Annotated in this window: 55 protein-coding genes (2 of these 55 only partly in view); 18 read left to right on the top strand and 37 right to left on the bottom strand. The window is 67.6% G+C overall.

Going from position 1 to position 55,682, the window contains the following annotated elements:
- Positions 1-809, top strand: partial view of a serine hydrolase domain-containing protein gene (locus WS96_RS18315; RefSeq protein ID WP_059834338.1) — the 3' portion only. Its footprint begins 613 nt before the window's first position; only the last 809 of its 1,422 coding nucleotides appear in the window; the start codon falls outside the window, past its left edge; the stop codon is at positions 807-809.
- 75 nt (positions 810-884) lie between these two features.
- Here WS96_RS18315 and WS96_RS18310 read toward each other — a convergent pair whose 3' ends face one another.
- The 6 genes from WS96_RS18310 to WS96_RS18285 form a co-directional block, all read right to left on the bottom strand.
- Positions 885-1,508, bottom strand: a complete 624-nt coding sequence (locus WS96_RS18310; RefSeq protein ID WP_059834336.1) for a glutathione S-transferase family protein — start codon at positions 1,506-1,508, stop codon at positions 885-887.
- A 72-nt stretch (positions 1,509-1,580) separates the two neighbouring features.
- A complete protein-coding gene (locus tag WS96_RS18305; RefSeq protein WP_059834334.1) occupies positions 1,581-3,080 on the bottom strand; it encodes a TIGR01777 family oxidoreductase in 1,500 nt (499 codons plus the stop codon).
- Entirely contained in the window at positions 3,077-3,946 is an 870-nt protein-coding gene (locus WS96_RS18300) for a thiol-disulfide oxidoreductase DCC family protein (RefSeq protein WP_059834333.1), read from the bottom strand. The genes WS96_RS18305 and WS96_RS18300 overlap by 4 nt, the downstream gene beginning before the upstream one ends.
- 94 nt (positions 3,947-4,040) lie before the next feature.
- On the bottom strand, positions 4,041-4,511 hold the full coding sequence (locus WS96_RS18295; protein ID WP_059834331.1) for a DUF2269 family protein: 471 nt from the start codon (positions 4,509-4,511) through the stop codon (positions 4,041-4,043).
- Complete coding sequence (locus WS96_RS18290; RefSeq protein ID WP_059834544.1) at positions 4,508-5,827, bottom strand: SDR family oxidoreductase; 1,320 nt, start codon at positions 5,825-5,827, stop codon at positions 4,508-4,510. The genes WS96_RS18295 and WS96_RS18290 overlap by 4 nt, the downstream gene beginning before the upstream one ends.
- An 88-nt stretch (positions 5,828-5,915) precedes the next feature.
- Entirely contained in the window at positions 5,916-6,449 is a 534-nt protein-coding gene (locus WS96_RS18285) for a GbsR/MarR family transcriptional regulator (RefSeq protein WP_034205998.1), read from the bottom strand.
- Between the two features lie 163 nt (positions 6,450-6,612).
- On the opposite strand from WS96_RS18285, the gene fabV reads away from it, so the two are divergent.
- Positions 6,613-7,815, top strand: coding sequence for an enoyl-ACP reductase FabV (gene fabV, locus WS96_RS18280; protein ID WP_059834330.1), 1,203 nt, complete (start codon positions 6,613-6,615; stop codon positions 7,813-7,815).
- A 49-nt stretch (positions 7,816-7,864) separates the two neighbouring features.
- On the opposite strand, the gene WS96_RS18275 is transcribed toward fabV, so the two are convergent.
- A complete protein-coding gene (locus tag WS96_RS18275; RefSeq protein WP_059834328.1) occupies positions 7,865-8,569 on the bottom strand; it encodes an SDR family oxidoreductase in 705 nt (234 codons plus the stop codon).
- Between the two features lie 346 nt (positions 8,570-8,915).
- On the opposite strand from WS96_RS18275, the gene WS96_RS18270 reads away from it, so the two are divergent.
- Positions 8,916-9,500: a TetR/AcrR family transcriptional regulator gene (locus WS96_RS18270; protein ID WP_059834326.1), complete on the top strand. Its 585-nt coding sequence runs from the start codon at positions 8,916-8,918 to the stop codon at positions 9,498-9,500.
- 39 nt (positions 9,501-9,539) lie between these two features.
- Here the strand turns inward: WS96_RS18270 and WS96_RS18265 are convergent, their stop codons facing one another.
- Entirely contained in the window at positions 9,540-10,118 is a 579-nt protein-coding gene (locus WS96_RS18265; protein WP_059834324.1) for a hypothetical protein, read from the bottom strand.
- Positions 10,119-10,143: 25 nt separating this feature from the next.
- Positions 10,144-10,674, bottom strand: coding sequence for a GNAT family N-acetyltransferase (locus WS96_RS18260; protein WP_059821911.1), 531 nt, complete (start codon positions 10,672-10,674; stop codon positions 10,144-10,146).
- 203 nt (positions 10,675-10,877) lie between these two features.
- Here WS96_RS18260 and WS96_RS18255 point away from each other — a divergent pair, with 203 nt between their 5' ends.
- The 3 genes from WS96_RS18255 to WS96_RS18245 all read left to right on the top strand — a co-directional run bounded on the left by WS96_RS18255 (position 10,878) and on the right by WS96_RS18245 (position 12,294).
- On the top strand, positions 10,878-11,243 hold the full coding sequence (locus WS96_RS18255; RefSeq protein ID WP_059834322.1) for an ArsR/SmtB family transcription factor: 366 nt from the start codon (positions 10,878-10,880) through the stop codon (positions 11,241-11,243).
- Complete coding sequence (locus WS96_RS18250) at positions 11,215-11,700, top strand: SRPBCC family protein (protein ID WP_059834320.1); 486 nt, start codon at positions 11,215-11,217, stop codon at positions 11,698-11,700. The genes WS96_RS18255 and WS96_RS18250 overlap by 29 nt, the downstream gene beginning before the upstream one ends.
- Before the next feature lie 117 nt (positions 11,701-11,817).
- Entirely contained in the window at positions 11,818-12,294 is a 477-nt protein-coding gene (locus tag WS96_RS18245; protein ID WP_059834318.1) for an SRPBCC family protein, read from the top strand.
- 15 nt (positions 12,295-12,309) lie between these two features.
- On the opposite strand, the gene WS96_RS18240 is transcribed toward WS96_RS18245, so the two are convergent.
- The 4 genes from WS96_RS18240 to WS96_RS18225 all read right to left on the bottom strand — a co-directional run bounded on the left by WS96_RS18240 (position 12,310) and on the right by WS96_RS18225 (position 17,093).
- The gene (locus tag WS96_RS18240; protein ID WP_059834316.1) at positions 12,310-13,425 is read right to left on the bottom strand and encodes an amidohydrolase family protein; all 1,116 of its coding nucleotides are present in this window, start codon (positions 13,423-13,425) and stop codon (positions 12,310-12,312) included.
- Between the two features lies 1 nt (position 13,426).
- Entirely contained in the window at positions 13,427-14,734 is a 1,308-nt protein-coding gene (locus tag WS96_RS18235) for an MFS transporter (RefSeq protein WP_059834314.1), read from the bottom strand.
- Between the two features lie 83 nt (positions 14,735-14,817).
- The gene (locus WS96_RS18230) at positions 14,818-16,110 is read right to left on the bottom strand and encodes a CaiB/BaiF CoA transferase family protein (RefSeq protein WP_059834311.1); all 1,293 of its coding nucleotides are present in this window, start codon (positions 16,108-16,110) and stop codon (positions 14,818-14,820) included.
- Positions 16,107-17,093: a hydroxymethylglutaryl-CoA lyase gene (locus WS96_RS18225; protein WP_059834309.1), complete on the bottom strand. Its 987-nt coding sequence runs from the start codon at positions 17,091-17,093 to the stop codon at positions 16,107-16,109. Before WS96_RS18225 ends, WS96_RS18230 begins: the two co-directional genes overlap by 4 nt.
- A 172-nt stretch (positions 17,094-17,265) precedes the next feature.
- Between WS96_RS18225 and WS96_RS18220 the strand changes: the two genes are divergently transcribed.
- The gene (locus WS96_RS18220) at positions 17,266-18,084 is read left to right on the top strand and encodes an IclR family transcriptional regulator (RefSeq protein WP_059834307.1); all 819 of its coding nucleotides are present in this window, start codon (positions 17,266-17,268) and stop codon (positions 18,082-18,084) included.
- A gap of 144 nt (positions 18,085-18,228) precedes the next feature.
- Positions 18,229-18,867, top strand: coding sequence for a 2-hydroxychromene-2-carboxylate isomerase (locus WS96_RS18215; protein ID WP_034205985.1), 639 nt, complete (start codon positions 18,229-18,231; stop codon positions 18,865-18,867).
- 28 nt (positions 18,868-18,895) lie between these two features.
- Here WS96_RS18215 and WS96_RS18210 read toward each other — a convergent pair whose 3' ends face one another.
- Positions 18,896-19,879 carry a LysR family transcriptional regulator gene (locus WS96_RS18210; RefSeq protein ID WP_059834305.1) on the bottom strand — a complete coding sequence of 328 codons (984 nt, stop codon included), beginning with the start codon at positions 19,877-19,879 and terminating at the stop codon, positions 18,896-18,898.
- 101 nt (positions 19,880-19,980) lie between these two features.
- On the opposite strand from WS96_RS18210, the gene WS96_RS18205 reads away from it, so the two are divergent.
- Positions 19,981-21,213 (top strand): MFS transporter, encoded by a 1,233-nt coding sequence (locus WS96_RS18205; RefSeq protein WP_059834543.1) that lies wholly within the window; start codon positions 19,981-19,983, stop codon positions 21,211-21,213.
- 425 nt (positions 21,214-21,638) lie between these two features.
- A complete protein-coding gene (locus WS96_RS18200) occupies positions 21,639-22,331 on the top strand; it encodes a phosphatase PAP2 family protein (protein ID WP_059834541.1) in 693 nt (230 codons plus the stop codon).
- A 102-nt stretch (positions 22,332-22,433) separates the two neighbouring features.
- Here WS96_RS18200 and WS96_RS18195 read toward each other — a convergent pair whose 3' ends face one another.
- Together WS96_RS18195 and WS96_RS18190 are read right to left on the bottom strand one after the other, a co-directional pair.
- The gene (locus tag WS96_RS18195; protein WP_059780097.1) at positions 22,434-23,093 is read right to left on the bottom strand and encodes a glutathione S-transferase family protein; all 660 of its coding nucleotides are present in this window, start codon (positions 23,091-23,093) and stop codon (positions 22,434-22,436) included.
- Between the two features lie 122 nt (positions 23,094-23,215).
- Positions 23,216-24,286: an MBL fold metallo-hydrolase gene (locus WS96_RS18190; protein WP_059834302.1), complete on the bottom strand. Its 1,071-nt coding sequence runs from the start codon at positions 24,284-24,286 to the stop codon at positions 23,216-23,218.
- Positions 24,287-24,605: 319 nt separating this feature from the next.
- Here WS96_RS18190 and WS96_RS18185 point away from each other — a divergent pair, with 319 nt between their 5' ends.
- Both WS96_RS18185 and WS96_RS18180 read left to right on the top strand, forming a co-directional pair.
- Positions 24,606-25,511: an HTH-type transcriptional regulator ArgP gene (locus WS96_RS18185; protein ID WP_059821927.1), complete on the top strand. Its 906-nt coding sequence runs from the start codon at positions 24,606-24,608 to the stop codon at positions 25,509-25,511.
- A gap of 153 nt (positions 25,512-25,664) precedes the next feature.
- On the top strand, positions 25,665-25,877 hold the full coding sequence (locus tag WS96_RS18180) for a DUF1059 domain-containing protein (RefSeq protein ID WP_059834300.1): 213 nt from the start codon (positions 25,665-25,667) through the stop codon (positions 25,875-25,877).
- Between the two features lie 109 nt (positions 25,878-25,986).
- Here WS96_RS18180 and ltaE read toward each other — a convergent pair whose 3' ends face one another.
- From ltaE to WS96_RS18165, 3 genes are all read right to left on the bottom strand, one after another.
- The gene (ltaE, locus tag WS96_RS18175; protein WP_059834297.1) at positions 25,987-27,000 is read right to left on the bottom strand and encodes a low-specificity L-threonine aldolase; all 1,014 of its coding nucleotides are present in this window, start codon (positions 26,998-27,000) and stop codon (positions 25,987-25,989) included.
- Positions 27,001-27,115: 115 nt separating this feature from the next.
- Complete coding sequence (locus tag WS96_RS18170; protein ID WP_059834296.1) at positions 27,116-27,667, bottom strand: YMGG-like glycine zipper-containing protein; 552 nt, start codon at positions 27,665-27,667, stop codon at positions 27,116-27,118.
- A gap of 13 nt (positions 27,668-27,680) precedes the next feature.
- Positions 27,681-28,007: a hypothetical protein gene (locus WS96_RS18165; protein ID WP_059834294.1), complete on the bottom strand. Its 327-nt coding sequence runs from the start codon at positions 28,005-28,007 to the stop codon at positions 27,681-27,683.
- Positions 28,008-28,476: 469 nt separating this feature from the next.
- On the opposite strand from WS96_RS18165, the gene WS96_RS18160 reads away from it, so the two are divergent.
- Genes WS96_RS18160 through WS96_RS18150 form a run of 3 tightly spaced genes read left to right on the top strand, consistent with a single transcriptional unit; the run spans position 28,477 to position 31,086 of the window.
- Positions 28,477-29,898, top strand: a complete 1,422-nt coding sequence (locus WS96_RS18160; RefSeq protein ID WP_059499471.1) for a cytochrome ubiquinol oxidase subunit I — start codon at positions 28,477-28,479, stop codon at positions 29,896-29,898.
- Positions 29,899-29,927: 29 nt separating this feature from the next.
- Positions 29,928-30,935 (top strand): cytochrome d ubiquinol oxidase subunit II, encoded by a 1,008-nt coding sequence (cydB, locus tag WS96_RS18155; protein WP_059834292.1) that lies wholly within the window; start codon positions 29,928-29,930, stop codon positions 30,933-30,935.
- Positions 30,907-31,086 (top strand): hypothetical protein, encoded by a 180-nt coding sequence (locus WS96_RS18150; RefSeq protein WP_059499473.1) that lies wholly within the window; start codon positions 30,907-30,909, stop codon positions 31,084-31,086. Before cydB ends, WS96_RS18150 begins: the two co-directional genes overlap by 29 nt.
- Positions 31,087-31,337: 251 nt before the next feature.
- Here WS96_RS18150 and WS96_RS18145 read toward each other — a convergent pair whose 3' ends face one another.
- Positions 31,338-31,532, bottom strand: a complete 195-nt coding sequence (locus WS96_RS18145; RefSeq protein WP_059834539.1) for a YqaE/Pmp3 family membrane protein — start codon at positions 31,530-31,532, stop codon at positions 31,338-31,340.
- Positions 31,533-31,711: 179 nt separating this feature from the next.
- On the bottom strand, positions 31,712-33,388 hold the full coding sequence (locus tag WS96_RS18140) for an alkaline phosphatase family protein (RefSeq protein ID WP_059834290.1): 1,677 nt from the start codon (positions 33,386-33,388) through the stop codon (positions 31,712-31,714).
- 251 nt (positions 33,389-33,639) lie between these two features.
- On the opposite strand from WS96_RS18140, the gene WS96_RS18135 reads away from it, so the two are divergent.
- Positions 33,640-33,861, top strand: a complete 222-nt coding sequence (locus WS96_RS18135; RefSeq protein ID WP_011548933.1) for a hypothetical protein — start codon at positions 33,640-33,642, stop codon at positions 33,859-33,861.
- Positions 33,862-33,912: 51 nt separating this feature from the next.
- Here the strand turns inward: WS96_RS18135 and WS96_RS18130 are convergent, their stop codons facing one another.
- Positions 33,913-37,764 carry a DUF748 domain-containing protein gene (locus WS96_RS18130; RefSeq protein ID WP_059834288.1) on the bottom strand — a complete coding sequence of 1,284 codons (3,852 nt, stop codon included), beginning with the start codon at positions 37,762-37,764 and terminating at the stop codon, positions 33,913-33,915.
- 151 nt (positions 37,765-37,915) lie between these two features.
- The gene (locus WS96_RS18125; RefSeq protein ID WP_059834286.1) at positions 37,916-39,352 is read right to left on the bottom strand and encodes a DUF1254 domain-containing protein; all 1,437 of its coding nucleotides are present in this window, start codon (positions 39,350-39,352) and stop codon (positions 37,916-37,918) included.
- 466 nt (positions 39,353-39,818) lie between these two features.
- On the opposite strand from WS96_RS18125, the gene WS96_RS18120 reads away from it, so the two are divergent.
- A complete protein-coding gene (locus tag WS96_RS18120; RefSeq protein ID WP_082720292.1) occupies positions 39,819-42,896 on the top strand; it encodes a heavy metal translocating P-type ATPase in 3,078 nt (1,025 codons plus the stop codon).
- A gap of 151 nt (positions 42,897-43,047) precedes the next feature.
- Here WS96_RS18120 and WS96_RS18115 read toward each other — a convergent pair whose 3' ends face one another.
- From WS96_RS18115 to WS96_RS18110, 3 genes are all read right to left on the bottom strand, one after another.
- Positions 43,048-43,527 carry a GNAT family N-acetyltransferase gene (locus tag WS96_RS18115; RefSeq protein ID WP_059834283.1) on the bottom strand — a complete coding sequence of 160 codons (480 nt, stop codon included), beginning with the start codon at positions 43,525-43,527 and terminating at the stop codon, positions 43,048-43,050.
- A gap of 171 nt (positions 43,528-43,698) precedes the next feature.
- Entirely contained in the window at positions 43,699-43,854 is a 156-nt protein-coding gene (locus tag WS96_RS34075; protein ID WP_179949953.1) for a hypothetical protein, read from the bottom strand.
- A 175-nt stretch (positions 43,855-44,029) separates the two neighbouring features.
- Positions 44,030-45,433, bottom strand: a complete 1,404-nt coding sequence (locus tag WS96_RS18110; RefSeq protein WP_059834281.1) for a hypothetical protein — start codon at positions 45,431-45,433, stop codon at positions 44,030-44,032.
- Between the two features lie 225 nt (positions 45,434-45,658).
- Here WS96_RS18110 and WS96_RS33745 point away from each other — a divergent pair, with 225 nt between their 5' ends.
- Positions 45,659-45,880, top strand: coding sequence for a hypothetical protein (locus WS96_RS33745; protein WP_156443660.1), 222 nt, complete (start codon positions 45,659-45,661; stop codon positions 45,878-45,880).
- Positions 45,881-46,360: 480 nt separating this feature from the next.
- On the opposite strand, the gene WS96_RS18105 is transcribed toward WS96_RS33745, so the two are convergent.
- The 11 genes from WS96_RS18105 to WS96_RS18055 form a co-directional block, all read right to left on the bottom strand.
- Complete coding sequence (locus WS96_RS18105) at positions 46,361-46,939, bottom strand: LysE family translocator (protein ID WP_059834279.1); 579 nt, start codon at positions 46,937-46,939, stop codon at positions 46,361-46,363.
- 50 nt (positions 46,940-46,989) lie between these two features.
- Entirely contained in the window at positions 46,990-48,513 is a 1,524-nt protein-coding gene (gene ilvA, locus WS96_RS18100) for a threonine ammonia-lyase, biosynthetic (RefSeq protein WP_059834535.1), read from the bottom strand.
- 34 nt (positions 48,514-48,547) lie between these two features.
- Entirely contained in the window at positions 48,548-50,122 is a 1,575-nt protein-coding gene (locus WS96_RS18095; protein WP_059834277.1) for a gamma-glutamyltransferase family protein, read from the bottom strand.
- On the bottom strand, positions 50,119-50,946 hold the full coding sequence (locus WS96_RS18090; RefSeq protein WP_257128015.1) for a thioesterase II family protein: 828 nt from the start codon (positions 50,944-50,946) through the stop codon (positions 50,119-50,121). Before WS96_RS18090 ends, WS96_RS18095 begins: the two co-directional genes overlap by 4 nt.
- 21 nt (positions 50,947-50,967) lie before the next feature.
- Positions 50,968-51,591 (bottom strand): LysE family translocator, encoded by a 624-nt coding sequence (locus tag WS96_RS18085; protein WP_052100175.1) that lies wholly within the window; start codon positions 51,589-51,591, stop codon positions 50,968-50,970.
- A gap of 66 nt (positions 51,592-51,657) precedes the next feature.
- Positions 51,658-52,236, bottom strand: a complete 579-nt coding sequence (locus WS96_RS18080) for a GNAT family N-acetyltransferase (RefSeq protein WP_059834273.1) — start codon at positions 52,234-52,236, stop codon at positions 51,658-51,660.
- Positions 52,233-53,138, bottom strand: coding sequence for an alpha/beta fold hydrolase (locus WS96_RS18075; protein WP_059834271.1), 906 nt, complete (start codon positions 53,136-53,138; stop codon positions 52,233-52,235). The genes WS96_RS18080 and WS96_RS18075 overlap by 4 nt, the downstream gene beginning before the upstream one ends.
- Positions 53,135-53,371: a phosphopantetheine-binding protein gene (locus WS96_RS18070; protein WP_059834269.1), complete on the bottom strand. Its 237-nt coding sequence runs from the start codon at positions 53,369-53,371 to the stop codon at positions 53,135-53,137. The genes WS96_RS18075 and WS96_RS18070 overlap by 4 nt, the downstream gene beginning before the upstream one ends.
- 86 nt (positions 53,372-53,457) lie before the next feature.
- Entirely contained in the window at positions 53,458-54,381 is a 924-nt protein-coding gene (locus WS96_RS18065; protein ID WP_059834267.1) for a chlorinating enzyme, read from the bottom strand.
- 29 nt (positions 54,382-54,410) lie between these two features.
- The gene (locus tag WS96_RS18060) at positions 54,411-54,668 is read right to left on the bottom strand and encodes an acyl carrier protein (RefSeq protein ID WP_257128014.1); all 258 of its coding nucleotides are present in this window, start codon (positions 54,666-54,668) and stop codon (positions 54,411-54,413) included.
- Positions 54,592-55,682, bottom strand: the 3' portion of a protein-coding gene (locus tag WS96_RS18055) for an amino acid adenylation domain-containing protein (protein WP_059834265.1). It continues 520 nt past the right edge of the window; only the last 1,091 of its 1,611 coding nucleotides appear in the window; its start codon lies beyond the right edge, outside the window; the stop codon is at positions 54,592-54,594. The genes WS96_RS18060 and WS96_RS18055 overlap by 77 nt, the downstream gene beginning before the upstream one ends.

Raw genomic sequence — 55,682 nt, 5'->3', positions numbered from 1 at the left:
TGACGGCCGCGCTGGTCGGCACGCTGGTCGCGCGGCACAAGCTGTCGCCGGACGCGTCGGCGTTGCTGCCCGAATGGCGCGGCAGCGGCGATCCGCGCGCGGCCATCACGCTCGACGAGCTGCTGCGGATGACGAGCGGCCTGCAGTTCAACGAGGACTACGACGACCCGCTGTCCGATGTCGCGGTGATGCTGTTCACGCAGCCCGATACCGCGCGGTTCGCATCGGCGAAGCCGCTTGTCGCGACGCCCGGCGCGCAGTGGTCCTACTCGAGCGGCACGAGCGCGATCGTCGCGCGCGTGATGCGCGAAGCACTGGGCGGCAGCGACGCCGACTACCTCGCGTTTCCGCGCCGTGCGCTGTTCGCGCCGCTCGGGATGCACAGCGCGGTATTCGAGCCCGACGCGTCGGGCACGCTCGTCAGCGCGTCGTACATGTATGCGAGCGCACGCGACTGGGCGCGCTTCGGGCAATTTCTGCTGCAGGACGGCGTGTGGAACGGGCAGCGGCTGCTGCCGGAAGGCTGGGTGCGCTACCTGACGCGCGCGACGCCGCAGTCGTCGCGACAGGAATTCGGCGCGCAGCTTTGGGTGAAGGTGCCGGAGCCGTTCAACGATCTCGATCCGCACGCGCGGGCGATGCCGGCCGACGCATTTCATGCGGTCGGCCATGAAGGCCAGTTCGTGAGCGTGGTACCGAGCCGTCAGTTGGTGGTCGTGCGGCTCGGGCTGTCGCGGCCGGAAGCCGCGTGGAATCACGAGGCGTTTCTCGCGCGCGTGCTCGACGCGGTGCCGGCGCCTGGGGCGTGACGGCCGGCCGTTGCCCGCCGGACGCGAGAAAGCGGCGGCAGTGACGCCGCCGCTTCACGCGCTATCTACGCTGCATTACGGATTCGCGCTACCCGCGTACTGCTTGAAACCCTCGCGCGTCGCGAGACGTTCGATATAGCGCGACACCGCCGGCAATTCCGGATGTTCGAACGGCGTGCCGAACCAGCGATTCACCGACAGGCCGATCGGGATATCCGCGAGCGTGAAGGTATTGCCCGCCACGTACGCGCCGGTCTTTTCGAGCTGCGCATTCAGCACCTGCATGTGCTTCGTCCAGCCCGCGATCGACTGTGCGATGCCGTCCGGATCCTGATGGTCGGGCGATTTGCGCACGAGGCCGAGGAATGCGCCGACCCACGACCGGTTCAGGTCCGAGCCCTGCCAGTCGATCCACTGGTCGACCCGCGCACGCGCGTGCGGCTCGGCCGGATACAGCGCATCGCCGCCGTAGCGGTTCGCGAGGTAGCGGATGATCGTGTTCGATTCCCAGAGCACGAAATCGTCATCCTTGATGACGGGGACGAGCGCGTTCGGATTCAGCGCGAGATAGGCCGGATCGTGGGTCGTGCGAAAGCCCGCGCCCCAGTCTTCCTGTTCGAACGGCAGGTTCAGTTCGGTGCACAGCCACAGCACCTTGCGGACGTTGATGGACGGAATCTTGCCGAGGACGTGCAGCATGCAGTCTCCTTGTGAGGTCGGATGCGGCGCGTTCGGCGCGAACGACACGCGCCGAACGCGTTCATCCGGAATTTATACACGACCTCGCGGGAAACGGCAGGCCGCGGGCGCGAAATCGGCGTGCTGCCGATTCGTCAGGTCGCGCAGCGCGTGCTCGGCCGTCGGGAAGCGGAACATGAATCCGTCCTGATGCAGCCGTGCCGGCACCACGCGCTGCCCGTCCAGCAGCAGCTCGGCCATCTCGCCCATCGCGGCGCGCAACGGCGCGGCCGGCACGTGCAGGAACGCCGGGCGGCGCAGTACCTTCGTCACGATCCGCACGAACGCGCGCTGGGTCAGCGGCGCCGGTGCGACCGCATTGTAGACGCCGCGCATGCCCGCGTTGGACATCGCTCGCGCGACGATCCGCAACACGTCGTCGCGGTGAATCCAGCTCATCACCTGCGCGCCGTCGCCGAATCGGCCGCCCAGCCCGAAGTAATGCGGCATCAGCATCGGGCGCAACGCGCCGCCCCGGCCGAACACGATGCCCAGCCGCAGCACCACCGCGCGCACGCGGTGGCGCTCGAGCGGTTGCACGGACTGCTCCCACTGCCGGCACAGCTCGGACATGAAGCCGGTGCCGGTGCTGCTGCCTTCGTCGAGCCGTTCGTCGCCCGGCCGCACGCCGTAGTAGCCGATCGCCGACGCCTGGATCCACGTACGCGGCTTGACCTCGGCGGTTTCCACCCAGCGCATCAGCGCCTGCGTGACGCCGACGCGGCTGGCGAGCAGCACTGCCTGCCGGCGCTTGCTCCAGCGTGCGCCCAGCACCGGCGCACCGGCGAGATTGACGACCGTGTCGAAGCGCTCGTGCGGCTGCAACTGGTCGACGGACGTCACGCTGCGCACGCGGCCGTGAAACAGGTAAGCCGCGCGCAACGGATCGCGCGCCAGCAACGTGACCGTATGCCCTGCTTCGAGCAACCGGTTGACGAGCGTTTCGCCGATGAAGCCGGTCCCGCCGGTGACGAGCACGTTGCCCGGCCGCTGCCCCGCGAACGGGTTGGCGGCCGGCGCGCGTGGCGCGATACGGCACGCGGCGATCCCGTCGCGCACGCCCGACACCGTCACGCCGACGGCGAACAGGCCGAGCAGCCAGCCGCGCCAGCCCAGGTCGATCGCGTGCAGCGCGGTGGGCGCGTGCGCCCACACGGCGAGCTGCATCGCGATCATGCCGAACAGCGCGCCGCCGTTGACGGCCAGCAGCGTATGCAGCACGCGCTCGGTCGCCGGCAGCTTGCGGCTCTGGTCCTCGACGACGAAATCCCACAGCGTCAGCACCACTTCGACGAGCACGACCGCCGCGAGCGCCGCGACCCACGCGCCGTGAAACGCGACGTTCGCGATCGACGCGAACACGAGGCCGTACAGCACGGACCGCACCGCGTGAATCGCCAGTTCGAGCCGCGCGCGCGGGCTGTGCGGCAGATCCTGCGTGAGTTCGTGGTGGTAAAGCGTATCGAATGCGCCCATCGCGCCCTGCACGATCAGCAGGTCGAGCGCCCAGTCGAAAGCAGGCAGCGTGTTCATGCGGTATCCCTCCTCCACAACCAGACCAGCGGCGGCACCATCGCGACGAGTGCGGCCGCGTCGATCGCCACGTGCCCCCACACCTGCGCCTGCCACGACAACAGCATGTCCTGCGGCGCCCAGATCAACAGGCCGGCCAGCAGCCAGCCCCACACTTCCCGTTTCTGCAACCGGTTGCCGAGATGGACGAGCGCGAGCATCCAGACCGCGGCGCACTGCACCGTCGCGCCAAGCAGCGACATCCACCAGATCTTCTGGGCGCGCGCGGCGTCGGGCGCCGCGGTCGACCGGAAATGCCACTCGATGCCGCGGTGATACGCGTCGAGCCACGACGCGCCGGCAATCCACGGAATGGCCGCGCCAACGAGCAGGTGCGCGATCGCGGCTGCGTACATCCAGCGCACGACGGTGCGGCGCGGGATGTCGCGCGGCGGGCGATTCGCTGCCGTGCTTTCGGCGTTCCGGCCGAGGCTGCACGCGCCGCCTTCACGGCAGGCTTCCGCGCGATACCCGAGCCAGTGCGATACCGCATACCGGTTGCGAGCCAGGCGGCGATACAGCGGCGCGAACACGGCACGCATCGCCGGCACGCGAAGCAGCGAGGCGAACCGGCGACGCCCAACCAGCGCATGGGCGGCCGCGATCCCGTCGATACCGGTCAGCATGCGTCCGTCGGGCAGGCGCGCATGCAGTTCGCGATTCAGCACGGGCAGGTCGACGCCCAGCGGCCCCGGATCGAAACCCGGCTCGGCAATGTCGACGAACGCCAGCCGATGTCGCGCGTCGCGCTCGCCAAGACGCCGGATTTCCGCGACGCATAACGGGCATCGCCCGTCGAAGTAGAGAACCAATTCACTTGCATCCATGATTTGCACTCCTTCTTGTTATCGCTGGCATCACGAACCGGTCGATCGACTGCTTTCCCTCGAACGCCGCCGCTCCCGCGCGACGGCGACCGGCTCACATCGGCTTGACCACCATCAGGAAATAGACGGTCAGCATCGCGAAGAACGCCGGATAACCGAGCAGCTCCCAGCGCTTTGCATACCGCCAGTAGCGCTCGGGCAACGCGGCGTCGCCGTTCGCGTGCGCGAGCTTCGCCATCGATGCAAGTTCGAGCTGCAGCCACACGACCGGCAGCCAGCACGCGCCGGCGAGCGCATACAGCATGATCGACGCGAGCAGCCACGGCGTATGCCACGGCCAGCCGGCCGTGTGCGCAAGCCACAGCCCGGACGCCGGCTGGAAGATCACGGCCGGTGTCGTGAACCACCAGTCCGCGCGCACCACAAGCCGCGATACGGCCGCGATCGCGGGCACCGACCGCGTGCGGTTCGCGAAGAACAGATAGAACGCGGTGCCGAATCCCGTGCCGACCAGCAGCACCGAAGACAGGATATGAAGCGCCTTGATGACGAGATAGGTATTCATGCGTGTTCTTCTTCTGAATAGAGGATCAACAGGATGGCGAGAATCGGCACGTTCTTGAGCACGGGGCCGAACGGTTCGGCCAGCAGGCCCGGCATCGTGACCGCGATGACCGCCGAGTACGCGACGATCAGCGCGGCTTGCGCGGCCCACAGGCGCCGCGACGGCGCGACGACGGTCGCGATGCCGAACGCGAAATCCAGCGCGCTGGCCGCGTAAAGCGCGATCAGCGCGGGCAGGCCCGTCAGGTGCGCAGGCGCCAGCAGCGCGAGGCTCGCGCGCAGCGGATGGATGAAGGCGCTCGCGATCGCCGTCCAGATCCACACGATCGCGAGCGCGCCCAACAGCAACGGGCGCCGCCACATCGCGAGCGCGTCGCGGCGCAATGCGCCAGCGTCCGCGCCGATGAAGCTGCCAAGGCCGCGCGGCGGCCGGCCCAGCACGGCGGTGGCGGCCGCCGGATCGCCTGTGTTGCCGCCGCGCAGCATCGTCCACGTATCGCGCGTCAGCATCGCCCCCGGCAGCGTGCCCAACAGGGCGGCCGCCGCGCCGACCAGCGGCCCCGGCAGCGTCACGCGGGCCGCCGGCGGAAACCCGAGCGCGGCACGGTAGCCAGCCAGCATCTCGCGGTATTCGACCTCGTCGCTGCCGACCACGTCGATCACGCGGCTGCCCGCCGCCCGCGAATCGCCCGTGTGCTCGACGAGCCGCGCCACGACTTCGGCGAGATCGTCGACGTGCACCGGGCGCAGCCGCTGATGGCCGCCCTCTGGCAGTCCATGCACGGGCAGGCTCGCGAGCATCCGGAACAACCGCGCGGACGCGCCGGCCGCCCCGTAGACGAGCGCGGGGCGCACGATGCGGAAGTCGATCGGCAGTGTCTGCAGGAAGCGGTCGGCCGCGTGCTTGCTCGCGAAGTACCGCGTGTCGCCGCGCTCGACCCCGAGCGCCGAGATCTGGATCACACGCCCCACGCCGGCAAGGCAGCACGCGGTAAAGAGCGCGCACGGCGCGGCGCGATGCACGGCGTCGAGCGTCGCGCCGCGTCGATCGGCCAGCATGCCGACCGCGTTGATCACCACGTCGACGCCCTTCAGCCGCGCGCGCCACGCTCGAGGATCGACGTCCCGCGCGAAGTCGATCGCGACGTCGTTCGGGCCGGCCGCGCGGCGCACGCCGCGCAGCACGCGATGCCCGCCGCCTTCGAGCCGCGCGCACAGCGCCTGCCCGATGAAACCGTTCGCGCCGCACACGAGCACGGTCATGCCGCGTGCGCCGGTGCGATCGGGCGAACAGGTCGATGGCAACGCTGCGTTCATGTTCATCCTCTATTTACAGTTATTTCTGTACAGACAGAAATAAAAACCCCGAAAAAAGCGGGCTGCGTGCCCGCTCCGCCGTGACCGCTTACTTCGACGGCTTGCGCCTGACCGTCTGGCTGATCTTCGCGCCGATGCCGAGCGCCTTCATCAGCGTATCGGGCTTGAGCCGCAGCATTTCGTCGGACCAGGTCGTGAGCGTCTCGACGAACTGCAGCGTGTCGCGAATGCGCTGTTCGGTCTCGCGGCTCTCGTTCGCGATGTCCGGATTCGTCAGGCACTCGCGCAGCACCGTGAGCGTCGGCTCGATCTCGCGTTGCCGCCGCCCTTCGACGATCAGCTTGAACAACTCCCAGATGTCGGTCGACGTCTCGAAGTGGTCGCGGCGATCGCCCAGCACGTGCACGACCTTCGCGAGCCGCCACGCCTGCAGCTCCTTCAGGCTCGTGCTGACGTTGGAGCGTGCGACGTTGAGCGTCTCGGCAATTTCGTCGGCCGCAACCGGCCGTCCGGCCAGGTAGAGCAGCGCGTGAATCTGCGAGACAGTACGGTTGACGCCCCACCGCGAGCCCATTTCGCCCCAGTGAAGAATGAATCGTTCGGCAATCGGTGTGAGTTCCATGGTGGGGAATTTAGATATTTCAGTTATTTCTGTCAAGAGAGAAATAACCGGGCGATCCGACGCCTTCCGGCCGCGCCCGCCCGCGATCGGCCGCTTCCTTTACAATGCGCGGGATTTTTCCGATTTCAGGCCGTCCCCGCCTTTCTGATAGACAGAGGTTTCCATGATCATCAAACCGCGCGTGCGTGGCTTCATCTGCGTGACGACTCATCCCGTCGGCTGCGAAGCCAACGTCAAGGAACAGATCGACTACGTGACTTCGCACGGCCCGATCGCCAATGGCCCGAAAAAGGTGCTTGTGATCGGCGCGTCGACCGGCTACGGCCTCGCCGCCCGGATCTCGGCCGCCTTCGGCTCGGGCGCGGACACGCTCGGCGTGTTCTTCGAGCGCGCCGGCAGCGAAACGAAGCCGGGCACGGCAGGCTGGTACAACAGCGCCGCGTTCGAGAAATTCGCCGCGGAAAAGGGGCTGTATGCGCGCAGCATCAACGGCGACGCCTTCTCCGACAAGGTCAAGCAGGTCACGATCGACACCATCAAGCAGGATCTCGGCAAGGTCGACCTGGTCGTCTACAGCCTCGCGGCGCCGCGCCGCACGCACCCGAAGACGGGCGAAACCATCAGCTCGACGCTCAAGCCGGTCGGCAAGGCCGTCACGTTCCGCGGCCTCGACACCGACAAGGAAGTGATCCGCGAAGTCTCGCTCGAACCGGCGACGCAGGAAGAGATCGACGGCACCGTCGCGGTGATGGGCGGCGAGGACTGGCAGATGTGGATCGACGCGCTGGCCGAGGCCGGCGTGCTGGCCGACGGCGCGAAGACCACCGCGTTCACGTACCTCGGCGAGAAAATCACGCACGACATCTACTGGAACGGCTCGATCGGCGAAGCGAAGAAGGATCTCGACAAGAAGGTGCTGTCGATCCGCGGCAAGCTGGCCGCGCACGGCGGCGATGCCCGCGTGTCGGTGCTGAAGGCCGTCGTCACGCAGGCCAGCTCGGCGATCCCGATGATGCCGCTGTACCTGTCGCTGCTGTTCAAGGTGATGAAGGAAACCGGCACGCACGAAGGCTGCATCGAGCAGGTGTACGGCCTCCTGAAGGACAGCCTGTACGGCGCGACGCCGCACGTCGACGAGGAAGGCCGCCTGCGCGCGGACTACAAGGAACTCGATCCGCAAGTACAGAACAAGGTCGTCGCGATGTGGGACAAGGTGACGAACGACAACCTGTACGAGATGACCGACTTCGCCGGCTACAAGACCGAGTTCCTGCGCCTGTTCGGCTTCGAGATCGCCGGGGTCGACTACGACGCGGACGTGAACCCGGACGTGAAGATCCCGGGCATCATCGACACGACGGTCTGACGGCACGACCCGCCGCCGCATGTGCGGCGGGCTCGCATAGCCGACGGCGTCAACGCGGCGCCGGCTCTTCCAGATAGACGCCCGACGACAGCGCGGCCTTCACCTGCCGCGTGAATTCGTCGGTCGACACCTCCTCCGCCCCCGCTTCGATGGCGTCGTACGCCTGGCGCACGACGTCGGCCGGCGTGGCCTTCGGCACGTCGAGGCCGGCCGTCAGGTCGGTATCGATGAAGCCGGCATGCAGCCCGACCACCTGCGTACGCTGCTCGCGCAGCGAATGGCGCAGCCCGTTGGTCAGCGCCCATGCGGCCGATTTCGACACGCCGTAGCCCGACAGGATCGGCCGGTTCACCCAGCTCGCGACCGACAGGATGTTCAGGATCGCGCCGCCGCCGTGCGCCGCGAGAGTTCCCGCAAACGCCCGCGACATCGCCAGCATCCCGAACACGTTCGTCTCCAGGTGCGCGCGTAGTGCGTCGACCGCGCCGTCGTCGGTCAGGCTGCCGAGCCGCGCGATGCCCGCGTTGTTGATCAGCAGCGTGACGTCGCGCGCGGCATCGGCCGCCGCGGCCACCGCCGCCGGATCCGTCACGTCGAGCTTCACGGGCACGACGCCCGGCAGCGTCACGCTGGCCGGATCGCGCGCCGCCGCATAGACCTTGCGCGCCCCTCGGGCGAGCGCCTGCTTCGCAAACTCGAGCCCCAGCCCGCGGTTCGCGCCCGTGATGAAAACGACTGCCCCTTCGATCTTCATGATCGTTCCTTTCGCATGATGAATCGCCTGCGCGCCGGCTCGCCACGCGCTTGAGATCCGGTGAAAAACGAGGCTGCCGTCGCGAGCCGAGCCGTTGCGCCGCCGGTGGCGAACGACGAGCCGTCCATCCGCTGCCGGCATGACCCGCGACGTCGCAAACGTCGTCCGATTGCCATCCCTGCCCCCGCCTTGGCTTTGCGTGGCCTGCCAAGTCGGCTACACTCGATGTCAATGGTGGTCACCATCGTCTTTGCGATGCATTGTGTTCGCGCCGGACGATCATGTCAATGGCGATCACCATTGTGTTTTTCAATCGACGCGATCGGCAACGATCAGGGAGAAATCGATGGGCGTATCCAGACAGCAGGCTGCCGAGAACCGAAGCGCGATCGTCGCGGCCGCCGAGCGGCTGTTCCGCGTGCGCGGCGTCGATGCGGTGGGATTGACGGAGCTGATGAAGGAGGCCGGCTTCACGCAGGGCGGGTTCTACAACCACTTCAAGTCGAAAGACGCGCTGGTCGCCGAAGTCGTGGAAAAGGCGATGCGCGACCGCGCGGATTCGCCGAGCGCCGGCAGTCTCGACGCGCAGGTGGCGGCGTATCTGTCGCCCGCGCATCGCGACAACGTCGAGGCCGGGTGCCCGCTGTCCGGCTTCGCGGGCGATGCACCGCGGCTGACCGATACGGCGCGCGCATGCTACGCGCACGGGCTCGCCGCGTATCTCGATCGACTGGAACGGATGGTGGCGACCGACGGCGCCACGCCGGAGCAGACGCGTCGCGACGCGCTTGCGGCCTTCAGCCAGATGGTCGGTGCGCTCGTGCTGTCCCGCGCGATCGCCGGCTGCGATCCCGCGTTGGCCGACGAGATTCTGGACGCGGGGCGGGACGCGCTGACCGGCCGACGCGGCGATCCCGCCACATCGGCGTAACGGCGCGCCCTTCGTCGCGGCGCCGCCGTCCTGGTCGCGCTATTCGATTGCCCGCGCGGCATCCCACAGCGGCTGCGCGCCGCGCGCCGCATTCCACGCGGCGAACTGCGTGCGCCACGATTCGAACGGCTGCGCGAGCGGATGGCGCGGGTCGTCGCTGAGCGAATACGCCATCCCTTCGATCAGCCAGCGCGGCTTGGTCAAGACGGCGAGGTTGCCGAGCACTTCGGCCTGGCGATGATGGATCAACTCGTGCGCGAGAAAGTAGGTCTGCCAGCCGCGCGGCGCGATCACGATGCCGAAATCGCCGAGCGTCAGCGCCGCGCGCGTGCCGAGGCCGAACGCATCGGCGCACGCACGCGTCGCGCAGAACACGATGCGCGGTGCGGCGCGGAACGCGCCGACGGCCGCCGCCGCGCGCGCGGCGCCGTCGCGGTAGAGCTGCTGCGCGGCGCCGAGCGTCGCGACATCGTCCGTGCAGATGTCGGCGCTCGGGCACGACACGCCGGGAACCAGCGCGGGCGCGACGACGCGCAGCGGTTTGACGAGCGCGTACGCGGCACTCGGCAGCGCGACGAGAAGGCCCGCGAGGGCGAAAGCGATAGGGGCGCGTTTCATCGAGGCGGCGGTTTGACGGATGCCATCACGCGAGCTGCTTGTGGAAATACGTCGTCGCGCAGAGCGCGCCGTCGGGCATCAGCGCGTAGTTCGGCACGACGCCCACGCGTTGCCAGCCGGCCCGCTCGTAGAGCCGCTCGGCGTCGCCGCCCGTCACCGTGTCGAGCACGAGCACGGTCTTGCCGGCGTCGCGCGCGGCCGCGTCGGCCGCCGCCATCAGCCGCGCGGCGATGCCCTGCCGGCGCGCGTGCCGCGACACGAGCATCTTCGCGACGTCCGCGCGATGCGGCTGGTTCTCGGGCTGCGCGGTCACGAGCTGCACGGTGCCGACGATGCGGCCCGACGCATCCTCGGCGACGAGCAGGATGCGCTCGTCGTTCGCGACGCCCTCGGCCACGCGCGTCCAGAACGCGACGGCGGTCGTCCGCTCGATCGGCAGCATGAAGCTGACGGATGCGCCGCCTTCGACGCAATCGATCAGCACGTCGGCCAGCGCATCGACACAGGCCATCGCTTCGCTCGCGCCGACGCGGCGGACGGTAACAGGTTCGGTCATGCCCTCTCCGGTAGTCAGATGGGCCGCATGCACGGTGCGGCATGGGCCGGAATCGGAACGCACGCCGGCCGGGTATCGAGGCTCTCGCGACGGCGGCAGGCGTCCGGTAACGTGGCGCCCGATCGGCGCGTGTTACCGCCCCATCATCGTACGCGACGGAAATTTTCGCTGCATCGGTTTCGACATCGTCTACACTTAGCCAAATGGATAACATTCAGTCCGGTATCAGCGACGTGTTCCATGCCCTCGCCGATCCGACGCGCTGCGCGATCGTCAGCGCGCTCGGCCAGGGCGAGCGGACCGTCTCCGCGCTGGCCGCGCCGTTCGACATGGCGCTGCCGTCGTTCATGAAGCATGTCGCCGTGCTCGAGCGCAGCGGCCTCGTGGCGACCCGGAAAACCGGCCGCTCGCGTACCTGCGCGCTGGTCGGCAGCCGGCTGACCGAGGCCGAGGCATGGCTCGCCGCGCAGCGCGCGCAGTGGGAAGCGCGATCCGATCGTCTCGTCGAATTCGTCGAACGCCGTCACCAGGAGGAGCAAGATGTCAGCAAGCCACGTGGAACCCGTTGAAGCCCACGATCTCGTCATCACGCGTACGTTGCGCGCGCCGTGCCACGCGCTGTGGCGCGCATGGACCGACCCCGAACTGCTGAAGGAATGGTGGTGCCCGAAGCCGTGGACCACCGAGGTACGCGCGTTCGACCTGCGGCCGGGCGGCGCCTTCCATACGTTCATGCGCGGCCCCGACGGCGGCACGAGCGACAACCCCGGCTGCTTCCTCGAAATCGTGCCGGAATCGCGCATCGCGTTCACGTCGATGCTCGCGGGCGGCTGGCGGCCGCAGGCGCCGTGGCTGGGCTTCACGGCGATCGTCACGATGGCCGACGACGACGCGGGCAGCCGCTACGAGGCGCGCGTGATGCATCCCGACGCCGCGACGCGCGAGCGCCACGAAGCGCTCGGTTTTTTCGAGGGCTGGAACACCTGCATCACGCAGCTCGACGCGTTCGCCGCCACGTTGCGCTGAACGCCGCCTCGCGCGCGGTCATTGCATGCCGCCGCGCCCGCGCCTAGGATTCCTGAAGGAAGCACGACGACACGCCGGGCGCCGGCGTGCACCGTCGCGCGCTACGCGGGAGGCGACATGTTGCACACGCACACGCATTCGACCCGGGTCAGCCGGCACCTGAACGCCCCGCGCGGGCGCGTCTACCGCGCGCTGCTCGACCCGCACGCGGTCGAGCAATGGAAAGTGCCCGACGGCATGACCTGCCGCGTGCACGCGTACGACACGCGCGAAGGCGGCGCGCTGCGCGTGTCGCTGAGCTACGACACGCCGTCGGCCGGCACCGGCAAGACCACCGCGCACACCGACACCTATCACGGCCGCTTCGTCACGCTCGTGCCCGACCGGCAGATCGTCGAGATCGATGTATTCGAAACCGACGATCCGATGCTGCGCGGTGCGATGACGATCACGATCACGCTGTCCGACGAAGCGGGCGGCACGCGCGTGGACGCCGTGCACGACGGCGTGCCGCCCGGCGTGCCGGTCGCCGACAACGAGACCGGCTGGCAGATGGCGCTGGCGCGGCTCGCGGCGCTGGTGGAAGCCGGATGACGCCGCGCAAGCGCATCAGCCGAGCCGGTACACCCGCGTGACCGTACCGCGGAACAGCGCGTCGCGCTCGTCCGCGCCGGCCTGCGCGGTCAGTCGCTTGAACGCGTTCCAGCCGTTCACGAACGCATACGATCCCTTGTCGACCGGGAAATTGCTCTCGAACATGCAGCGCCCGGGGCCGAATGCGTCGATGCAGGTCATCATCCACGGCTTCCACGCGTCGGCGAGCTGCGCCGACGACGGCGGCTTCGCGCCTTTCTCGAAATCGAACCCGTTGATGCGCATCCCGAGGCCGCCGACCTTCACGTACACGTTCGGCAATTGCGCGAGCATACGCATCGACGCCGACCAGCGCGCGAACACCTCGGGCCGCTTGTCCGCATAGCTGCCGATCCGCACGACACCGCCGCAATGATTGACGATGATCCGCGTGTCCGGGTTTGCTTTCGCGAGATCGAACAATTCGGGCAACTGAGGGAAAAACAGCCATGCGTCGTACGACAACCCGAGCGGCGCGAGCTGCGCGACGCCGGCCCGGTACGCGGGATCGAGCAGCAGCCCGCGCGGCACCGCCGACAACGGATTGGCGAGCGTCGGATCGGCATCCCACGTGCTCAAGTGCCGCACGCCGCGAAACCGCCCGCGCCCGACTTCCACATGCGCTTCCAGCACGTCGCGCACGCGTTCGCCGAGCCGCAGGTCCGCGTGACCGACGATGCCTTTCGCGACGGCCACGGGGCCGTGCTGCAGCGGCTCGGTCACGCCGGCAACATAGGCCGTCTCGCCTACCGGCTTCAGTTCCGCCGGGCCTGAATCGCGATAGCGCGTCTGCGCCTGCATGTAGACGGACGCCTGGATGTTGTGGCCCGAGCGTGCGTCCTGCAGATAGTCGTCGAGCATGTAGATCCAGCCCGGCCGTTCGTAGAAGTGATGATGCGCGTCGACGATCGGCAGGTCGGGCTCGAGTGCCGGTTCGAGCGCCGACGCGAGCCAGTCGGGACGGACCGCGAGGTAGTTGCTTTGCGTCATGCGGGGAGCTCCGTCGTGGGCCGGCGTGTCGGCGAACGCGGGCAGCGCGAGCGATGCGGCGGTCGCACCGATCAACCGGCGCCGTTTGATCGAAAAGGTCATGTCATTCGCTCCGGTCGAACGCGTACAGCGACAGCGTGAGCAGTGTCGTGATCGCCAGGACGATCGCGAGGCCGAGCATCCCGGCCGTGAACGTGCCGAAGCCGTCCTTCAGGTAGCCGACGAGATAGGGGCCCGCGAAGCCGCCGAGCGCGCCGATCGAATTGATCAGCGCCAGCCCGCCGGCCGCGGCCTGGCCGGACAGGAAGCGCGACGGCAGCGTGTAGAAGATCGTGCGGCCGGCAATCGTGCCGATCAGCGCGAGCGTGATGCCGACGAGCGCCGGCCCGAGGGTCAGGAAATGCGTCGACACGCCGAGCGCCACCGCGCCGATGAGCAAGCCGATCGCCAGGTTCGCGACCGGCCCGCCGCGACGGTCCACCCGCTTCGCCCACCACAGCAGCGCGACCGTTGCGAAGAAGTAAGGCACCGCGGACAGCCAGCCGGTCTGCATCGTCGACATCCCGTGCGCCTTCAGCATTTGCGGCAACCAGATGCCGATTCCGTACGAGCCCATCGTGAAGCCGAACGAAATCAGCGCGAGCACGTACACGCGCACGTCGCGCAGCGCGACGCCGAAGCGCTTCTTGCGGCCGGCCGCCGCGCCGTCGCGCTCGAACGCACGCTGCAGCGCGGCACGCTCGTCGTCCGACAGCCACGCGGCATTCGCCGGCGAATCGGACAGCAGCTTCAGCACGAGGAAGCCGAGCGCGCACGCGGGCAGCCCTTCGACGATGAACATCCATTTCCAGCCGGCGAGTCCGAGCGTGCCGTCGAGCTGCAACAGCCACGTCGACAGCGGGCCGCCGATCAGCGACGACAGCGGCGTCGACACGGTGAACCACGCGAGCACGCGCGTGCGGTAGCTCGCGGGAAACCACACGGCGAGGAAGAAGATCACGCCGGGAAAGAATCCGGCTTCGCCGATGCCGAGCAGCAGCCGGATCGCGTAGAAACTCGTCGGCCCGGTCGCGAGCGCGGTCGCGGCCGCCATCAGCCCCCACGTGATCATGATCCGGGCGAGCCAGCGGCGCGCACCGAAGCGGTACAGCGCGAGATTGCTCGGCACTTCGAACACGCAGTAGCCGGCAAACATGATCCCGGCGCCCCAGCCGAACTGCATCGCGGTCAGCCCGAGATCGCGGTTCATCGTCAGCGCCGCGAAGCCCACGCTCGTGCGGTCCAGATAGTTGAAGAAATACGCGAGCGCGAGCAACGGGATGAAGCGCCACGCGGCCTTGCGCACCGCGCGTTGCTCGATCGACGCGTCGGCCTCGCGATCGGCGGCCAGCGCCGGGGAAGCGGATGTCATGGTTGTCTCCGTGGATGCGGCGCTCCTCCCCCGCGCGGCGCGCGGCCGGGACGCCTTTGTTCGTTCGATGAATCGCGGCTGCGCTATGCGCTCGCCACTTCGTTCGCCGAAGGCGCGCCGCCCGGCCCGTCGCCGTGCGCGGCGACGTCCGTGCCGGTCGGCCCCGCGACGACGCCCGCCTCGATCAGCGCACGCGCGTCGTCGGGCGTGTAGCCGAGCTCGCCGAGCAGCGCGCACGTGTCCTGGCCGAGCGCGGGCGGCGCCGAGCGCAGCCGCAGGCGCTCGCCTCCGAGCGTCAGCGGCAGCAGCGCGGTGCGCGTGTCGACCGGCCGCCCGGCGCTGCTCGCGTCGGCCGGCAGCGTCACGGCTTCGAGGCCGCCCGTGGCGAGCAGATGCGGATCATCGAACAGGTCCTGCGGCTTCGTGATCGGCGCGTACGGCAGGCCCGTCGATTCGAAGATCGCGCCGATCTCCGCGGCCGAGTACGGCGCAAGCCGCGAACGCAGCTCGGGCAGCAGCCAGTCGCGCGCCTGCACGCGCAGGTTGTTGGTCGCGAGGCGCGGATCTTCCTTCAGCGCGGCCAGGCCGAACGCATCGCAGAACAGCGCCCACTGCGTGTCCGACACGACCGCGAGAAAAATCTGTTCGTCATCCTTGACGGAGAACACGTCGTAGACGGCCCACGCGGAAATCCGGCTCGGCATCGGCGACGCGGCCTGCCCGGTCACCGCGAACTGCATCATGTGCTGCGCGACGAGGAACACGTTGTTCTCGAACAGCGAACTCTGCACCTGCTGGCCGCGGCCGGTGCGCTCGCGCTGCGCGAGCGCGGCCATCGCACCGATCGCGCCGAACATGCCGCCCATGATGTCGTTCACGCTCGCGCCCGCGCGCAGCGGCCGCCCTTCCGGGCCCGTCATGTAGGCCAGGCCGCCCATCATCTGCACGACCTCGTCGAGCGCGGTGCGATGCTCGTACGGCCCCGGCAGGAAACCCTTGTGCGACACGTACACGAGGCGCGGATTCAGCGACTCCAGCGCCGGATAGCCGAGACCGAGCCGGTCCATCGTGCCGCTCTTGAAGTTCTCGCTGAAGACGTCCGCCGTCGCGACGAGCCGCCGCACGATCTCCAGCCCGCGCGGATCCTTCACGTCGACCGCGACGCTCTTCTTGTTGCGGTTGAACATCCCGAAGAAGCCCGCGCCGGAACCCCGCAGCGCCCGCGTGCCGTCGCCCGCGATCGGCTCGATCTTGATCACTTCCGCGCCGAGATCCGCGAGCAGCATGCCGCACGTCGGGCCCATCACCATGTGCGTCATCTCGATCACGCGCACGCCCGCGTACGGCAGCGCGGCGGCCGGTTGCCGATCATTCATCGTGCGACTCCCGCCACGCAACCTTCCGGTTGCACGGCCGATGACGCGCGGCCGTCCGCATAGCGAAAGCCCTTCGGCAACCCCGCGTCGGGCACGTGGCCGTACAGCGCGTCGGACGGCAGCGCCGCATGCAGGATCGCGCGCGCGGCGAGCAGCGCGTCGACGTCGATGCCCGTGTCGTATCCCATCGCCTCGAGCAGGAACACGAGATCCTCGGTGACGATGTTGCCGGTGGCGCCCGGCGCATAGGGGCAGCCGCCCAGGCCACCCTGGCTCGCGTCGATCGTCGTCACGCCCGCGTCGAGCGCCGCGACGACGTTCGCGAGCCCCTGCCCACGCGTGTTGTGGAAATGCGCGCCGCCGGCCTTGTCGCCGACTTCGCGCCGCAGCCGCGTGAACAGCCGGCGCACCTGCGCGGGATTCGCATAACCGCTGGTATCGGACAGGCCGATCTCGTCGACCCCGCATTCGGCCATCGCGACGGCCATCGCGATCGTCTCGTCGTCGGAGACCGCTCCGGCCATCGTGCAACCGAACGCAACCGACACGCCCGCCTCGATCTGCACCGACGGAAACCGCGCGTCGCGCAGCGCGACGATCGCGCGCACCTCGTCGATCATCTGCGCGGGCGTCTTGCGGATGTTCGCGAGCGAGTGCGCTTCGGTCACCGATACCGGCAACGTCAGCTTGTGGACGCCCGCGTCGAACGCGCTTTCGGCACCGCGCAGGTTCGGCGCGAGCGCGGCGACGTGCAAACCGGGAATCGCGAGCGCGTGCGCCACGACTTCGCGTACGTCGGCCATTTGCGGCAACAGCGTGGCCGGCACGAACGACCCGACCTCGATCTCGCGCAGGCCGGCCGCGGCCAGCGCGGTGATCCAGTGCAGCTTGGCGGCCGTCGGCATCACGGTCTTGATGCTCTGCAGCCCGTCGCGCGGCCCGACCTCGCTGACCAGCACCGCCGGATTTTCGGAAACCTTCATTCGACACCTCATCGTTCTATCTGAAAGAACATAGTTCTGTTTGATAGAACTTTAAGTGTGCGTCGAACGGGCGATAAGCGGGGTATACCCGTGAAATCGCGTTTTTCTGGAACTTGTGTTCTGCCAGATAGAACGATATAGTCCGCCGACCATCATTCGAAGGAAGCAGGCCGTGCCCAGGAATCCAGCAGATCACGCTCGCGACCCAGCCGATCCGGCGACGGAAGAAGCGTCCAGCGGCGTCGCCGTGCTCGACCGCGCGTTCGCGATCCTCCGTGCGTTCGGCCCGACCGACGACCGGCTGTCGCTCGCCGAACTGTCGCGCCGCACCGGGCTGTACAAGAGCACGATCCTGCGCCTGCTCGCCGCGCTCGAGCATGGCGGCTTCATGCGCAAGCTCGACGACGGCCAGTACGCGATCGGGCACGAACCGTTGCGGCTCGCCGCGCTGTACCAGCGCTCGTTCCGCGTCGGTCCGGTGGTCGAGCCGCTACTCGAGACGCTGAGCCGCGAACTCGGGGAAACGGCATCGTTCTATGTGCGCCAGGGCGACGTGCGCTCCGTGCTCTATCGCGTCGAGCCCGCGCGGGCGGTGCGCGTATCGATCCGCGTCGGCGAGGAGTTTCCGGTCGGCCAGGGCGCATCGGGGAAGGTGCTGCTGGCCTTCACCGACACGCAGGACGCCCGCTGGAGCGACGTGCGCGAACAGCTGTGGGCCGCGTCGTACGGCGAGCGCGACCCGGAGACGGCATCGGCGTCCGTGCCCGTGTTCGGCGCGGCCGGCGAATGCGTCGGCGCGCTGACGGTGTCGGGCCCGAAGTCGCGGCTCGCCGCCGCGCCGGCGATGACGGCGGCGCTCGCGATGCTGCTGCCGCTCGCGCAGAAGGCGACCGTCGCACTCGGCGGCGCGGGCGCGCGCTACGACGCGCCCGCCGTGCGCGACAGTCTCGCGCGGCTCGCATCGTCGGCGGACGACGCCGCCCGGTCGTAGGGAGCCGACTGCATCCGGCACGCGACACGGCAGCGCGAACGGCAGCCGCATGCGACACTGGCCGCCGATGCACGCAGCGCGCCGTTCGCAGGCAACGCACCGCGCGTGCAACCGTCAACCGGACCCGCACGAGGAGACACCGCGATGAACGCCGCGCGCACCGCCACCTGGTATTTCGATTTCGTTTCGCCGTTCGCCTACCTGCAACAGGAACGGTTCGACCGGTTGCCGCCCGCCGCCGCGTTCGAACCGCGGCCGATCGTGCTCGGCGCGCTGCTCGCGCACTGGGGCCAGAAAGCGCCGGCGGAAATCGCGGCCAAACGCGTGTTCACCTATCGGCATGCGCAATATCGCGCGGACAAGCTCGGCATTGCGTTCCGGATGCCGCCCGCGCATCCGTTCAATCCGATCAGGCCGCTGCGCCTCGCGATCGCGATGGGCAGCTCGCCAGACGCGATCCGGCGGATCTTCCGGCATATCTGGCGCGACGGCCAGGACGTGTCGACGCCGGCAGGCTTCGCCGCGCTGTGCGAAGCGGTCGGCTTTCCGGAAGGCGTGACGGCTGTCGAGGCCCAGCCGGTCAAGGACGCGTTGCGCGCGAACACGGATCGCGCGATCGCCGACGGCGTGTTCGGCGTGCCGACCTTCGCACTCGACGGCGACCTGTTCTGGGGCGAGGACGCGACCGACATGTTCGTCGACTGCGCGACGTCGCGCGCATGGCTCGATTCGCCCGAAGTCCGCCGCATCAGCGCGCTGCCCGAAGGGATCCGGCGCGGCTGACGGCGCCCCCCCGCCGACGTCGCCCGCTTCAGCCGTCGCGCCCTTCGACGAGCGCCGGCACGGCCTCGCGCATCATCGCCGCGAACCGCACGAGCCGCGACGGGTAGAACTGCGCATGCGGATAAGTCAGGTAGACGGGCAGCGGCGCGGCCTGCCATTCGGGCGCGAGGTGCACGAGATCGCCGCGCGCGAGATCGTCGGCCAGCATCCATGACGATCCGACACATGCGCCGACGCCCAGCAGCGCCGCGCTGCGCAGCGCATACAGGTTCGCGGTCGTGATGCGCGGGCGGATCGCGATGCGCCGCGTGTCGCCGGTCGCTGCATGCGTGAGCGCGAGCTCGGTACGGTAATACGTGCGCAACGCGAGCCACGGCAGCGCGGCGAGCGCGTCCGGATCGGCCGGCACGTCGGCGCCGTTCAGTATGGACGGCGCGGCGACCACGAAGCGCGGCACCTTCGTCAGCCGGATCGCGACCACGCCCGGATCGGTCGGCTCGCCGACCTGGATCGCGCAATCGATGCCGCTGCCGACGAAATCGCGCACCTCGTCCTGCAGCAGCCACTCGACCGACACGCGCGGATAGTCGCGCAGGAACTGCGCGAGCGGCGCGACGAAACGCTGCTGCCCGAACGCATGCGGCACCGCGACGCGCAGCAGCCCGTCCGGCTCCTCCTGCGCGCCGCGCAAATCGGCCTCGAACGCCGCCCAGCTCGCCAGCAGCTCCTTCGCCCGCTTGAAGCAACGCTCGCCGTCGACGGTCAGCCGCATCGTATGGGTCGTGCGTTGCAGCAGCCGCATGCCGAGCGAATTCTCCAGCGCCTGCAACCGCCGGCTGACGGTCGGCTGCGTCGTATGCAGCTGCACGGCGGCGGCCGACAGGCTGCCGGCCTCGACTATGCGCACGAAGGTTTCCATCAGCTCGAAACGATAGCCGGCGCCGTCAACCGGCACCGTCTGAATGCGCCGAGACCCGCCAGCAGCGGGAGAGGAAGAGGATTTTTCGGTCATGCATGCAGCGTATAACAAATCTGCGCCAGCCGGTACTACCGTCGCCGGCCGCGTACCGCCACACTCGCGTCCATTCCATTCTTCAACCGAGGATGTACGCGATGTCCACCCCGACCCGTCTCGACACCACGCCCCGCGTGGCGCATGCCCCGGCCCATCCGGCCGCCCATTCGATGCCCGATCGCCGGCTCGTGCTGCTGCTCGCAGCGGCCGCCGGCCTCGGCGTCGCCCCGCTCTACTACGCACAGCCGATGCTCGGCGCGCTCGCGCCCGATCTCGGCGCATCGGCGCGAGCGATCGGCTTCGTGCCGACGCTCACGCAGCTCGGCTATGCGCTCGGCATCCTGCTGCTCGCGCCGCTCGGCGACCGCTTCGACCGGCGCCGCGTGATCGTGACCAAGGCCGCCGCGCTGGTCGTCGCGCTGCTGCTGGCCGCCGTCGCGCCGTCGCTCGGGTTGCTGCTCGCGGCGAGCTTCGCGATCGGTCTCGCCGCGACGATGGCGCAGGACGTCGTACCGGCCGCCGCGACGCTCGCACACGACGCGCATCGCGGCCGCATCGTCGGCACGGTGATGACGGGGCTGCTGCTCGGCATCCTGCTGTCGCGCGTCGTGGCCGGATTCGTCGCCGAGACGGCCGGCTGGCGCGCGATGTTCGCGCTCGCGGCCGTCAGCGTCGCCGCGATCGGCGCCGTGGCCGCACGCGGGTTGCCGCGCTTCGAGCCGACCACGCGGCTGCCGTATCGCGCGCTGATCGGCTCGCTCGGCGCGCTGTGGCGCGACCATTCGGCACTGCGCCGCGCCGCCCTCGCGCAGGGGCTGCTGGCCGTCGGTTTCAGCGCGTTCTGGTCGACGCTCGCGGTGATGCTGCACGACGCGCCGTTCCACCTCGGCAGCGCGGCCGCCGGCGCCTTCGGCCTCGCGGGCGCCGCGGGCGCGCTGGCCGCCCCGATCGCCGGGCGCCTCGCCGATCACCACGGCCCCGAGCGCGTCACGCGGATCGGTATCGGCATCGCGACGGTGTCGTTCGCGTCGATGGCCGCTGCGCCGCTGATGTCGCCGCATGCGCAGCTCGTCCTGCTCGCGCTCGCGACGATCGGCTTCGATCTCGGCGTGCAGGCCACGCTGATCGCGCACCAGGCGATCGTCTACCGGATCGATCCCGCATCGCGCAGCCGCCTCAACGCAGTGCTGTTCGTCGGTATGTTCATCGGGATGGCAGCCGGCGCCGCGATCGGCAGTTCGTTGCTCGCGCAACTGGGCTGGAACGCGGTGACCGCGCTGGCCGTCGCGACGTCGCTGGCCGCGCTCGCCGTGCGGGTGTGGCGCAACTGACGCCGGGTATCGCGTCAGGCCGGCGGGCAAGCCCACGCGGTTTGCCCGCTTTTTTTATTTTCGATCGACGCGCGCGTGACGCTGCGCCGTGCGGCAGATTCGCACCGCTCCGGCGCGGCAATCGCTCATCCGGCGCAAGGACGGCGGCGGCTCGCCGAATTGTCCAGTTCACCCAAATATTTTTCCGACGCACGTGCACGCCCGCCCGCAAACGTCGGATGAATCGCCCTGCCGCACCGCACGGCGCTCTCCCATCCGGCCCCACCATACGGCCCCGGTTTATCAGGGGATTCCCGGTATTTTTTCGCATTTTCTTCGAAATAACGGGTGACATACTTGCCCCCCGTTGCGCTCCGTGCGAGCGCGCTTTCCGATCCAGCTGGCCGCCCGTCATGTGCTGCGCGTCCGCCCGGGTCGCACAGGACATGAACGATTTCGACACCACGATCCAGATCTTCCTCACCCACGTGACGTTCGGCCCGTTGATGAATCACGCGATCCGCGTGATCGCGGGCCTCTACACGTTCAAGGGCTTCGTGCTCGTTCCCGTGCTGTGCTGGCTGTGGTTTCAGCCCGGCCCGAACCGCGAACGGCAACGCGAGCTGGTCGTCGCCACCGTCGCGAGCGGGCTCATCGCGCTGGCCGTCGGCCGCGTGCTTGCGCAGGTGCTGCCGTTCCGCGTGCGGCCGATCTACAACCCCGACCTGCACCTGCACTTTCCGTCGGCCGGACTGCGCGCGGCGACGCTGCAGACATGGAGTTCGTTTCCGAGCGATCACGCGATGCTCTGGATGGCGATCGCGACCGGCATCTTCATCATCGCGCGCCGCATCGGCATCGTCGCGCTGCTGTATTCGGTCGTGTTCATCTGCCTGCCGCGCGCGTATCTCGGCTTTCACTATCCGACCGACCTGATCGCGGGCGCGGCGATCGGCATCGCGATCGCATGGCTGCTGACGCGCGACGCGGTCCGGTCGCGCTTCGCGCCGGCGGTGCTGGAGATGATCCGGCGCTTTCCCGCGCCGGCCTATACGCTCGCGTTCCTGCTGTGCTTCGAGTTGATCACGCAGTTCGACGAGTTGCTGACGCTCGCGCAGTCGGCCACGCACACGATGTGACGGGCGCCCCCGCGATGCTGCCGCTGCTGCTGTCGTTCCGTCGCCCCGGCGCGCGCTGCCGGCCATGCGCGGCCGCGGCACGCGGTGCGACGGCCGCGCCCGTCAGTCGCGATCGGGCGCGCCGAGCGGAAAGAACGAACGATACGGTCGTGCCTCGTCGACCGCGCGCGCGAACGACGGCCGCGCGAGCAGACGCTTGCGGTACGCGATCACGTTCGCGAACGCCGGGTCGATCCGGTGCGTCCAGTCCGCGTAGAACAGGAACGGCGCCGCGCCGCAATCGGCGAGGCTGAAGCGGTCGCCGGCCGCCCATTCGCGATCGGCCATCGTCTTGTCGAGCCACGCATACGACGTGTCGAGCATCGCGCGCGCATCGGCCACCCCACGCGCATCGCGTTCGGCTTCCGGCCGCAGCGCATCGAACACGACCTTCTGCTGCGGCGTCGCCACGTAGTTGTCGAAGAAGCGATCCATCGTCCGCACCTCGAGCGCCGCGCGCGGATCGTCGGGCAGCAGGCGCACGGGGCCCGGATGGTGCAGGCCGAGATACTCGATGATGATCGACGCCTCGATCACCGTGCGGCCCGCGTCGACGAGCACCGGGAAACGCTTCAGCGGCCACAGCGCGGCGAGCTCCTGCATCGGCTTCGGATCGTCGTGCGCGAGCACGCGATAGTCGAACGGCGTGCCGTTCTCGTACAGCGCGGTCAGCACTTTCTGGCAGTAAGACGAAAAGGGATGGGCGTAAAGCGTCGGCATCATGGACGGTCTCTCGGGTTTCGGCGCCGCGTCATGCGGCGCCACATGATCGGATACCTTGACGACGAACGGCGCCCGGCCGTTTCGACATCGATCCGGAATTTTTTTCGAGGGACTGCCGGGGCCTACGAGCGGCCATCCGTCACGACACGCCCTTCGGCACGCCAGCGCAGCATCCCGCCGCCGAGATTCGCGACCGCGTCGAAGCCGGCCTTCTTCAGGATCACCGTCGCCTGCGCGGAGCGCCCGCCGGCCCGGCACACGGTCACGACCGGCCGCTCGCGCGCGATCTCGCCGGTGCGCGCGGCCAGTTCGCCGAGCGGGATCGGCATCGCGCCGGGCAGATGGCCGAGCGGGCCCGCGAATTCGTCCGGTTCGCGCACGTCGACGACCTGCACGGCCGGCAGATGATCCTCGAGCCATTGCGGATCGATTTCCCAGAAACCGGCGAACGTATAGACGAGCGGCGCCCAGTCGGCCGCCGCCCGCGCATCGGGCGCGTTCGCGGCGACGCCGCACTGGAGATTCGCCGGCACCGCGACGTCGATCTGGCGCGGGTGCGCGAGCCCGAGGTTGCGCATGTAGCCGGCGAAATCGTCTTCGCTGAGATCGCCGCCGAGGCGCGGGTTGAAGCGCCGCTCCTCGCCGACGCTCGTCACCGTGAGCCCGCGATAATCGTGCGCCGGATACAGCAGGCACGCGGCCGGCAGCGTGAAGAGCCGGCCGTGCACCGCGCGATACAGCGCGCGCGGGTCGCCCTGCTGGAAGTCGGTGCGGCCGGTGCCGCGGATCAGCAGGCAATCGCCGGTGAATGCCATCGATTCGTCGTCGAGCACGAGGCTGATGCACCCGCTCGTGTGGCCGGGCGTCGCGCGCACGGTCAGGTAGCGCGAGCCGAACATGCAGCGGTCGCCGTCGTTCAGGTAGCGGTCGGCGCCCTGCGCGCCGCTCGCCGCCGAGATCGCGATCGCGCTGCCCGTGTGCTGCTTCAGGAGCCACGCGCCCGTCACGTGATCGGCATGCACGTGCGTGTCGACGGTCGCGACGAGCCGCAGCCCGAGTTCGTCGAGCAGCGCCGCGTCGCGGCGCACCTGCTCGAACACGGGATCGATCAGCAGCGCCTCGCGCGATGCGCCGTCGGCGAGCAGATACGTGTACGTCGACGATTGCGGGTCGAAAAGTTGCCGGAAGATCATGGCGCTGGTGCTCCGTTGCGGGTGCTTCAGTGGGTGTAGTCGAATCGGCATGCTGCATGGCGTCGCCGGGCGTCGGCGTCGGCGTCGGCGTCGGCGTCGGCGTGACGATATCGCCACTGCGCGAGCGGCATCGGCCACCGCGGTTCGCACATTCACACAGCGTAGATCAAAATGCCCGCGCCGCCGGCATCGCCCTGCGCGGCAACCGATTCCGTCGACGAATCGCGCACGGCGGGACGCTGCGCGGCACCGGGGCCGCCGCGCACGCTGCCTTACACTACGGCCTGTTCTCGTCTCCGATCACAGGAATGCCCCCGACATGTCGATGACGATCGATCCGAAGCAGGCCGCCGCGCTGCTGGCCGTCGCCGACACCGGCAGCTTCGAGCAGGCGGCCGTGCGCCTGCACGTGACCGCGTCCGCCGTCACGCAGCGGGTCCGCGCGCTGGAGGCGAGCCTCGGCACGCCGCTCGTGCTGCGCACGCGGCCGTGCCGCCCGACCGTCGCCGGGCAGCGCGTGCTGCAGCACCTGCGCCGCGTCGCGCTGCTGCAGGCCGACCTGCAGAGCATGCTCGCGGCCGAGCGCGAATCGCCGATCTCGGTGACGATCGCGCTGAATGCCGACAGTCTCGGCACGTGGTTCCTGCCCGCGCTGACGTCCGTGCTCGCGGGCGAGCGGATCCTGTTCGAGCTGATCGTCGAGGATCAGGATCACACGTTCGCGCTGCTCGAAAGCGGGATGGCGGTCGGCTGCGTGACGACCGAGCCGAAGCCGATGCGCGGCTGCATCGCGACGCCGCTCGGCACGATGCGCTACCGGCTGCTCGCCGCGGCCGCGTTCGCCGGTCGCTGGTTCCCGCGCGGCCTGAACCGCACGAGCGCGCGCCACGCGCCCGTCGTCGCGTATTCGCGGCGCGACACGCTGCAATCGTCGTTTCTGAAGGAGAAGTTCGGCTTGCCCGAAGGCGCGTACCCGTGCCACTACGTGCCGGGCACCCATTCGCACTTCGCCGCGGTGCGGCACGGGCTCGGCTACGCGATGGTGCCGGAGCCGCTGATCGGCGCCGCGCCGCTCGATGCGCAGGGGCTCGTCGATCTCGCGCCCGCGCATCCGACCGACGTCACGCTGTACTGGCACGCGTGGACCGTGCAGTCGCCGACGATGGCGTCGCTATCCGCGCGGGTCGTCGAAGCGGCGCGCCGGCTGCTCGCGCCGTTGCCGTAACGCGCTGGCGCGGACGATCGACGTTGCCGGCGCGGGATGCACGGCGACAGGAAAGTCGGCCGCGCCGCCTATACTTTTTCCATCGGCCTCGCGAACGCGCCGCGCGGCCGACCATCCAGGTCCGGCCGTTCCCTTTCGTGTGAGGAGAACATCATGTCCCGCCGCTATATCGATTGCCGCGAGTTTCCCAGCGCGACGCATTGCTCGGTCGCAATCTGCGCCGACTCCGACAACGAACTGCTGGAGGCCGCCGTGCAACATGCGGTCTCGGTCCACCAGCACACCGACAGCGCCGAACTGCGCACGCAGCTGAAATCGCTATTTCACGACGGCACACCGCCCGCCGACATGCCGCGGCAAGCGTGACCCGCCGGCACGGCAACGATCGATCGACCACGCGCCGCGTCACCCCCTCGTGCGTGACGTCATGTCGTACGACGCCGCGCCGGCCCGTCGCCGGCCGGCGCGTTCCGCTTCACGCGCGACGCTGCGCGAAATACGCGCCGACCGCGCCGACGAACGTGTCGATGTCCGCGCGCGACACGTCGCAATGCGTGACGAAGCGCGACGCATACAGCATCTGCGTGAGGATCCCGCGCGCCTTGAGCCACGCCTCGAGCGGCGCGCAATCGGCTTCGGGGAATTGCGCGAACACCATGTTCGTCGCATGCGACAGCACCTTCACCGCGTCGATGCGCGCGAGGCCGGCCGCGAGATGCGCGGCATTCGCGTGATCGTCCGCAAGCCGCTCGACGTTGTGATCGAGCGCATACAGGCACGCCGCCGCGAGAATGCCCGACTGGCGCATCCCGCCGCCCAGCACCTTGCGCCAGCGCTGCGCGCGCTCGATCAGCGCACGGCTGCCGACCAGCACCGAGCCGACCGGCGCACCGAGCCCTTTCGAGAAGCAGATCGACACGGTGTCGAACGGCGCGCACAGCTCGGCGATCGGGCGACCCGATGCGACGGCCGCATTGCATACGCGCGCGCCGTCGAGGTGCGTGGACAGCCCGCGGCTGCGCGCGAACGCGACGGCTTCCTGCACATAGCCTTCCGGCAAGACCTGGCCGCCGATCGTGTTTTCGAGCGCGAGCAGCCGCGTGCGGGCAAAGTGATTGTCGAGCGGCTTGATCGCCGCGGCGATCTTCGCGAGCGGCAGCGTGCCGTCCGGCGCGTTCTCGATCGGCTGCGGCTGGATGCTGCCGAGCACGGCCGCGCCGCCGCCCTCGTACTTGTAGGTGTGCGCGAGCTGGCCGACGATGTACTCGTCGCCGCGCTCGCAATGCGACATCAGCGCGGCCAGGTTGCTCTGCGTGCCGCTCGGGAAGAACAGGCCGGCCTCCTTGCCGGCGCGCTCGGCCGTCACCGCCTGCAGGCGCAGCACGGTCGGGTCGTCGCCCCAGACGTCGTCGCCGGTTTCGGCGGCGGTCATTGCAGCCAGCATCGCCTGGCTCGGACGTGTCACGGTATCGCTGCGTAAATCGATCATCGCTGTGCCCTGAGTAAACGAGCCGGCATCCCTGCGTCCGGCCCTGCCGAAAACGAGACTCAGAGTGTACGCAATTCACGCAGCGCGTGCCGATCGAGGCACGCGATCGCGCGGATCAATATCGCGGCGGCGGCTGGACGCCCGCCGGCGGCATCGGCGGCACCGCGCGCGGCGCCGTCGTGCCGTATCCGCCCCCGCCATACCCGCCGCCGCTACCGCCGCTCATGCCGCCCGGCACCGGCACGCGGTTGCCGGTCGCATACATGCACTGCAGATACGCGTAGTCGTAGCGGCGCTGGACATCGTAGGCCGAGCCCTGCGCGGCACCCGCGCCGACGACGCTGCCCGCGAGCAGCCCTGCGCCCGCGCCGACCGCCGCGCCGGTGCCGCCGTTGAATGCGGCGCCGGCCGCCGCGCCGAGCGCGGTGCCGACGGCGGCGCTGCCGACCGCGCTCGCGGTCGACGCCTGCCCGGCGCTCACGCCGCCCGATTGCTGGAACGCATACTGGCGGCAACTGCCGTCATCCGCGCGGAACTGGTCGAACGACTTGCCGGTACCCGGCAGCGCCATCACGCTCGGGCCGGTCGGCATGTATGCGCATGCGCCGAGCAGCGCGGCCAGCGCCAGCGCGACCGGCACGCGCAGCGGTCGAATTACGGTCTTCATCGTCGCGCCTCCGTCACTGCGGCCGCGCCGGCACCGCGCGCCAGCCCGACTTGCAGGTCTTCACATACGGGTAGTAATGCTTCGACGCGTCGCAGTAGTACCAGAGGCTCGCGTCGCCGTCGTCCTGCGGCTGCCCCTTCTCGACATACTCGGGCGGCGGCGGCGGAGCGACCGGCACCGCGACGACGGGCGGCGGGTAGTAGTACGGCGCAGGTACGACGGGGGCGTAGTACGGGTAGCCGGGGCCGATATAGACCCCGACCCGGGCGGCATGCGCCACGCCGCCCGTCGCGACCGCCACCGCGGCCGCCGCGCCCAGCGCGAGCTTCAATCCATTCACGTCACGTTCTCCGGCAGGCCGGTTCGTCGATCCGAACCGGACATCCCGAACGCTACGCCGCACGCGATCCGGTTTCCATTACGAGCGGGCGCGCGAATGTTGCGCGACGTTACCCGTGTGACGGACGCCCCGCCCGTTCGGACGCGCGCGTTACGCGTTTAACGCATCGAAACCGATCGCCGTCCCGGCACACGGTTGTCGTCCGCGCAAAACCGTTCCGATGACGCGACGCGCCATATTGACGCACGTGCGTCAGACCGCCACGCCGCGGCCACGCGCGCCGCGAACGACCTTCTTGATACGAATCAACGATTTATCCGGAAATCGCGCGCGACGGGCTGGACATCTGCGACGAGTTGGCGCATTTCGCGGTGCAACATCGCGACCCATACTCCAGCCAACCCCGACGCTGTCCGCCGGGGTCCGCCGGCACCCGCCGGCGGGTATCGTCAAGCCTCGGTCAACTGGTATGGACACCGCACTTTCGGCCCTCGATCTGGCCCGCCTGCAATTCGCGTTCACCGTCTCCTTTCACATCGTCTTTCCGGCGCTGAGCATCGGCCTCGCCAGCTTCATCGCCGTGCTCGAATATCGCTGGCTGAAGACCGGCAAGCAGTACTACAAGACGCTCTGTCTGTTCTGGTCGAAGATCTTCGCGGTCGCGTTCGGGATGGGCGTCGTGTCCGGCGTCGTGATGAGCTATCAGTTCGGCACCAACTGGTCCGGCTTCTCGAGCTTCGCCGGCGCCGTCACCGGCCCGCTGCTGATGTACGAGGTCATGACCGCGTTCTTCCTCGAAGCCGGCTTCCTCGGCATCATGCTGTTCGGCTGGAACCGCGTGAGCCCGCGCGCGCACTTCGGCGCGACGCTGATGGTCGCGATCGGCACGCTGATCTCGACGTTCTGGATTCTCGCGTCGAACAGCTGGATGCAGACGCCGCAGGGCTTCGAGATCGTCGACGGCCGCGTCGTGCCGACCGACTGGTTCGCGATCGTCTTCAACCCGTCGTTCCCGTACCGCCTGTTCCACATGGCGATCGCCGCGTTCATCGTCGCCGCGCTGGTGGTGGCCGCGACGGGCGCGTGGCATCTGCTGAAGGGCCGCCGCGACAAGGGCGTGAAGAAGATGTTCTCGATGGCGCTGTGGCTGCTGCTGGTGCTCGCGCCGCTGCAAGCCGTGATCGGCGACCAGCACGGCATCAACACGCTGAAGCACCAGCCCGCGAAGATCGCCGCGATCGAAGGGCTGTGGGAAACCGAAAAGGGCGGCACGCCGCTCAACCTGTTCGGCATCCCCGACATGAAGGCGGAGACGACCCGCTACGCGGTGAAGGTGCCGCACCTCGGCAGCCTGATCCTCACGCACAGCTGGGACGGCGAGATCCGCGGGCTGAAGGACTTCCCGCCGCAAGACCGCCCGAATTCGACAGTCGTGTTCTGGAGCTTCCGGATCATGGTCGGCCTCGGCTTCGCGATGATCGGCCTCGCCGCGCTCGCATGGCTGCTGCGCCGCCGCGGCCGCCTGTACGAATCGAAGGGGTTCCAGCGCTTCGCGCTCGCGATGGGTCCGACCGGTTTCGTGTCGCTGCTCGCGGGCTGGGTGACGACCGAAGCCGGCCGCCAGCCGTGGGTCGTGTATGGCGTGATGCGCACCGCGCAGGCCGTGTCGCCGCTGTCGGTGCAGCAGGTCAGCCTGTCGATGATGACGTTCGTGATCGTGTACTTCCTCGTGTTCGGCACCGGCGTGTACTACATGCTGAAGCTGATGAAGGCCGGCCCCGCGCTGCCCGCCGTCGAGCACGACGCGACGCACGACCTGCCGGACACGCGCCCCGATCACACCGCGCGCCGCCCGATGTCGGCCGTCGACGAGCTGATCGAGACCGTCTGAGCCCACCCTTTCGCATACGAGAAAAACCTATGGACGTCACCGTAATCTGGGCCGCGATCATCGCATTGGGGCTCTTCATGTACGTCGTACTCGACGGCTTCGACCTCGGCATCGGCATCGTCTTCCCGTTCTTCCCGGACGAGCGGGAGCGCGACCTGATGATGAACACGGTCGCGCCCGTGTGGGACGGCAACGAGACCTGGCTCGTGCTCGGCGGCGCCGGGCTGTTCGCGGTATTTCCGATCGTCTATTCGACGGTGCTGTCGGCGCTGTACCTGCCGCTGATCTTCATGCTGGTGTGCCTGATCTTCCGCGGCGTGTCGTTCGAGATCCGCGCGAAGGCGCGGCGCACGAAGCAGCTGTGGGATCTCGCGTTCATCGGCGGCTCGGCCGGCGCGACGCTGTTCCAGGGGATCGCGCTCGGCGCGTTCCTGCAGGGCATCGACGTGAAGGACGGCGTGTACGCCGGCGGCGCATTCGACTGGCTCACGCCGTTCAGCCTGCTGACGGGCCTCGGCCTGATCGTCACGTACGCGCTGCTCGGCTGCTGCTGGCTCGTCGCGAAGACGGAAGGCGACCTGCAGCGGCGCCTGCATCGCGTCGTGTGGCCGCTGACCGTCGTACTGCTCGGCTTCATCGCGATCGTCAGCCTGTGGACGCCGCTGCAGGATCCGGCCATCGCGCAGCGCTGGTTCGATTCGGGCCTGTTCTGGCGCCTGCTGCCGGTGCCGTTCCTGGTGGCCGCGTGCGCGGTGTGGATGCGTCGCGCGGTACGCGACCGGCACGACATGACGCCGTTCGTGCTCGCGCTGGCGCTGGTGCTGCTCGGCTACGTCGGTCTGCTCGTCACGCTGTTCCCGTATGCGATTCCCCAGACGATGACGATCTGGGAAGCGGCGGCGCCGCGTTCGAGCCAGACCTTCACGCTGGTCGGCGCAGCGGTTATCCTCCCGATCATCATCGCCTACACGACGATGGGTTACTGGGTATTCCGAGGCAAGGTGCGCCATGAAGACCAGCATTACTACCACCACTGATTCCGCCGATCGCCCGCCTGCGGCGCCGCGGCCGCGGATGCGCGGCTGGATGTGGTTCGTCGTTCTGTGGGCGGGCGGCGTGATCGGCGCCGTCACGCTCGGCTATGCTTTCAAGATCTTCATGAATCTCACGCTGTTTGCGGTGAAGTAGGCGAAGCGGCCGCCCCGGGTCGAACGATGGCCCGGGCGGCCGTTTTGTCGTCGGGCCGCAGCTTTGGCCAGATGCATCAAGCGACGCATCGTGCATCCGCTCCTGCGGAGACGGCATCAGGCCGAACCACTCACGAATCCGCCATTCAGGCAGAAATCTATACAAATCACATCGCGGATGTGAGTAAAACAGATAGATTTCTACCAAAATACGAACCGCGCCGCTGAATCGATCAACCGCACACTGCGCGTCTACCCCCGCCCGCGCAACGCCGCCTCGATCTTGCGATCGGTCTTGTACTGGCTCAGCGCATACACCGACCAGATCGCGGCCGGCAGCCAGCCGATGATCGTGACTTGGAGGAGCAGACAGATGATCCCGGCGATCGGGCGGCCGATCGTGAAGAACTGGAACCACGGGAGCAGCAGGGCAAGCAGAAGGCGCATGAACGATCCTCTCGGTACGTCGTTGAACGGGTGATGCGCGACGAATATGCCGGTGCATGCGCCCGAATTCAAGCCATGCACCGGCATCGCGGCGCCTCGATCCGCCAGGCGCCGCGTTCATCGCACTTCTCTTCCGCAGCGCCCGCGTCATGCCGCGGGCGCGCCGCCGTTCCCGGCGCTCAACGCTCGATACCGAGCCCCGGCAGCACGCGCGTATTCTCGGCCACGACCGCCTGCAGCAGGCGCGGGTCGGCGCCGAGCAGCGCGAGGATCGTCGGCGCGACCTGCTTCGTGCCGACGAGATCGTTCACCGTGCGCGCACGATGCAGGCCCGGATACGACACGAGCAGGCCGAGGTGGCTGTCGTCCGGCGCGTTGCCGCCGTGCTCCTCGTCCTTCTTCGTGCTCGACGTGTAGATCACGCCCGGATTCGGCTGGACGACGATGTCCGGCGTGCGGCCGTTGGCCGGATCGCCGAAGCGGTCGGCGAGCGCCGCGCCGTACAACACGTACGCCTGCGGGCCGTCCGCGCAGATCCCCGGCGCGTTGCAGCCGAGATTCGCCTTCAGCGTCTGGACGACCGCCGTGCGCTGGCTGCGATCGCGCAGCCAGATCAGCCCGACGTCGTCGGTCTGCACGAAGCCCGTGCCGACCAGGCCCGAACCGTCGTTCAGGTTGCCCGTCGCCGTGTTGTTCTGGCCGAAGTTGCCGTTCGGGTCGATGAAGTTGTTCGCTTCGAGCAGCTTCGTCAGCGTGTCGCCGTTCTTCACGAGCTTCGTGTGATCGGTCGGCGACTGGCCGTGCTTCGACGTGACGATCACGGCCGTCGACGTGTACAGGTTGGCCTGCTTCAGCGCCGCGACGACATGGCCGATCGCGTCGTCGACGTACGTGATCGCGTTCGCGACCTGCCCGTTCGGCGTGAAGTCGGCGTCGAGATAGCCGCCGCCCTTCGCGACCGGCGCCTTCTGCGCGACGCTCAGCGTCTGGAAGTTCGCGCCGAACAGCGTCGGCACCGGCGCGTTCTTCGTGCCGGTCGAATCGCGGCCGCCGATCTGGTTGATCAGCGCCTGCACGTGCAGGTTGTCGAAGCGCGCGGTGTGCGAGTAGACGTCCGTATAGTCGGTGTTGGTCGTCGGGTCGATCGAATTGATCTCGGTGCGCATCAGATCGTCGACGCCGGTGCCCGACGGGCCGTTCAGCCAGTCGTACCCCCACGCGTGCTTGTCGGCCCATGCGGTGCGCGCATTCGGCACGCCGGCCTTCACGGCCTCGAACACGGTGTTGGTCTTCACGTAGTTGTGCGGGTAGACCGGCACGCACTGGCCGTTGACCTTCGCATGCGGGATCGCCTGCGGATTGAACGCGCCGCCGCCGTCGAGGTGCACGAGCGCGCCGCCGTTGAACGCATCGATGCCGGTCGTCTCGTCGAACACGACGTTCCAGCCCTGCTTGCCCGAGCACGTCGTGTCGCTCGGCGCGTACAGGTTGCGGTCGTACGACACGTCGTAGAACAGGCCGGCCGTCTTCGGCGAGCCGCCCGTCACGAGCGCGGCGAGGCCCGGGAACGAATCCGACAGGCCCGGCGTGTACGCATTCGCGTACGTCACGCCGCTCTTCGCGAGCACCGCGATGTTCGGGCACGTATTCGCACCGATGCAGCGCGCGAGATCCTGTTCGTGCAGACCGTCGATGCTCAGCAGCAGCACGTGCTTCACGACGCGGCTCGTCCGCCCGTTGCTCTCGCCTTGAGCGTTGCCGTCCTGTTGCGCCGCATGCGCGCCCGCGCTGGCGAGCGCCAGCGCACCCGCCACCATCACCGCCATTTTCCGTTGCTTGATGAACCTGGAAATCATCACCCCACCTCACCGATTGATGTTGAACTACGCGACTTGCCGTCAGGCGCGCAAAATATCGCCGGATCGTGCGGCGGTCGGATGAAGCGGGGCTTTCTGTTCTCTGTCAAACGTAACCAATCGCAAATGACACGAAGCCGTCGCAATACGCGGCCATCGCGTGCGCCGGCCCGCGCGGCCGGATTTTTTTTCGGCTTGGCCCGCGACTATTGGCGTGTGATAAAGGGTTTTCCCTGACCCGGAGCACGACTATGTCAACCCTGGAAGCTCTCCGGTTCGTGCTGGACGATGCACGTACCCCCGAAATCATTCGCCATCACGTCGTCGACGCGCTGCAGTACGCGTTGCGCAACTACGGCCAGGTGTTCACCGCGAAGGAAGTCGAATGGCTGACGCAGTGGGACGACGCGCGTCTGCCGCTGGCCGCGAGGAAGGAGCTGGACAAGCGCGAACCGGCGATCGCCGGGCGCTGACAAAACCGCCGCGCCCGGCGGGGCGGGCGCGGCGGCGGATGGCGGCGACGCTTACTGCAGCCCGAAGTCGACGCGAGTCGTCGCGCCCTTGTCCGAGATGCCCTTCGCGTCGAGCTTCGGCGCGACGACGAACATGCGGCTCGAGTCGATCTTGCCGTCGAGATACTGGCGCACGACCTGCGCGCGCTGCTGCGCGAGCGCACGCAGCGCGTTGTCGTCGGCCGGCGCGTGATCGGCGAGCGCCTGCTTCATGTCCGCATCGGGCAACGTCTTCTGCAGGCCGACGAGGTTGCGCGGCTTCTTGAAGTCGGCGGCCTTGTACGCGCGCGTCAGGTACTTCGAGTATTCGGCCTTGTCGACTTTCACCGACATCGGATCGACGCTCTCGCCCTGACCGACCACGTCCTTCAGCTTCTGCTGACGCACCAACCGCTCGACGTACGCGTCGCGCAGCCCCGGCGTGTCCTGCGCCGGGTCGACGCGGCCGATCAGGTCGAGGCGGATCGACGGCTTCTCGGTGAGCATCTTCACGACGGTGTCGAGCTTCTTCTGCTGCGCGTCGGTCAACGCGTACGAGCCCGGCGCGAACTCCACGTAGCCGAGATCCTCGCCGCCGCTGCCGCCGAACGCATTCGCGAGCAGCGTGAACGGCGACGTGACCGCCTTCGCGATCAGGTTCAACACCGCGTGCCAGATCAGCCCGCCGACGCTGAACTCCGGATTCGACAGCGATCCCGACACCGGCAGGTTCACGTCGATCTGGCCGCGCGTGTTCTTCAGCAGCGAGATCGCGAGCTTCACCGGCAGCTTCGTCGCGGTGTCGTTCTCGACACGATCGCCGAACGTGAGCTGATCGATGAAGATGTGGTTGTTCGCCGACAGCTGGTCGTTCGCGAGCTGGTAGTGCAGATCGACGTTGAGCTTGCCCTTCGTGATCGGGTAGCCCGCGTACTTCGCCGAATATGGCGTCAGGTTGGTCAGCTCGATGTCGTGCGCGGTCGCGGTGAGGTCGAGCGCTGGTTTCTCGATCAGCGGGTTCACCGAGCCCTTGATCGAGATCGGCCCGTTGCCCGCGAGGTTCGCGGCGACGTCGACCGGTGCGGACGTCGTCGAATCCGTGCCGAACGCGCCGACCGTGCCCTTGATCGCGACGAGGTTCGCCGTGTAGTTCGGCTTGATGAAGTTGTCCGTGTACGTGACGCGGCCGTTCTGCAGCACCAGTTCGCCGAAATGCATCCGCACCGGGTTCTGCGGCTGCGGCGCGGCCTTCACGACCACCGTCGCCGACGCGGCGGCCGGCACGGACGCCTGTTGCGCAGCCGCGGCCGAGGCGGCCTGCGCGGCGGCCGGCGGCGTCACGCCCGGCGACAGCGGCACCGGCTCGCCCTTGCTCGCGTCGCGCGTGAGCGACTGCGCGGGGCCGGTCTCCTTCGCGACCACGTCCTTCAGGTTCAGCCGCCCCTGCGCGTCGAGCAGCACGCGGCCGTAGAAGTTCGAGAACGTCACGCGCGCGGCGTCGACGTCGGTGCCCTTCTCGTCGTAGTTCGCCTTCAGGTTCGACAGCGCGAGCGAGCGCCAGCCGGCGAACGGGTCGGAGGTCGCCTTGTCGAGCATCCGCACGTCGACCAGCGCGACGTCGCCGCGATAGGTCGCGCGCGGCGTGTCCTTCACCTGCGCGAACGTCAGGTTGCCTTGCGCGTTGAGCAGCGCGCTCGCGATCGTCGCGTTCAGCGCGCTGCCGAAGTACGGCTCGAACGCGGTCGCATCGAGGCGGTTGCCGTTGATCTTCAGGCCGACCTTCAGCGGCTGCGCGGTCACGTCGCCCGACACGTTCAGCGAGCCCTTGCGGTTCAGCGTCGCCTTCAGTTGCACGGGCAGCGGCTTCGTCAGGTCGTCGCTCACCTTCTGCACCGACAGCTCCAGCGGCTTGATCGCCAGCTTCACCGGACGCGGCGTCGACAGGTCGGTGAAGTTCGCGGACGCGTCCTTCACGTTCAGCGCATCGATCCGGTAGTGCCACGACGGCGCGGCGGCCTGGGCCTTGCGCGCGACCGTGCGCTGCGGCACCGCCGCCTGCGCGGGTTCGGCCAGCGCCGCGAGGTCGATCTTGCCGTCCTTCAGGCGCTTCACGTCGAGCGCGAGCCCGCTCGCGTCGACGCTCGCGATCTCCGCGGTGCGCGCGGCGACGTCGACCTTCGCGATCTTCGCGCTCGCGTCGGGCAGCGCGATCGCGGGCGCCTTGTCGTTCGGCGCGGCGACTTTCAGCGACTTCAGGCTGATCGTGCTGTCCGCGACTTCCGCGGCGAGCGGCGTCTTGCCCCAGTCGGTCTTCGCGTTGACGGTCGCGCCGAGCGTGCCGTCGAGCACGCGCGCGCGCGTCGCCTCGCCCAGGTACGGCTGCAGCGCCGGCAGCGCGAGCGCGGCGACCGTCAGCTTCGTGTCGGCCTGCTTCGCGGCGAGATTGAACGCGCCTTCGGCCGTCACGTCGCCGCCGCGCGACAGCGACGTCGACAGCGTGTATTTCGCGGGGGTCTTGCCCTGCAGCGAAAAGCCGTCGAGCGTCGCGGCGAGCTTCGTCAGCGACATCGCGGTCGGCGTCGCCGGCACGCGGTCGTCGACGTTGATCGTGCCGCCGTCGATCGCGAAACGACGGATCGTCAGGTCGAGCGGCGGCGCTGCCTTCGCGGCGGCGCTGCCTTCGGCCTTCGCGGCGCTGGCACCGCTGGCCGCGGCGACGGTCGCGCCGCTGGCCGCGGCGACGGTGGCGCCGGCCGCGCCGGAAACGGCGACGGCCGACGCGGCCGGTTTGCCGGCTTCGGCCTTCGGTGCGGCGGCCGGCTGCGCGGCGAGCTTCTCGACGTTCAGCACGCCCTGCTTGTCGCGCGACAGGTCGACCACCGGCTGGTCGATCCGGATCTCGTCGAAGTGCATCGCGTTGCGCAGCGGCTCGAGGCCGGCCGCCGCGACGTGCACGCCGCGCGCGGCGAACAGCGGCGCCGACGCGCGGTCGGTCACCTTCGCGTCGTTCAGGTCGACGGTGCCCGACACGCGCAGCGCGGGCGTCTCGCCGCTCATCACGAAATTGACCGTGAGGTCGCTGCTCAGCAGGCCGCTCGTCACGACCACCGGCAGCTTCGCCGGCACGTACGAGATCAGCTTCGGCACGTCGAGGCGGTCGAACTTCAGCGCGATCTCCGATTCGCGCGACTGCGCGAACGGCTTGGTCTTGCCGTCGATCGAAAGCGGGCTGCCGTCGAAGCGCGCGCGCAGCTTCGGCTCGACGAAGATGTCGGTCTTCGAGGCCAGCGTCGCGATGTACGGAATGCCGAGCGTCCAGTTGTCGACGACGTGCTTTTCGTTCAGCAGGCGATCGTCGAAGTCGATCCGGCCGTCGTTGACCTGGATGTTCGACACCGAGAACTGCGTCGGCTTGCTGTCGGGTTGCGGCGACGGCGACGAGAACTTCTCGATCAGGTCGGTGAAGTTGAAGCGCTGCGCATCGTAACGGACGATATGAAAGCGCGGCGAATCGAGCCGGATTTCGTTGACGATCGGCGCGCCCCGGAACAGCGACGACCACGACGGCCTCACGACGAGCTTGCCGATGTCGATGAAGTCGCCCTGGCCGCCGCGCTCGCCGAGGTGGATGCCGTCGGCTTCGAGGTTCAGCGTGTACGGGTTCAGTGCGATGCGCTGGATCGTGGCCGGACGGTCGAGCTGCTTGCTCAGTTGCTGTTCGGCGACATGGCGGATCAGCGGCGGCGCCGCGAAGAAGCCGAGCAGTCCGAATAAAACGACGAAGATCAGCACGCCGATGCCGATACGCCGGGTCCGGCGCGAGCGTGCAACGCCACCGAGGGCATGGAGGGTCGAGGGTACGGTTTCTTTGTCTGCGCTTGCCATGCTTGAATGTCTCGGAAATGGACGACGGACCGCACCGGAAAACCGGGCGGCCGCGCACGCTATCCCGAAAGTATAGGCTCAGGAAGTGACGGTACGGAGGTCGGGCGCCGCCGCCGCGCCCGCCGGTCGGACAACGGCGGCGGTCAACCGTTCATTTCCGGACGACGACGGGCGGCATCCACGACCCGTCGCTCGCCTGCGGCTTCGGCGCGTACAGGCGCAACGCGAGCGCGAAATCGGTACGCGGCGCCGGCAGCCAGTTGGCCGCATGCGTGCCGCCCGGCGACGCGGACACGACGATGTCGATCGAGCCGTCGCGGTTGCGGCGCAGCCGGTCGCGATCGCCGAGCGAGCGACGCGCCGAGCCGACGTCGGGCAGCGCGCCGTTGGTCGTGTACGGCGTGAGCGTCCAGAACGCGCGTACCGGCGGCAGTGCGCCCGGCGCGAAATGCAGCACGTAACGGTTCGCGCCGTTCAGCGGATGGCCGTCGCTGTCGACGCGGGTGATCGCGAGCGTCTCGTCGTCGCGCGTCGCGGTGCCGAACTGCGTGTAGGCTGCGTACGCGCGCAGTGCGTAGTCCTGGCCGTACTTGCCGGCCGTGTCGCCGATCCAGTTCCAGCCGTTCGCGTTCAGCAGGTTCGACGGCGGCGTCGCGAGCCGCGCGCGCGCCTCGGCGATACCGGCCGTCGCGGCCGTGAGACGGTCGCCCGTCCACAGCACCGGGTAGCCGGCCTTCACGCCGATGTCGGCGAGCGATTCCTGGGCGTGCGCGTCGTCGGCTGGCGCCGGATTGTCCTGCAGCGCCTGCGCGAAGCGCGTGAAGAACGCCTTCGGGTCGAGCGCGGCAACCTGCTCGGCCGGCGTGCCGCCGCCCACCGCTTCGGACGGCGCGCTGCCCGCATGGACCGCGACCGACGCGCCGCGCTCGGCGCCCGTGTAGACCGACAGCGGCACCACGCGGATCGCGCGCTGCAGCTTCTTCACGTTCGTCAGGTCGCGCCCGCCGCTCGTCTGCAGCCGCACTTCGAGCCACGCATTGGCGGACGGCACGTCGACGCGCAGCACGCCCTTCGGCAGCGTGCCCTGCCAGTCCCTGGCGGCGAAGGCAATCGTTTGCGGCCGTCCGGCGCCACGGGCGCCGCGCGCCGCAACGCTCGACGACGACCACAGCACGTTCGTCCACATGTCGAGCGCGCGCGCGTCCCAGTAGCGGCCGCGCGTGTCGGGCAGCGTGACGATCACGGGTTCGGCGGCGACGTCGAGCCAGCCGGTCGAGTCGAGCGTGTCGACGCCCGGCAGCGGCGGATTGACCGCGCCGACGGGCGGCAGCGCCTGCGCGTGGCGCAGCGTGTTGAGCGGGGCCTGCCCCGGTTGCGCGCCGTCGCCGCCCGTCGCCGCTTCCTTCGCGACGTCCATCAGCACGAGCGGATACGCATAGATATAGGAGTCGGCGACTTCCGCACGCATCCAGCCGGTTTTCCGCTGGATCGCGTCCGGTTGCGACGCGCATCCCGCAAGCAACGCCGCAATGGCCAGCGACGCGCACGCGCGTCGCAGAGAAACTGATTCTCGCTGGTTTTCAATCATCGATTACTGGCCGAATATCATTCTTTTCAGTCAACGCCCTGTTCGTCTCGCGAACGGCGAAAACAAGGCACCCCAGCGTGCCCGGATGACCGTTTCGCTACGATTCGTAACGGTGGGCGCTGATGTCAGGCCGGTATCATAGCGCCTAAGGGCATCCCCCAATATGCCGAATAACGGGTAGAACGCTAGCCGAACCGTTAAAAAATCCGAAATAGTCCACGGGATTCGGCAAAAATCCGGAACTGCACCAGGAGCATCAACCCGTCAACGCCTCGCGAGCGCCAAGCCTGGCGCCTCGGCGCGCGCCGGCTGTCCGTCTGGAAGCCGGGCGATCGCCTTTTCCGCATTGTGACAATCTGTGTGCATCGACATGCGACGCATCGTCGCCGGCGCTTGACCTTACCATCATGGGAATGTTGATACTGGAACCATTCGCGGCACGAACCGCGCCTTTGGGGAATCCGACATGACTGAACCACTTGCCTCCGCGGCGCTGCACACGATCGAACTGAGCGTCGACGGCATGCATTGCGGCGGCTGCACCGGCCGCGTGCAGCGCGCGCTGGCCGCCGTGCCGGGCGTCGTCGGCGTGGCGGTCGATCTCGATGCGCAGGCGGCAACCGTCACCGCGCAGGAAACGGTCGAACCCGGTCGGCTCGTCGACGCCGTCCGCGAGGCCGGCTACCGCGCAGCGGTGCGCGAAGCGGCGGTCGAAGCCGTCGCGGCCGCGCATTCGGCGCACGCGCCCCTCCCCGCGACGCCGGAGGCGCCGGCTGCCGCCGCAAGCATCGAACTCGACATCGACGGTATGACTTGCGCGTCCTGCGTGTCGCGCGTCGAGAAGGCGCTCGCGAAGGTGCCGGGCGTCACGCGCGCATCGGTCAACCTCGCGACCGAACGCGCGACGGTCGATGCGTCGGCAGGCGTGTCCGCCGCGCAACTGGCGGATGCCGTGAAGCAGGCCGGCTATGGCGCAACGCCGACGACGTCGGATACCGCCGTCCCGGCCGCTGCCACTGCCTTGCCCGCCGCAGCCGCAGCCGCAACCGCAACCGCGCCCGCAAGCATCGAACTCGACATCGACGGTATGACTTGCGCGTCCTGCGTGTCGCGCGTCGAAAAGGCGCTCGCCAAGGTGCCGGGCGTCACGCGCGCATCGGTCAACCTCGCGACCGAACGCGCGACGGTCGACGCGTCGGCCGACGTCTCCGCCGCGCAGCTTGCCGACGCGGTGAAACAGGCTGGCTATGACGCGACACCGGCTGCCGTCGCCACGCCTGCCGTCACGTCCGCTGCCGCCGACATCGAACTCGACATCGGCGGCATGACCTGCGCGTCCTGCGCCGGCCGCGTCGAAAAAGCGCTGGCCGCCGTGCCGGGCGTCGCGCGCGCGACGGTCAATCTCGCGACCGAACGTGCGTCGGTACACGGCGCCGGCGCACTCGATCCCGCCACGTTGATCGCGGCAGTCGCCACGGCCGGCTACCGTGCGTCGCTTCCCGCCGCCTCACCCGCAGCCGAAACGACCGGCGCCGACTTACGATCGGCCAGCCCCGCGCACGACCCCGACGCACGCAAGCGCCGCGAAGCGATCCGCGAACGCAACCTGGTGATCGCGGCTGCCGTGCTGAGCGCGCCGCTCGTCGCGCCGATGCTCGCCGCACCGTTCGGCATCGACCTGATGCTGCCCGGGTGGCTCCAGCTCGTGCTCGCGTCGATCGTGCAGTTCGGCTTCGGCGCGCGCTTCTACCGCGCGGCCTGGCATGCGGTGAAGGCGCGCACCGGCAACATGGACCTGCTCGTCGCGCTCGGCACGTCGGCCGCCTACGGGCTGAGCCTGTGGATGCTGCTGCGCGATCCCGCGCATCCCGGCCATCTGTATTTCGAAGCGTCGGCCGTCATCGTCACGCTCGTGCGCTTCGGCAAATGGCTCGAATCGCGCGCGAAGCGCCAGACCACCGAGGCGATCCGCGCGCTGAACGCGCTGCGCCCCGACCGCGCGCGCGTCGTCGAGCACGGCGTCGAACGCGACGTGCCGCTGTCGCAGGTGCGCGTCGGCACGCACGTCGGGATTCGGCCCGGCGAGCGCGTGCCCGTCGACGGGCGGATCGTGTCGGGTCGCTCGCACATCGACGAATCGCTGATCACCGGCGAAAGCCTGCCCGTGCCGAAGGACGACGGCGACGCCGTCACGGCCGGCTCGATCAACGGCGAAGGCGCGCTCGTCGTCGAAACCACCGCGATCGGCGCGGAAACGACGCTCGCGCGCATCATCCGCCTCGTCGAATCCGCGCAGGCCGAGAAGGCGCCGATCCAGCGGCTCGTCGATCGCGTCAGCGAGGTGTTCGTGCCGGCGATCCTCGGCATCGCCGTGCTGACGCTGGTCGGCTGGCTGATCGCCGGCGCCGGGATGGAGACCGCGATCCTCAACGCGGTCGCGGTGCTCGTGATCGCGTGCCCGTGTGCGCTCGGTCTCGCGACGCCCGCCGCGATCATGGCCGGCACGGGCGTCGCAGCCCGGCACGGCGTGCTGATCAAGGACGCGCAGGCGCTCGAGCTCGCGCAGCGTACGACCGTGATCGCGTTCGACAAGACCGGCACGCTGACCGAAGGCAAACCGTCCGTGACGGCGTTCGACGCCGTCGGCGTGCCGCGCGACGAAGCGCTCGCGCTCGCGGCGGCCGTGCAGCGCCAGAGCGATCATCCGCTCGCGCGTGCGGTGGTCGCCGCGCATGACGCGGACGTGGCCGCACAGGGCGGCGCCGCCGAGTCGGTCGTCGCGACCGACGCGCGCGCGGTGGCCGGACGCGGCGTGGAAGCGCACGTCGGCGGGCAGCGGCTCGCGCTCGGCAGCACGCGCTGGCGCGACGAACTCGACATCGCGGTACCGCCGGCGCTCGACGCCCGTGCGGCGGAACTCGAGGGCGCCGGCAACACGATCTCGTGGCTGATGCGTGCCGATGCGCCGCGCGCGGTGCTCGCGCTGATCGCATTCGGCGACACCGTGAAGCCGGGCGCCCGCGACGCGATCGCGGCGTTGTCGGCGCGCGGCGTCGCGAGCGCGCTCGTGACGGGCGACAACCGCGGCAGCGCGGCGGCCGTCGCGGCGGCGCTCGGCATCGGCGAAGTGCACGCGCAGGTATTGCCCGACGACAAGGCGCGCGTCGTCGCCGAGCTGAAGCGCACGCACGGCGGGATCGTCGCGATGGTCGGCGACGGGATCAACGACGCGCCGGCGCTTGCCGCGGCGGACATCGGCATCGCGATGGCGACGGGCACGGACGTCGCGATGCACACGGCCGGCATCACGCTGATGCGCGGCGACCCGGCCCTCGTCGCCGACGCGATCGACATCTCCAAACGCACGTACCGCAAGATCCAGCAGAACCTGTTCTGGGCGTTCGTGTACAACCTGGTCGGCGTGCCGCTCGCGGCGCTCGGGTTGCTGAACCCGGTGATCGCGGGCGCGGCGATGGCGTTTTCCAGCGTCAGCGTCGTGACCAACGCGTTGCTGCTGCGGAGATGGAAAGGCCGCGCGCGTTGATGCGGCAGGCGGTGAATGCCGGATGAGCGAACAGGTCGGTCGGCGGCTCGACGTTCGACCGACAGGAACAGTCGGGAAGCGTGCCGACGTTGGTCGGCTACACGGCGTGTGGGACCGGCAGCCCGTCACGACGCGTCGCGAGCCGGCGGATTCAGTCCGATACGACCGGTTTGATCAACGTCGTGGTGATCGGCGCGAAGCCGCACGCGCGATACAGCGCACGCGCCGCCGCGTTGTGGTTGAACACCGACAATCCGATCTCGGTGACGCCGTACCGGCGTGCCTCGGCGTCGAGCGCATCGAGCGCGCGCGTGGCCCAGCCCTGGCGACGCCGGGACGGGACGATGTCGAGGTCGTAGATGAACAGTGTGCGGTTCGGCCCTTCGGGGACGATCGCGTACCAGAGGTCGCCCACCGGATCGCCGCTGGCGCCGTCGATGAGCGTGACGAGGGTCTGGCCGGCGGTCAGCAGGCCGTCCGGCAGCAGCGTGTCGAAACAGGCGCGCGCACGATCGGCCGCGTCTTCGACAGCGTTTTGCCCGGAGGAAACGAGATCGCTCGCGTAGCCGTCGATGGCTCGCGCGCGGTACGCGTGGAATTCGCCGGCCGTCATCGGCCGCATCTGCAACATGGCCCGGTCGCCGTGAACGGAATCGAACTTCCAGTGTAGCGGGACGGGCGCACCGGCGCGCGATGCGGCGGTGGGAAACGGGCAGGCAGGTAGGTGCGGCGGACGCCGCGCCGAATCAGCGGATCAGCGGATCAGCGGATCAGCGGATCAGCGGATCAGCGGATCAGCGGATCAGCGACGATACAGAACGATCGGCACCAGGTTCGCACGGCGCACGCGCTCGGCCTCGGCGTGACGTGCGGCGTACGAGTATTCGGCGTCGAGCGGCAGGTGCGGGGACACGAACAGGTCGTCGATTTTTTGCACCAGGGCGAAAATGAAGCTCATGTGAGACTCCTGACAGATAGGGCTAGGGTTTTCCCTTAGACGATCACCATTCTAAGGGTTTTCCCTAAATTCTGCCAGTGGGCTGCATCGGTTTGCCGCACGCGTGCGACAGCCGCCCGCCGCTGCGGAACGGCGATCCTTGCTCCATCACGTTCTCAGGATAGGGTCGAAACGTTCAGCGCGGGCGACGCCCCCGCTTCGCGACGGCCGCGTCGCGGTTCGCGTTGCGCTGAAGCCGGTCGACTTGCGACAGGAGCGCTTCGTGGTGCTCCTCGAGCGTCATCAGCGTGGCCTGCTGCGTCGACAGATCGGCCGCGAGGCGATCGATCCGTTGCTGCTTGGCGGCCACGTCCTGCTTCAGGTGCGCGATCTGCCGCGTTTGCAGCACCAGCGCGACGAGCCCCGCCAGCACGACGACGGCCAGCGCGAGCAGCAAGCGGTTGACGCGGCGCATCTCGCGATCGGCCGAGCGCGTCAAGCCGTCTACGTCGGACTGCAACGCGGCGATCCGGTCGGTCAGCGGGCGCAGGTGCGTGTCCGGATCGAAGGCTGGCGCGGCCGGCTGCGTACGCTCCGACGATGGCCGAGTCACGAAGGACGCGGCGGAAGTCACCGGCTGCGCAATCGGCGGCGAAGCGTCCGGCTGCCGGGCCGTGTCGTGAGGCTTCGCGGAATGCGGGGCGATCGCCGGCCCGGGCGGACGTGCCGGCTGTGCCGGCTGTGCCGGCTGTGTCGGCTGTGTCGGCTGTGCCGGCTGTGCCGGTTGTGCCGGCGTCTGCGGCTCGAGCAGCGCGGCGGCGACGGGCGGCGGGGCCGATTCAACCGTTTCCGGCTTCGAATCGACGCTCGTCGCAACCGGTGCGGTTTGCGTCGCCGTTGCTTCGTTGGCCCCGGCAGCCGCCCGGCGCTTGCCGCTCGACGACGCGCGGCGCTCCTTCGCGGCGTCGCCCGAAGATTTCCCTTCTCGGGATTTGACGACCGCCGCCTCGACGACAGGTGGCGCGACTTCGCCATCTGCCGCTTGCGATTCGGCCGCCTGCGCCGCGGCGCCATCGGCGGCTTGCCGCTTCGTCTCCGCACTCGCGGCGCCGTCGGCCGCGGGTGCATCGATCGGCGTTACCCCGCCATCGCCCGCGGGCAATTCGGTTGCCTTCGTTGCAAGACCTGCTGCGGATGCGCCGTCGACGTTCGCGGTCATATCGCCTTCAGGCGTCGGAACGGCTGCAGTCTCCCCAGCCGTCGCCGCCGTCCCTTCGGTTTCCGCTTGCGTTGCCGCATCCGCAGGCGGGATGAAACCGTCGAGCGTGGCTTGTCGCCCGTCGTCGGCACCGGTCGTCGCATCGGCTTCCACGGTCGCTTCATCGCGCGCCGCAACCGGCATGCGCTCGCCCGGCTCCAGCACCGGATCGCCGAACAGGTCGAGCGTCCGTTCGTCGCGCGGCGCGTCGCCGGCCGGTGCGGCGCCGGATCGTGTCGTCGCTCTTGCGGACGTGCTGCCTGCGGCAGCAGCCGAGCGGGAGCGCGAACGGGCCGACGAGCGGGTGGAACGGGAGCGTGGCGGGGAAACGGATTCGGTCATGTCTGACAGATTATTCTCTAAAAACATCCATCAAAATCCAATCATCTTCAAACAAATCAATAAATTAAATCATCAACCCATCCAATTTACCCCAACACCGCTCAGCCTCGTCCAGTGACGCTCGATGGACTGCATGATGGGCCGAAAAGCGATGCTAACCGAGAAACCAGCCTTCGACGGAAACGTGACAGGGCTACTGCTGGCCGCGATCCGGCCGAGCTGCAAATGGACCTGCGCTTCACCAGCCCCGTAACCGGCACGAGACGTAACGCCGCCCTAGACGCCCGCCCCGAAATCTCTATCGCCGACGCGCATGAGAAAGCGCCTGCGATGCGCAAGCGCAAGCGCAAACAAATCGATAACGGCGAAGCCCCGATCAAACAGCGCAATCGGGATCGACAAGCCAGTCTTCACGTTCGAGAAGGCAACGTCGCGGCCACCCGATGACGAGACGGTGACGGTATGGGAATGGACGACCGCGGACGGAGGCGTCAGTGCGCCCCGGCAATTTCCCTGCCCACCACCTGTTCACGAAGAGGGCAGACCATACGCATGCGATTCCGTCAAAGCGCGGCAAGGCCGGACGGCGGGTCGGGGGTTCGAGTTCGTTCGCCTCGGCTACAAGGGGTTACACGTCAAAAACGTGTAACCCCTTTTCCATTTCAGACACCATGCTGACCGGCTCGGTGCGGATCAACCGATCTCGATCCTTCCCGGCCGCTTGAAACTCACATCATCTCGTCCTCGCGGCGCCATCCATCGACACCCAGACTTGAAGCCGCCGTAAGCACGTCAGTTCGACTCCGCGACCGCACGCGCGCCGCCCGTGCGTTGCTTCGCGGACCGGCTCAGCCGGCCCTCATCGACCGGATGACTCACCATGAAAAAAGAACCGCTTTCACGGCGGGCAGCACAGCCGCAGACAGTTCATTTGACGAGCGAATACAACAGCGTCCCGGAAAACAGAACCAGCAGGACCGATGCGGAACGCAGCAGCGCCGTGATATGTCGCGGGCCGGATGCCAGTATGCTGATCACGCGCCCCAGGCTCGCCCAGCCGGTCCCGATGGGCATGAGGATCAGCAGAAACACACAGAACGCGACGGCACCGCTATTGGCATCATGAAACGCCTTAAGCGGAAACGCCGTGCTGGCAAGCAGAAAGGCCTTGGGATTCAACAGAGTCGCGATGAACAGATTCCACCGCGTCACCGCCTTCGGACGTCGATCTTCTTCCAGTCTGCCCCGCGTCCACATTTTTGCGGCCAACAGCAGCAAGTACGATGCACAGGCTACCTTGATCAGGCTCAAAACTTGAGGATGCTGCGCCGCGAATGCCAGCAGCGCAATCCCCCAAATGGAGATGGCGACGACGTAGCCTGTCGCCTCCGCAAGCACGAGCGGCAGTGTTCGCGCCAGCCCCATGCTAATTCCCGATGAAAACAGCAGCGTGTTCGTCGGCCCTGGCACGATCAACACCAGCACCGCGTAAAAACACATCGTCATCAATTGATGAGTATCCAACGTAGCCTCGCCCGCGGTAGTGACCAGCCTTCTCAACGTCGTTCGCCATGAAGCGACGCCAGATACGACGACGCATCGGCTTGCTCGCTGAACTCGAACTTCGTCGCCTCCAATGCATCGGACAGGCGATCCGCATCGGCGCGGCCGCAGCGAATCCCGATCAGTACGCGCCCGTAGTCGAACCCCTCGTTACGATAGTGAAACAGGCTGATATCCCACGCATCCGCGAGTGTCCGCAGAAACTCCAGCAAGGCGCCGCGGCGCTCCGGAAACATCACCTGAAAAAGTTTCTCGTTCTCGAGGCGGAACGCGTCTGCGCCGACGAGTTGATGCGCATGGGCTCGCCATAACGTACTCCCGCCGAGATCTGTAGCCTGGTAGCCAGCTGCCTCCAGGTCCTGCACGATCTTTCGCGCCCCTCCGGCACTCGGCGTCTGCACGCCGACAAACACCTGTGCGTCCTCCCCTGTCGTGCGGCGGTAGTCGAATGCAGTCACCACACAATCGCCGAGCCGCTCGATGAGTGCGCGAAAGCTTCCGGGACGCTCCGCGATCGAGACGGCGAAACGCGCCTCCCTGTTTTCACCGACCGCCGAACGCTCGGCGATATAGCGCAGCTGATCGAAATTCATGTTGGCCCCGGATGCAATGGCAACCAGTGTCGCGCCCTGCTGCTCGCGCGATTGCCAGGCCTTCAATCCGGCGAGTGCGAGGGCGCCCGACGGCTCGAGAATCGAGCGCGTATCGATAAAAACGTCCTTGATCGCCGCGCAGACTTCGTCGTTGTCTACCCGCACGATGCCGTCGAGATACTGCTTGCACAACTCGAAGCTGTACGCCCCGACCTGACGTACTGCCACACCGTCGCAAAAACGGCCCACGTGTGCCAGCCGCACCGGTGCGCCACCCTCCAGAGCCTCATACATGCTGTCGGCGTCGTTCGGCTCCACGCCGAAAATCCTGATCTGCGGCTTCACCCGCTTGACGTACGCGCAAATGCCGGCGGCCAGCCCGCCGCCGCCGATCGGTACGAAAATCGCGTCAAGCCGGGTCGTCTGCTGGAGAATTTCCATCCCAACGGTACCTTGGCCTGCAATCACGTGCGGATGATCGAAAGGCGGCACGAACGTACTCTTGCGATCGCGTGCGTCGGCCAGCGCAGCATCGCAGGCATCGTCAAAATTGTCGCCGTACAGCACCACCTCGGCGCCATAGCGCTTGACGGCTTGTATCTTGATCTCGGGCGTCGTGTGGGGCATGAACACTCGCGCATTGCAGCCGAGCGTGTGCGCCGCGAGCGCCACGCCTTGCGCATGATTGCCGGCGGAGGCGGTCACCACCCCGCGGGCCAGCACCTCGCCGGACAGCCGCGCCATGAGCGTATACGCGCCCCGTACCTTGAAACTGAAACTCGGCTGCATGTCCTCCCGCTTGAGCAATATGCGACGATCGAAACGTTCGGAGAGCCGGGACAGGCATTCGAGCGGCGTCTTGACGGCCACGTCGTAGACGGGGGCATTCAGGATACTGGTCAGATAGTTGAAATCTTCGTGCATGGTGTGATCGGTCGTGAACTGGATCGCGGCAGCCTCAACGTGCGTCACGCTCTGCTACCGCCGCTGACCACGGAGACGAGACGAACGCTCCCCCAGTCAGCTGCCGGATTCCTGCATCGCGCAGGACAACATTAGGGCACCCGAACAAATTGGGAGCAATCAGGTTAGCGGCACGCCGGACTTCGCGCGTCGCGCCGATCGCATGCGAAACGGATGCGTCGAGTCGCTCATCCAACGTCACCCACGGGTCGCCGCTCACATCCAGGCGCGGGAAATGAATTGCGTCCTCAATTGACATCCCGCAATCGATCAGATACGAAATGAGCTGCATAACGGCCGGCATTATCCGCCGGCCGCCGGATGCGCCGAGCGCAAGCACGTCACCCGTCGCGCGCTTGATCACCGTCGGGCACATGTTCGACAGCGGCACCGCACCGGGCTTGATCGAGTTGGCTTTCCCCGGTCGCGGATCGAACCACATGATCGCATTGTTCATGACGATACCCGTATGCGGCAAGGTCACTTTCGAGCCGAACATCGACAAGAGCGTTTGCGTCAACGCTACCGCGTTGCCGTGCCGGTCGACAACGCTGATATGCGTCGTGCACGTCCCGCGTCGTGCGTCGTCGGCGGGCGCCGTGCCGTCGATACGCTCGGCATAGGTCTGCGTCAGCGCGTCTGCAATTCGCGAGAAGAATCGCGCGTCCGGGCGTGTAACCCCGTCGACGGCCGATTGCCCCGCGAACAGCGATAGCGCGCGCGCCAGCGCCGGCCCTGCCGTGAGCGCCGATGAAGTCAGGATATCTGCATCACGGTAGTGCAGCGCTTCAATCGGCGCGATTTCGGCGCGATAGGCGGCGAGATCGTCAAGGCTCAGGCGCGACCCCACGGTCGCGAACCCGGCGGCAATCCGGCGGGCAAGCTCGCCCCGGTAAAAGTCGTCGCCGCCGCACTCGGCAAGCAGCTCCAGCGTGGCGGCCTGATCCTCGAGCAGGATGCGCGACGCCGCGCCCGACCAGTCCGACGCGGGCGCATGCCCATCCCGCAAATAACATGCATTGCTCGCCGGATAACGTGCCAGCCCGGCGGCGACGGACGCGATCTTCAACGTCAGATACCAATCGACCTCGAGTCCCTCCCGGGCGCAGCGAACCGCCGGCTCCAGTAGCCGCCGCCAAGGCAGCGAGCCGAATTCGCGATGCGCCAGCGTCATGCCGGCGACCTGCCCCGGGACACCGATCGAAAACGGGCCTTCGAGATTTCGGTCGTCGATTACCGCGGGCCACCCGAACATGCCCCGCGCGGGCTCGCCGGTCAGGCGATAGTCTTCGGCTTCGAGCGCCAACGGAGCCCGCGCCGCGAAGTCGATGCTGAATGCGGTTCCGTCGGCCGGCGAGACGACCATATGCCCGACGCCGCCCAGCCCGCTTTGCCAGGGCTCGAGCACCCCGATTGCGAAACTCGCGGCTATCGCGGCATCGATGGCGTTGCCGCCGTCCTCCAGCACCGCTGCGCCGATGTTCGATGCCTTGTAGTGCTGGCTGACGACGATGCCGCCCGATGCCGAAACCGCGGGCTTGCGGATCTGCCAATTCTCGAAATGACTCACTTCGTACCTCTGTCGTTATCCGTGGCATACGCGCTGCAAACCGGCGACATCAGGTTGTCGCGACGAGCCGCCAATGAGCGCCGGACGATCGCGGCCAGATGATCCAGTACGGTCAGCATTGCCGAATGGATAAAGAAATGTCCGCCGTCGAAGCATCGTATCGAAAACTCGACAGACGTGAACACCTGCCAGGCCAGCGCGTCCGTTTCCGATACCAGCGCGTCGTTCGTGCCGGTCAGCACGTGAACAGGTATGCCAAGATCTCGCGGCGTGCTCCGCCATGTTTCCCTGCACTGCAGGTCCGCACGAATGGTCGGCATGAAGGTGTCGAGGAAGTCCCTGCGCTCGCGCGCGACTGCCGGCAACCCGTCGAGACGTATCAACGCATCGATCAACGCATCGCGCGGCAGCAGATGCAGTACGTGCTCGCGTCGAATCGGCAGGTGTGGCGCGGCGCATGCCGACGCGACAAGTGCGATCGGACGGCACCCCTGGTCGACGAGCCGACGTGCCAGCTCCAACGCAACGACGGCCCCCATGCTATGGCCAAACAACGCGAACGGCGCGGGTGGACAGTCGCCGACGATGCGAACCAGTTCGTCGACGACCACATCCATGTGCGTCAGCGCGGCTTCGGAAAACCGGCTGCCGCGCCCTGGCAATTCGATCGCGCACACCTCGAAATTCGCCGGCAACGCACTCTGCCAGCCGGCGAAGACCGAAGCACTGCCGCCCGCGTAGGGCAAACAGAAAATCCGTGCGTCCGGGTGCCCGTTGGTGGAGAAGGACACGAGGCCACGGGGAAGCGTGGTGATTTCCGGCATGGCGGGCATACTCGATCGGGCCTATTTCCAGAACAGCAACGGCACGCATGCGAGCAGCAGCAGCGCCATCGAGCGGTTGTAGATCACCCGCGCACGCTCGGTTTGCAGCAGAGCCTGCATCCCGACGCCCAGTGCCGCCCACGCCGACACGGCGGGAAAATTGATCACGACCATTAATATGCAGATCCCGATCACCGACGAAACGAAGCCTTGGCCGTCGACCGAAAACAGAATGATCAGGTTCGCGGCCATCAGCCACGTCTTCGGATTGACGAACTGGAACATGGCGGCCTGAATGAACGAAAACGGCTTCGTCTCCGCGTCTTTGGCGGCAGGCCGCCCTGCGTTCGCGATCTTGTAGGCGAGGTACGCCAGATAGAGGGCGCCGACGACGAACAATGCCAGTCTTGCGGCCGGATACTCGATGAACACGACGCCGAGCCCCGTCGCGCTCAACACCACCAGAACGGTTGCACCCACCGTAATGCCGAGCAAATGGGGTAACGTGCGCACGAATCCGAAGTTCGCGCCCGACGCGGCCAGCATGACGTTATTCGGCCCTGGCGTAATCGACAGCGCGAGAATGTACGCAGCGACCGCAAGTGGCTTAAATTGGTCGATTCCTGATGCGAGAGCAAACGACATGGGATTCTCCTGACGGATATTGGCAATGGTGCTCCAGTGACAGCGAACGCTGGCGGCGAATCGTGGTCAGCCCGCTGTCGATTTGATGAACTCCGCGATGCCGTCCAGTTCGTGGCGCAACACGCGATAGCTGACCGTTTTCACGGGATTGCGAAGCATCGGCATGTCAATGACGCCTTCGCCCTGCGGCGCGATCCCGAGCTTGCTTTTGACGGCTTGTGCCGACGCATTGTCGGCCGGCGTCTCGAAGCGGATGCTTTGTAAATCGAATCGATCGAAAAAGATGCGCATGGCCGCCAGATACGACACCGATCCGATGCCGATGCCACGGTAGCGGGCCTGCCAGATATGGGCGTGCATGATGGCACTGAGTCCCGGTTCGAGGTGCGTCAGTTCGTGGACGCCGATCGCATCGCCCATGTGGCGAATCGCCAAGATCGGTGCACGTGCAATGCCGCCGTGTGCCCGCTGCACCAGAATCGTCAGCAACTCCCGCATGCGTTGCTCGCTCGGCAACTTGCCGACGTCGACGTTCATCGACTCCATGAGGGTCGAGGGCGAGCGATACCAGTAGTCAAGACACGGGATGATGTCCTGCTCTGCGAAATCATCCACGTGGATATCCGACAAATGAATCCGGTTCATGATGGCGCCACAATGAAATCGATAATCGATTGATTCACGTCGCCCGACTTTTCAAGGTGAAGGAAATGCCCCGCTCCCTCGACGATCTCGCGCGTCAGTGCCGCGGAAAAATACGCCGGCACGCCGTCGCCCGTAAATGCTTCGAGGCGTCCTTCGCGGTCGTGGGTACCATGCATCAGAAGCGTCGGCACGGTTACCGGCCCGGCGGCAATGCGTGCCTGCTGGTCACGGCGCTCCGGGTCACGCAACTCGACATGACGGCAGCGGTATTGAGCAAGCGCCGCCTCGAGCACGCCCGGCTGGCGAAAAGTGGCCTTGACCGATTCGATCGTGTCCCGCGGCACGTCCCAGTTTCTGGATGCGTCGCGCCACCACGCCTCGATGAAAGCAAAATCGTCATGGGCCAGCACCTGCTCGGCTGATGGCGATTGAAAAAAGAACGTATGCCAAATTCCCTTCAGGTAGTCGTAGTGCAATCGCTGTGCCGCGTCAGGACGACTCCATCCAAGCGCGACGAGCTTGGCGACCCGCTCCGGAAACAGAATGGCCGCTGCGATGGACGCTTGCGCCCCCCAGTCGTGCCCGACCAGAATTGCTTGTTCGAAACCAAGCTCGTCGATCAACGCTTTCAGGTCACACGCCATGTAGCAGGTGTGGTACTGATCCGGCGGAGCGGCGCTCGACGGCGCGTAGCCACGCAAATACGGCGCGACCGCTGTGAACCCTGCTTCCGCCAGTTCGGCGACCAAGGGCAGGAAGGAGCCGGCATGGTCGGGAAAGCCGTGCGAGCAGATGACCAAAGGGCCGCTGCCTTGCCGCAGGTAATGGATCTCGACGCCGTTCGCGTCGAACACGCCGCGCGTCACGTCCATGGTGTTCGATGAGCAGGCGGCACGGTTCATGCGACGTTGCTCAGGCGCTGTTCAACGATACCGGCGAAACCATCGACCGTTGCATGATTCATGAAGTCCAGCAGCGATACTTCGATGCCGCACGCCTGCTCGATCTTCGTCACCAGCACCGCTGCCGCAAGCGATCCGCCACCGAGCACGAAAAAATCCGCATCGGAAGCGACGTGCTCAACACCGAGCGCTTCGGAGAAAAGGCGCTTCACGAGTGCCCTGGTTGCTTGCATGTTCACTCCATCGCGTGAATCGGATCGCCACCATCATCGCGCCGTTCGCGGACGGTGACGATCCGGATATCGCTCGTATCGGACAGTCAGCCGCGGTTGTCGAAATCGAACGGCCGCCCTCTCACATTGCTGTGGACACGCTTGTTGTGCCCGTAATGGTCCTGGCCCGATACCAGCACGACGCCATACTTGTCGAGCGAAATGGAGCTGCCGTACTCCTCGACCACATTCGTATCCGGATACACCTTCACACCGGTCGGAACGTAGCGACTCGCATATCCGAGTCGTGTCGTATCGGTCGTTGTATTCGGAAATGACGAATGCATGAGCGTGGACCAGAAGATCACGCACTCCCCTGCCTGCATCGTCAGCGACACCGCCTGCGATTCGTCCGGCTTCCACGACGGATCCTTCTGGAGAGAACGGTAGTCGTAACCGAAAAATCCGCGCTTGATCCCGTCCTTCTCCTGGGTGTTGATCTTCGAAACGTCGTAGGCCATCTTCTTCGACTCGTCGTAGAACATCTCTTCGTGCGTGCCGGGAATGAAGCGGAGACAACCATTCTCCTCGGTCGCGTCGGTAAACGCAGTCCAGGCGGTAATCGCCCCGCCGAACCGGCTCTCACCTGGCCAGACGATCTGCGGCGCGCCCGATGCATGCGCGAACGTGTCGGCTTGATGCCAGTCCGTCCCCTCGTCGCCGGGATACTTCGGAAACATCTCCGATCGCCAACACAACAAGTCCGGGCCCAGCATGCTAGCGACGCGTTCGACGATCTCGCGCTTGCAGATATGCTCGCTGAGCAGGTTCACATCGAGGTGGCGATCATAATTGGCGATAGGACTCGTCGCCGGCAGATCGTAGATGGCGTGTTCCCTGTCGAAAAGCTCCGCTCGAATTACTCGGTAGCGTTTGCGCGCCTCTTCGGGCGAATACACGCGAAACGGTCCAAAGAAGCCCTGAGCACGGAATTGGGCGAGTTCGTCTGGAGTCAGTGAAAACTGCGTCATGTCGATCCTCACGGTTGAATCACTTGGTGCTATTTCTCTACGACCGCCGCAACCGCGGCTGCCGCTCGATAAAGTTCTGTCCAGCCGGACAACGTCGGCGCCAGCATCAGCTTGGCCGTGGGTACGGTTACACCTAGGTCCTCTTCGATCTTGACTTGCAGTTCGACGATCGACAGCGAGCTGGCGCCCAGGTCGAAGAAGTCGTCGTCGTCACCGATCTCGCGATCTTTCAATAGCCCGGTCAGCCGTTTCCGAATGGATTCCTTGAATTGCAACGATTCGCTCATGTTCCTCTCCAGTGTTACGGTTCTCCTGCGAACTCATCAGTTTCTTTCTGTTGACCTTGCCATTGACGGTCAACGGCAGTGCGACCTGCACTTCGATAATGTCGGGAATCATGTAGCTCGCCAGACGCTGCCCGAGGTGCTCCCGAACGCTCACCCGCACCTTGGCGGGTTCCTGCGATGACTGCACAAACGCGACGAGGCGCTTTTCTCCCAGTTCGTCGCGGCCGATCTCGACAACCGCGTCCTCGACGCCATCGGCCGTCGCGAGAACCTGCTGCACTTGTTCTATCGATACGCGATAACCGCGGATCTTCACTTGCCTGTCGAGGCGGCCGATGAATTCATAGGCGCCGTCAGGGCCTTCCAGCACGAGATCGCCCGTTCGATACAGCTTGCTCCCCTCGCAGTGCGGATCGTCGACGAAGGCCGCGCTGGTTTTCTCCGGATCGTTCAGATAGCCGAGTGCGAGGCCGACCCCTCCCGTATACAGTTCACCCGCCTCGCCCCGGCGTACCGGTTGACCGCTCCCGTCGAGGACGCGCACCGTCGTCCCCGTGATCGGTGTGCCGATGGGTACCGTTGCTCCCGGTGGCGTAGCAGCCGTCATCACGTGGCAACAGGTGAACGTCGTGTTTTCGGTCGGCCCGTATCCATTGATGACTGTCAGCGACGGAAAGGCGCCGAGCACGCGCCTGACCGATTCGGGCTGAAGCACATCGCCGCCCGCCAGAAGCACGCGAAGTCCCGACAGCAACGTGAGCCGGTTGCGAACCACGAGATGGAAAAGCGCAGCCGTCAACCACATGACCGTGACGCGTTCTTCGCGCACGAGGCGGCCCATCGCGTTCAGATCGAGCACGGGCGATTCCTCGATCACCAGCGTCGCGCCGTTGAGCAATGCCCCCCATATTTCGAATGTCGATGCGTCAAACGTAATCGGCGCCATCTGCAGGACGCGATCGCGCGAATTCAGCGCGATGTAGTTCGTTTCGACGACCAGGCGCTGAATTGCCT

It is taken from the genome of Burkholderia sp. MSMB1835, from assembly GCF_001526365.1.
GTDB lineage: Bacteria > Pseudomonadota > Gammaproteobacteria > Burkholderiales > Burkholderiaceae > Burkholderia.
The sequence above is the reverse complement of the archived record's forward strand: the minus strand, read 5'-3'. Positions and strand labels throughout refer to the sequence as shown.

Bases quoted from the DNA above. Each gene is read 5' to 3' on its own strand.
- WS96_RS18310 (WP_059834336.1), bottom strand. From the start codon at position 1,508: ATGCTGCACGTCCTCGGCAAGATTCCGTCCATCAACGTCCGCAAGGTG.
- WS96_RS18305 (WP_059834334.1), bottom strand. From the start codon at position 3,080: ATGAACACGCTGCCTGCTTTCGACTGGGCGCTCGACCTGCTGATCGTG.
- WS96_RS18300 (WP_059834333.1), bottom strand. From the start codon at position 3,946: ATGGATGCAAGTGAATTGGTTCTCTACTTCGACGGGCGATGCCCGTTA.
- WS96_RS18295 (WP_059834331.1), bottom strand. From the start codon at position 4,511: ATGAATACCTATCTCGTCATCAAGGCGCTTCATATCCTGTCTTCGGTG.
- WS96_RS18290 (WP_059834544.1), bottom strand. From the start codon at position 5,827: ATGAACGCAGCGTTGCCATCGACCTGTTCGCCCGATCGCACCGGCGCA.
- WS96_RS18285 (WP_034205998.1), bottom strand. From the start codon at position 6,449: ATGGAACTCACACCGATTGCCGAACGATTCATTCTTCACTGGGGCGAA.
- fabV (WP_059834330.1), top strand. From the start codon at position 6,613: ATGATCATCAAACCGCGCGTGCGTGGCTTCATCTGCGTGACGACTCAT.
- WS96_RS18275 (WP_059834328.1), bottom strand. From the start codon at position 8,569: ATGAAGATCGAAGGGGCAGTCGTTTTCATCACGGGCGCGAACCGCGGG.
- WS96_RS18270 (WP_059834326.1), top strand. From the start codon at position 8,916: ATGGGCGTATCCAGACAGCAGGCTGCCGAGAACCGAAGCGCGATCGTC.
- WS96_RS18265 (WP_059834324.1), bottom strand. From the start codon at position 10,118: ATGAAACGCGCCCCTATCGCTTTCGCCCTCGCGGGCCTTCTCGTCGCG.
- WS96_RS18260 (WP_059821911.1), bottom strand. From the start codon at position 10,674: ATGACCGAACCTGTTACCGTCCGCCGCGTCGGCGCGAGCGAAGCGATG.
- WS96_RS18255 (WP_059834322.1), top strand. From the start codon at position 10,878: ATGGATAACATTCAGTCCGGTATCAGCGACGTGTTCCATGCCCTCGCC.
- WS96_RS18250 (WP_059834320.1), top strand. From the start codon at position 11,215: ATGTCAGCAAGCCACGTGGAACCCGTTGAAGCCCACGATCTCGTCATC.
- WS96_RS18245 (WP_059834318.1), top strand. From the start codon at position 11,818: ATGTTGCACACGCACACGCATTCGACCCGGGTCAGCCGGCACCTGAAC.
- WS96_RS18240 (WP_059834316.1), bottom strand. From the start codon at position 13,425: ATGACCTTTTCGATCAAACGGCGCCGGTTGATCGGTGCGACCGCCGCA.
- WS96_RS18235 (WP_059834314.1), bottom strand. From the start codon at position 14,734: ATGACATCCGCTTCCCCGGCGCTGGCCGCCGATCGCGAGGCCGACGCG.
- WS96_RS18230 (WP_059834311.1), bottom strand. From the start codon at position 16,110: ATGAATGATCGGCAACCGGCCGCCGCGCTGCCGTACGCGGGCGTGCGC.
- WS96_RS18225 (WP_059834309.1), bottom strand. From the start codon at position 17,093: ATGAAGGTTTCCGAAAATCCGGCGGTGCTGGTCAGCGAGGTCGGGCCG.
- WS96_RS18215 (WP_034205985.1), top strand. From the start codon at position 18,229: ATGAACGCCGCGCGCACCGCCACCTGGTATTTCGATTTCGTTTCGCCG.
- WS96_RS18210 (WP_059834305.1), bottom strand. From the start codon at position 19,879: ATGACCGAAAAATCCTCTTCCTCTCCCGCTGCTGGCGGGTCTCGGCGC.
- WS96_RS18205 (WP_059834543.1), top strand. From the start codon at position 19,981: ATGTCCACCCCGACCCGTCTCGACACCACGCCCCGCGTGGCGCATGCC.
- WS96_RS18200 (WP_059834541.1), top strand. From the start codon at position 21,639: ATGAACGATTTCGACACCACGATCCAGATCTTCCTCACCCACGTGACG.
- WS96_RS18195 (WP_059780097.1), bottom strand. From the start codon at position 23,093: ATGATGCCGACGCTTTACGCCCATCCCTTTTCGTCTTACTGCCAGAAA.
- WS96_RS18190 (WP_059834302.1), bottom strand. From the start codon at position 24,286: ATGATCTTCCGGCAACTTTTCGACCCGCAATCGTCGACGTACACGTAT.
- WS96_RS18185 (WP_059821927.1), top strand. From the start codon at position 24,606: ATGTCGATGACGATCGATCCGAAGCAGGCCGCCGCGCTGCTGGCCGTC.
- WS96_RS18180 (WP_059834300.1), top strand. From the start codon at position 25,665: ATGTCCCGCCGCTATATCGATTGCCGCGAGTTTCCCAGCGCGACGCAT.
- ltaE (WP_059834297.1), bottom strand. From the start codon at position 27,000: ATGATCGATTTACGCAGCGATACCGTGACACGTCCGAGCCAGGCGATG.
- WS96_RS18170 (WP_059834296.1), bottom strand. From the start codon at position 27,667: ATGAAGACCGTAATTCGACCGCTGCGCGTGCCGGTCGCGCTGGCGCTG.
- WS96_RS18160 (WP_059499471.1), top strand. From the start codon at position 28,477: ATGGACACCGCACTTTCGGCCCTCGATCTGGCCCGCCTGCAATTCGCG.
- cydB (WP_059834292.1), top strand. From the start codon at position 29,928: ATGGACGTCACCGTAATCTGGGCCGCGATCATCGCATTGGGGCTCTTC.
- WS96_RS18150 (WP_059499473.1), top strand. From the start codon at position 30,907: ATGAAGACCAGCATTACTACCACCACTGATTCCGCCGATCGCCCGCCT.
- WS96_RS18145 (WP_059834539.1), bottom strand. From the start codon at position 31,532: ATGCGCCTTCTGCTTGCCCTGCTGCTCCCGTGGTTCCAGTTCTTCACG.
- WS96_RS18140 (WP_059834290.1), bottom strand. From the start codon at position 33,388: ATGATTTCCAGGTTCATCAAGCAACGGAAAATGGCGGTGATGGTGGCG.
- WS96_RS18135 (WP_011548933.1), top strand. From the start codon at position 33,640: ATGTCAACCCTGGAAGCTCTCCGGTTCGTGCTGGACGATGCACGTACC.
- WS96_RS18130 (WP_059834288.1), bottom strand. From the start codon at position 37,764: ATGGCAAGCGCAGACAAAGAAACCGTACCCTCGACCCTCCATGCCCTC.
- WS96_RS18125 (WP_059834286.1), bottom strand. From the start codon at position 39,352: ATGATTGAAAACCAGCGAGAATCAGTTTCTCTGCGACGCGCGTGCGCG.
- WS96_RS18120 (WP_082720292.1), top strand. From the start codon at position 39,819: ATGACTGAACCACTTGCCTCCGCGGCGCTGCACACGATCGAACTGAGC.
- WS96_RS18115 (WP_059834283.1), bottom strand. From the start codon at position 43,527: ATGTTGCAGATGCGGCCGATGACGGCCGGCGAATTCCACGCGTACCGC.
- WS96_RS34075 (WP_179949953.1), bottom strand. From the start codon at position 43,854: ATGAGCTTCATTTTCGCCCTGGTGCAAAAAATCGACGACCTGTTCGTG.
- WS96_RS18110 (WP_059834281.1), bottom strand. From the start codon at position 45,433: ATGACCGAATCCGTTTCCCCGCCACGCTCCCGTTCCACCCGCTCGTCG.
- WS96_RS33745 (WP_156443660.1), top strand. From the start codon at position 45,659: ATGGACCTGCGCTTCACCAGCCCCGTAACCGGCACGAGACGTAACGCC.
- WS96_RS18105 (WP_059834279.1), bottom strand. From the start codon at position 46,939: ATGACGATGTGTTTTTACGCGGTGCTGGTGTTGATCGTGCCAGGGCCG.
- ilvA (WP_059834535.1), bottom strand. From the start codon at position 48,513: ATGCACGAAGATTTCAACTATCTGACCAGTATCCTGAATGCCCCCGTC.
- WS96_RS18090 (WP_257128015.1), bottom strand. From the start codon at position 50,946: ATGCCGGAAATCACCACGCTTCCCCGTGGCCTCGTGTCCTTCTCCACC.
- WS96_RS18085 (WP_052100175.1), bottom strand. From the start codon at position 51,591: ATGTCGTTTGCTCTCGCATCAGGAATCGACCAATTTAAGCCACTTGCG.
- WS96_RS18080 (WP_059834273.1), bottom strand. From the start codon at position 52,236: ATGAACCGGATTCATTTGTCGGATATCCACGTGGATGATTTCGCAGAG.
- WS96_RS18075 (WP_059834271.1), bottom strand. From the start codon at position 53,138: ATGAACCGTGCCGCCTGCTCATCGAACACCATGGACGTGACGCGCGGC.
- WS96_RS18070 (WP_059834269.1), bottom strand. From the start codon at position 53,371: ATGCAAGCAACCAGGGCACTCGTGAAGCGCCTTTTCTCCGAAGCGCTC.
- WS96_RS18065 (WP_059834267.1), bottom strand. From the start codon at position 54,381: ATGACGCAGTTTTCACTGACTCCAGACGAACTCGCCCAATTCCGTGCT.
- WS96_RS18060 (WP_257128014.1), bottom strand. From the start codon at position 54,668: ATGAGCGAATCGTTGCAATTCAAGGAATCCATTCGGAAACGGCTGACC.